This is a genomic window from Mucilaginibacter sp. P25, from assembly GCF_050859465.1.
GTDB classification, from domain to species: Bacteria; Bacteroidota; Bacteroidia; order Sphingobacteriales; family Sphingobacteriaceae; genus Mucilaginibacter; species Mucilaginibacter gossypii.
The window spans coordinates 744,508-802,178 of the sequence record NZ_CP193937.1 but is presented as its reverse complement, the minus strand read 5'-3'; the positions used below and the strand labels follow the sequence as shown (position 1 = coordinate 802,178).

Below are 57,671 nucleotides of genomic sequence, written 5' to 3'. Positions count from 1 at the left end.
CATACAGGTTATTGGATATTTTTTTTCGGCGGTAAAATTAACCTTGAACCGCTTTTGACCAATCCTGTCGGAATTGGTCTTTAATGTATTGTTGCCGATACCATAAAAGTTGAAAGGGAAATTGATGTAACTGATGCCGGCTGTAAGGTGATAGTTGTTTGCGGGTGTCCAGTAGCTGGTAGTAAGGCTTAAGCGGCTCTGGCCTTTGGTAGTAATGGAGGCATAGCCAAAAACATTGGATACCCTTGTATTGAGTTTTGAAGTATCGGTATAAAAAGAAAGGAGACCCGCACCGCCAACTTCAAGGCCGGTTTCCGGAGCGGAGCTTAATACAGGCAAAATAACAAAGCTGCTTTTGCGGGAAGTATCTTTATCAAAATACATTCGCTTTACAATGCGGGAGATTTGTGAAAAGGCACTGGTTGAAAAAGCGCAGACCAGTATTAAGGTAACAAGTTTCTTCATAGATGTTTGTCGGGGCTAATATAACCCATTTTGTTTTATAAGGTTCTGCGAACGGGCATTTTTAAAATTAGAATGACAATATGCTGAGGGGGTAGGGGACAGGAAGCTAATTTTAGGTATGAAATGGTTATAAAAAGATAAAGGTTCATTTAAAATTCAATTTAACTAAAATGTCTACTTTTGCGGCTGAAATTTTATTGAAATATTATGAGCACTACAAGAGGACCTATTTCGCAGTTTATTGAAAGAAATTATCTGCACTTTAACGCCGCGGCATTAATGGATGCAGCTAAAGGCTATGAAACACACCTTGAAGAAGGCGGTAAAATGATGGTAACCTTGGCCGGTGCCATGAGTACAGCCGAGCTGGGTATTTCACTGGCCGAAATGATCCGCCAGGATAAAATTGCTATTATATCATGTACAGGTGCTAACCTTGAAGAGGATATCATGAACCTTGTGGCACACTCACACTACAAAAGGGTGCCTAACTACCGCGACCTGAGCCCCCAGGAAGAGTGGGACCTGCTCGAAAATCACTATAACCGTGTTACTGATACCTGTATTCCTGAAGAAGAAGCTTTCCGCCGTTTGCAAAAACACATTCATAAAATTTGGAAAGATGCTGATGACAGTGGCGAGCGCTATTTTCCGCATGAGTACATGTACAAAATATTATTGAGTGGCGAGCTGGAGCAATACTATGAAATTGATCCTAAAAACTCATGGATGCTGGCTGCTGCCGAAAAGAACCTGCCTATCGTAGTACCAGGCTGGGAAGACTCAACCATGGGCAACATCTTTGCTTCATACGTAATTAAAGGTGAGCTTAAAGCTTCAACCATGAAAAGCGGTATCGAATACATGGCATGGCTGGCCGACTGGTATACTAAAAATTCATCTGGCAAAGGCATCGGCTTTTTCCAGATAGGTGGTGGTATAGCCGGCGACTTCCCGATATGTGTTGTGCCGATGCTTTACCAGGATATGGAAATGCATGACGTACCATTCTGGAGCTATTTCTGCCAGATCTCAGATTCAACTACTTCGTATGGTTCGTACTCGGGCGCAGTTCCAAACGAAAAAATAACCTGGGGCAAGCTTGACATCCACACACCTAAGTTTATTGTAGAGAGCGATGCTACGATTGTTGCACCGCTTATTTTTGCCTGGTTATTAAAACAATAGATAAAATTTTATAATTAAAGTTGGATAATAATTATTCCCTAAAAATGTCAAATGACATTAATATGCATTTAGCAGCGTTTAAACGCAGTTTTTTGTCTATTTAGAACGATTATAAATTATAGGTTGGTGTCATTTATGTGTCACCGATAGTGTATAAAATTATACTTTTGTGCCTGTAATTATCCGATGAAACATACATCTTACAACAGTTTCAATCATTAATATAAAAATTATTTAGCATAAATACACTGTATGAGAAGTTTCTCATTGATTCTTAAACAATTCTCAAGGTCGGTTTTACTGATTGCCGGGTTTGCTTTTTGGAGTTTATCAACTGCGTACGCGCAAACTGACGCTGCTAAAGGCGAGGCCATTTTCAAATCAAAATGTACTACCTGTCACAAAATCGACACCCGTTTAATTGGTCCGGCATTAGGTCCGCAGCTTACTCAAGAAACCGACGATAAATATCTTATCCAGTGGATTCAGAATAACCAGGCGCTGATTGCTGCTAAAAACCCTAAGGCACTCAAAATTTATAATGAGTATAACCAGTCGGGCATGACCGTATTTGCTGACCTTAGCGATGCTGATGTAGGTAATATTATAACCTACGTTCGTGCTACCTGGAAAGACATGCAGGCTAAACCTGCAGGCGGTGCTACCGCTGCTCCGGGTGCGAAAGTTGAAAGCGGCCCGAGCGATATGGTTGTTTACGGTTTGATCGGTATTATCGTTATCGCTTTCATCGTTATCCTGGTACTAAACAGGGTAGTAGGTTCTTTAGAGCGCATTTTGCTTAAAAACAAAGATCTTATTATTGAAGACGAGGTTGTTACTCCGGAAGGTGCTGTAGCGGTTGATGCTAAAAAGGAATTTATCACTAAGATCCTTAAAAACAAAAAACTGGTATTCTTTATATTGGTTGCCGGTACTGTTGCAATGTGCAGCTGGGGTTGGGTTACTTTATGGAACACCAACGTTCACCAGGGTTACCAGCCGGTGCAACCTATTAAATACTCGCACGAGTTACACGCCGGTATCATGAAAATTGATTGCCAGTACTGTCACTCAGGTGCATACAAGTCAAAAAATGCTTCTATCCCTTCATTAAACGTGTGTATGAACTGCCACAAGGTTGTTAAAACCGAATCGGAAGAGATTCACAAGATTTATGATGCTTTGGGTTACGATCCAAAAACACAGAAGTATGACAGCACCGCGGCTAAACCAATTCAGTGGGTACGTATCCACAACCTGCCCGACCTGGCTTACTTTAACCACTCACAACACGTAAAAGTTGGCGGGATTAAATGTCAGCAGTGCCACGGCCCGGTACAGGAAATGAAAGAGGTTTACCAATACTCTCCGCTTACCATGAAATGGTGTATCCAATGCCACAAACGTACCGAAGTTAACGGTAAAGGCAATGCTTACTATGACAGCATCCTGGCTGCACACGATAAGATCAAGAAAGGTGAGAAAGTTACAGCCGCCGTATTGGGTGGTATCGAGTGCGGTAAGTGTCACTATTAATAAAAAGAATTTAGCATTACAGTTTATACAGCTTAAATGGACAGCAATAAAAAATACTGGAAAGGTTTAGAAGAACTAAACAGAACACCAGAATTTGTTGAGAAAAATAAGAACGAATTTGCAGAGCCAATTCCTATCGAGGAAGTGCTTAGCGGATCTGGTTTATCAGCTAAAACTCCACGCCGCGACTTTTTAAAAGCGCTTGGCTTTGGTGTTGGTGCGGTTACATTGGCAGCTTGTCAGAAAGTGCCGGTGCATAAATCAATTCCGTACCTGATCAAACCTGAAGAGGTTACCCCGGGTGTGGCTAACTATTACTCTTCAAGCTATGAAGGTCAGGCTATTTTGGTTAAAACCCGAGAAGGTCGTCCTATCAAAGTAGAAGGTAACCCTAACGATGTGTTTTCAAAAGGTGGTTTAAGCGCCCAGGCCCAGGCTTCGGTACTTGACCTGTATGATGTTAACCGTTTAAAAGACCCTAAGTTAAAAGGTGTCGAAGCAGGTTGGGCCGAGGTTGATGCTTATGTAATGAAAGAGCTTGCAGCTGTTGCTGCATCAGGCAAAGGTATCCGTTTGGTTACTTCTACTGTATACAGCCCTTCAACCTTAGCAGTTATTGCCGAGTTCATCGCTAAATACCCTACTACAAAACATATCAATTATGATGCGGTTTCCTACACCGGTATCATTCAGGCTAATCAAAACAGTTTTGGTAAAGCAGTATTGCCTCACTACAATTTTGATAAAGCCGATGTAATTGTAAGCTTTGGTGCTGATTTCTTAGGTACATGGATCTCTGGCGAAGAATTTACCCGCCAGTACGTTTCAAACCGTAACAGCAAATCGCTGGCCAACAAAAAAATGTCTCGTCATATTCAGTTTGAAACTGGTATGAGCATGACCGGTACTAACGCCGATGCCCGTATCACTACCAAACCATCTGAAATTGGCGTTGCATTAATAAACCTTTACAATGCAATCTCTGGTACTACTTTACCTGGTTCAAAAGCAACCGGCAACAAAAAGGTGGATACCGCTATCCAGTTAGCCGCTAAAGAATTAGTAGCAGCTAAAGGAAAAGCATTGGTTGTTTCAGGTTCAAACGATGTTGCTACACAAGTATTGGTAAACGCTATCAACTCATTGTTAGGTAGCTACGGTACTACTATCGATTTGGATAACCCATCAAAACAATACGCTGGTAACGATGCTGCATTTGTTGAGTTTGTAAGCGAAGTAAAACGTGGTGATGTTGGTGCAGTATTATTTTTGAATGCTAACCCTGCTTACGATTATTACAAAAATGATGAGTTTAAAGCAGCGTTGAAAAACGTTCGTTTAACAGTATCATTTGCTGATCATGACGACGAGACAGCTTTATTAGCTACCGTTAACGCTCCAAACCACCATTATTTAGAGACGTGGGGCGATGCTAACGCTGTTGAAGGTTACTACACAGTAGTACAGCCAACAATTAATCCGGTTTACAACACCCGCCAGGCAGAGCACAGCTTACTGGTTTGGATGGAAAACCCTATAAAAGATTACTACACTTACGTGCGCAAAACCTGGGATTCGGGTTTGTTGGCAAAAGGAGGCTTGTCTGGTCAAAAAGGCTGGGAAACCTTGTTGCAAACAGGTATGATTATAGCTGCTCCAGCAACCGCAGGCGCTTACAGCTTTAGCCTTGACCTTGCCGGTGTAACCCAAAAATATTAACCCAAAGCAAAGCTGTTGCCGCTGATGGTGACAAATTTGAATTACAGCTTTATGTAAGCCAGGCTATAGGTGATGGTAAACGTGCCAACAACCCATGGTTGCAGGAACTTCCTGATCCGGTTTCAAAAGTTACCTGGGATAACTTTGCTGCCATGTCAATTTCTGATATGAAGAAATTGAAACTGGAAGAAGGTGATGTGATCAAAATCGAAGCTAACGGTTACTCAGTTGAGTTACCGGTATTAGCCCAGCCTGGTCAAACTCAGGGAACTTTATCTGTTGCTGTAGGCTATGGCCGTACAAATGCTGGCCCGGTTGGTAACTACGTTGGTAAAAATGCTTTCCCATTCTTTAGCTTAAGTAATGGTACTTTCCAAACTGCTGCTGTAGCATCATTCAAATCGGCTGGTTACAAATCGCCGCTTGCGCAAACACAAACCCACCACTCGTACGAGGGCAGGAGCGTGATCCGCGAGGCTACTTTTGTTGAATACAAAAAGAACCCTGCTGCGGGAAGCGGTAATGAGCACGGTCGTAAAGATTACAACGCTGAATCGCTTTGGGATAACCACGATCGCCCTGTTTATGACTGGGTAATGGCTATCGACCTTAACGCTTGTACCGGTTGCGGTGCCTGTGTGGTTGCATGTTCTGCAGAAAATAACATCCCGGTTGTAGGTAAAGATGAGGTTTCACGTCGTCGTGAAATGCACTGGATCCGTATCGACCGCTACTATAGCTACAATGACCATGGCAACAGCGAAGAAGCAGTTACCAAAGAAAAGGAAATTGATAAGCTTGAGAACTTTGACAATGTATCGGTTGTTCACCAGCCAATGCTTTGTCAGCACTGTGACCACGCACCTTGTGAAACTGTGTGCCCGGTATTAGCTACCGTTCACTCGTCAGAAGGTTTAAACCACATGGCTTACAACCGTTGCGTAGGTACACGTTATTGCGCTAACAACTGTCCGTTCAAAGTACGTCGCTTTAACTGGTTCAACTACTGGAACGATGCACGTTTTGATAACTACCTGCAAGGTGAGCATACACAATTAGTACTTAACCCGGATGTGGTTACACGTTTCCGTGGTGTTATGGAAAAATGCTCAATGTGTATCCAACGCATCCAGGCTGGTAAACTGAAAGCTAAAATTGAAAAACGCCCGCTTAAAGATGGCGAAATCAAAATGGCTTGTCAGCAAACATGTTCTGCCAACGCTATCGTATTCGGTAACAGGAATGATCCTAACTCTGAAGTTTCAAAAGCACTTGCAAGCGAAAGAACTTACTACGTGCTTGAAGAACTTAACGTACAACCAGGTATTGGTTACCAGACAAAAGTTAGAAATATAATAGAAACTGAAGCTCAGGCATAAATTTTTATATACAGAGATTAAGATATATGGCATCTCATAGTGAATCAATAATAAGGGAACCGTTAATTACGGGTAAGGACATCACGTATGCAAAAATTACGAATGATGTATTACGCCCTGTAGAAAATATGCCGGGTAAAGCCTGGTGGATCGGCTTTAGTGTAGCCTCGCTTGGCGCCTCGCTTTGGGTTTTCGCAATCAGCTGGACCTTCTGGTTCGGTTTGGGCGAATGGGGCCTGAACAAAACAGTAGGATGGGCCTGGGACATTACCGGTTTCGTATGGTGGGTAGGTATCGGTCACGCCGGTACGCTTATCTCGGCGGTATTGTTACTGTTCCGTCAAAACTGGCGTAACTCTATCAACCGCTCGGCCGAAGCGATGACAATCTTCGCGGTAATTTGTGCGGCTACTTATATCGCCGCTCACATGGGCCGTCCGTGGATGGCTGTTTATTCATTACCGTTGCCAAACCAATACGGCTCGTTATGGGTAAACTGGAACTCACCGCTTATCTGGGACGTATTTGCGATCTCAACATACTTCTCGGTTTCATTGGTATTCTGGTACACAGGTTTATTGCCTGATATCGCTACCATCCGTGACCGTGCACAAGGTATCCGCCGCCGTATCTACTCGGTATTGTCATTCGGCTGGACAGGTTCAGTTAAAACCTGGCAACGTTTTGAAACAGTATCATTGATCCTGGCAGGTGTTTCAACCCCACTGGTACTTTCGGTACACACCATCGTATCAATGGACTTTGCAACTTCATTGGAACCGGGATGGCACACTACCATCTTCCCTCCATACTTCGTTGCAGGTGCGATCTTCTCGGGTTTCGCCATGGTACAAACCCTGTTGCTTATTGCACGTAAGGTTTTAGGTCTGGAAAACTACATCACCATGTTCCACATCGAATCGATGAACAAAATCATCATGTTAACAGGTTCGATAGTAGGTGTGGCTTACTTAACAGAGTTGTTCATCGCTTTCTACTCTCAAAACGAGTATGAGCAATATGCTTTCGCAAACCGTATAGCCGGTCCGTACTGGTGGGCTTACTGGAGCATGATGACCTGTAACGTAATTACCCCTCAGCTGTTCTGGTTCAAAAAGATCCGTACCAACATTCCGTTGTCATGGGTATTATCAATTGTGGTTAACATCGGTATGTGGTTTGAGCGTTTCGTAATTATCGTAACCTCACTGCACCGCGACTTTATACCATCAAGCTGGGCTATGTTCTATCCAACCTGGGTTGACGTAAGTGTGTTCATCGGTTCAATCGGTGTATTCTTTACCATGTTCCTGTTGTTCATCAGGGTATTACCTTCTGTGGCTATGGCCGAGGTGAAATTACTGTTGAAAAGCTCAAGCGAGCAGGCTAAGAAGAAACTTATGGACGAAGGCCATGTTGTACCGGCCGAAGCAGAATTTTACATCGCTTCGCTGGAGAAATTTGATAGTGTTGAACAGTCTGAATACTTAAAAGCATAATACTAATGAGTAGCACTAAATATATATTAGGCGTTTTTGATGATCCCGATGAAATGATGCACGGGATTGATAAGCTGCAAAAGAACAGCGTACCTATTTATGACGTTTATACGCCTATGCCTATCCACGGTATTGAGGCTAAATTGAACATTAAGGATTCGCGTTTAGGTTATGCAGCATTTATGTTCGGTTGTTTGGGCGGTACCATTATGTTCAGCATGGTTTATTATATGCTTGTTCATGATTGGCCTATCAATATCGGTGGTAAAAACTTCTTTGCTATCCCGGATTTTATCCCGGTTACATTTGAGTGGACGGTATTATGGACCTCATTTGGTATGACCTTTACTTTCTTCTTCGCAAGTCACCTTTTCCCGGGCCGTGCGCCAAGGGTAATGGACCTGCGTGCAACTGATGATAAGTTTGTAATAGCGATCAATGCTAAAGGAAACATTTCTCACGATGATATAACTAATTTACTAAAAGAAGCGGGCGCTACAGAAGTTAAGCATAACGACAGAAAATATGTTAGCTATGAATAAAATTAAAATATTAGGAACAATTGTTACTATTATCGCTGCTTCGATAATTTTTACATCGTGCAAGGATAAAAGGAGTACCGGCTGGGAGTATGCACCTAATATGTACGAGCATTTGGCATACGATCCGGATCAGAAAAATAATAATTTTAAAGATGGTAAAACCGCTCAGTTACCACCTGCCGGAACTATCCCGGTTGGCTTTACCAAATTTGATTATCCAAATACCAAAGAAGGTTATGAATTAGCCAGTGTTGAGGTTAAATCTGTACTGGCACAAACTCAGGCTAATTACGCCGAAGGTAAGATTTTGTTTGAGCACTTTTGCTCACCTTGCCATGGTGTTAACGGTCAGGGTGACGGTTTAGTGGTACAGCACGGTTATCCGGCTCCTCCATCATATTCAAAAGGCCAGTCATCACGCGGTGGTAACATGAAAGACCTTACAGACGGTAAAATTTATCATACCATTACTTACGGTGTAAATGCTATGGGTTCATACGCTTCTCAGCTTGCTCCCGAAGAACGCTGGAAAGTGATCATGTATGTTCACCATTTACAAACCTTATAAGAAAAAGATATTAATGAAGACTCATAATAATTTTGACGGGCAATACGAATTTGTCGGCAAAGCCAAAACATGGAGCTTAATATGCATCGTGATTGGTTTGGTTGCCATACTTGGTGGCTTTGCGCTTGGCTACGCTGAGCGTACCTTTGCCAACCTGTTGCTAATGACCTATTACTTTGCAGCGGTTTGTATGTGCGGTATTTTCTTTTGCGCCGTGCAATATGCAGCACAAGCTGGTTGGTCTGCATCAATGATCAGGATTCCACAAGCTTTTGGTAAAGTTTTACCGATAGCAGCAATTACCCTTATTGTGGTAGTTATCGCAGGGTTTTCATTAACACATACAGTAACCAATGAAGAAGGTAAGCAGGTTGTAGCTCCTTACTTGTACAAAATTTGGGCTGCTGCCGGTGTTACTGATCCTCATAACGAAAATTACAACGCCATTATAGCTGGCAAAGCCGGTTACATGAATAAAGTTGGATTTATAATCCGTTTAATTTGCTTCCTTGGTTCATATTGCATATTTGGTCGTTTATTGGCTAAATATTCAGAAGCGGAAGATGATTTGGGCGGCATGTTCTACTACAAAAAGAGCTTTAACATGTCATGCTTATTCCTGGTGATCTTTGGTTTTACTACACCAATATACGCTTTCGATACCATCATGTCATTAGAAGCAGAATGGTTCTCAACTATGTTTGGTTGGTATAACTTCGCAGCAATGTGGGTTAGCGGTTTATCTGTTATTACACTTACATTAATCAGGTTAAAACGTATTGGTTACTTTGAATGGGTTTCAGAAGATCATATGCATAGCTTAACCAAGTTTATCTTCGGTTTCTCTATCTTCTGGACTTACGTATGGTTTGCTCAGTTCTTATTGATTTACTATGCTAACATGCCTGAGGAAACAGTTTACTTCTTTAAACGCTGGGAGCCTGAGTTTAAACCTTGGTTCTGGATCAACATCGTAGTAAATTTCCTTACTCCGTTATTAGTGTTGATGTCACGTGACTCTAAACGTATCTATCGTACTGTTGAGATTATGTGTATTATCTTGATTGTTGGTCACTGGTTAGATTACTTTATGATGATCATGCCTGGTACAGTTGGTCCAACTTCATCGTGGTTAACTGAGATTGGCCCGATTGAGATAGGCGTGTTCTTAGGTTTCGGAGGTTTATTTACCTTCACTGCGATGACTGCTTTAACCAAGTTCAAATCGTTGGTTCCTAAAAAACACCCGTTCTTACAGGAAAGCCTTCATCATCACATATAATAATTATTACATTTGCACCATATACAGAATACCAAACAGCTTACTAAAATGGGATTCAGAAAACTAATAAATTCTAAAAAACTACTATCGTTCTTCGCTGCGTTTATGCTCCTGGGCACAAACCTGCTGATGGCGCAAACTGCGGCAGGTGCTGCTCCGGGCCAGGAAGAGGCCCCTAAGGTTGACTGGACCGGGATTGCGTATTATGTGCTTATATTTTTCCTGATCTGCTTAGGCGTCGCCATTGTTGGTAAAATCCTCAAGATCTACGATCTTACTTTAAAGATGCAAGGCAAAAAAGGCATTAAGTGGAATACCGTGATGGCTGTAATTTGTATTGTTTTCCTTTTTGTAGGTTTATACGGTGCTTACTGGTCATTCACCGAACAGGGCAGTATGACATTGCCGGAAGCCGCTTCGGCTCATGGCGTTAAAATAGATGAGATGTTTACCGTCACCACTGTTTTAACAATGATAGTATTTTTTGTTACCCAGATCCTGCTGTTTACATTCCTGTTCCAATACCGTCATTCTGATAAACGTCGTGCACACTTCCTGCCTCACAATAATACCATCGAAAAAGTTTGGACAATTGCACCTGCTATCGTTCTGACTATCCTGGTTGTGTTTGGTTTCTTTACCTGGCAGAAGATCATGAACAGCGAAAACCTTAAAGATGATATCAATATCGATGTAACCGGTCACCAGTTTGCCTGGGAATTGCGTTACCCTGGTAAAGATGGTGTATTAGGCCCCAAAGATTTCCGTTTGGTTACAGGCGCTAACTTGTTAGGTGTTAACTTTAAAAAGAAAAGCAGTTTTGATGACTTGAAGGTTGATACTATGTATCTGCCGGTTAACAAATCAATCAGGCTGAATATCCTTGCACAGGACGTGATCCATAGCGTTTATATGCCTCACTTCAGGGTTCAGTTGAACGCGGTACCTGGTTTACCAACCTTCTTTAAATTTACCCCGACTATTACTACCGCAGAAATGCGTACCAAATTAGACGACCCTAAATTTGAATATACCCTTTACTGCAACAAAATATGCGGTGGAAGCCATTACAACATGCAAAAAGTTGTACGTGTTGTTTCTGAAGCCGAATATCAGTCATGGCTGTCAAGGCAAAAGCCTTACCTCAATGATGCTTTAAGAAAAGAGCTTCATTTTGCGGCAGCAAACAACGAGCAAAGCGGTGCTTCAACAAATAGGTTAGCGTTAAATAATTAATAAAGATAAGAAATAGAGATATGTCAACATTAGCAGTTCACGACCACGCAGGAGCCCACCACGACGAACACGGTCACGAACACCATCATGACCAATCATTCCTGTCTAAATATGTATTTAGCATGGACCACAAGATGATTGCCAAGCAATTCCTGATTACAGGTATTACGATGGCGGTTATCGCAATGATTTTGTCAATCCTGTTTAGGATCCAGCTTGCTTACCCTGATAAAACATTCCCGCTGTTAACAACTTTGTTGGGTCGTTTTGCACCTAACGGTCGTATCAGCCCCGATTTTTACCTTGCTTTGGTTACCATACACGGTACTATCATGGTATTCTTCGTACTAACTGCCGGGTTGAGCGGTACTTTTGCCAACTTATTAATTCCATTGCAGGTAGGTGCACGTGATATGGCTTCGCCTTTCATGAACATGCTTTCATACTGGTTCTTCTTTTTAGCCAGCGTTATCATGTTGTCATCTTTCTTTGTACAAAAAGGCCCTGCCAGCGGTGGCTGGACAATCTATCCGCCATTATCTGCATTGCCAAAAGCAATGCCGGGTTCAGGTGAGGGTATGACCCTTTGGCTGATCAGTATGGTACTGTTCGTTGCATCATCTTTAATGGGTGGTATCAACTACGTAAGTACTGTATTAAACATGCGTACAAAAGGCATGGACCTTTGGAAAATGCCTTTAACTATCTGGGCTTTATTCCTTACTGCTATATTAGGTATCCTTGCTTTCCCGGTTTTAGTTGCTGGTGTAGTATTGTTGATATTTGACCGCAGTGTTGGTACAAGCTTCTATTTATCTGATATCGTATTAAACGGCGTACAGCAACCATTTGAAGGTGGTAGTCCGATCCTGTTCCAGCACTTGTTCTGGTTCCTTGGTCACCCGGAAGTATATATCGTTATTATGCCTGCGATGGGTATCTCATCTGAGGTAATGTCGGTAAACTCACGTAAGCCAATCTTTGGTTACCACGCGATGGTTTACTCTCTGATCGGTATCACTGTATTATCGTTTATCGTATGGGGCCACCACATGTTTGTTACAGGTATGAATCCATTCCTGGGTGGTGTGTTCATGATCACTACGTTGATCATTGCGGTTCCATCGGCAGTAAAAACATTTAACTGGTTAGCTACGCTTTGGCGCGGTAACATCAGGTTTACACCTGCTATGCTGTTCGCTATCGGTATGGTATCGTTCTTTATCTCTGGTGGTTTAACAGGTATCTTCCTGGGTAACGCTACTTTGGATATCAACTTACATGATACTTACTTTGTGGTTGCCCACTTCCACCTCGTAATGGGTTCGGCTGCTATATTTGGTATGCTTGCAGGTGTTTACCACTGGTTCCCTAAAATGTTCGGCCGTATGATGGACGAGAAATTAGGTTACCTGCACTTCTGGTTAACATTTATCTGTGCTTACCTGGTATTCTTCCCAATGCACTTTATGGGTCTTGACGGTGTTCCACGTAGGTATTATGCCTTCACCGAATTTGCTTCAATGCAAAAATGGTTAACCATCAATACATTTGTAACCTGGGCTGCTATTATCGCCGCACTTACCCAATTTGGTTTCCTTTATAACTTCTTTGTATCCATCTTCAAAGGACAAAAAGCAACTCAAAACCCATGGGAGTCAAATACACTTGAATGGACTACTCCTGTTGAGCACTTACACGGCAACTGGCCGGGCGAAATTCCAACCGTTTATCGTTGGCCATATGATTACAGCAAACCAGGTGCAGAAGAGGATTATATCCCTCAAACTGTTCCTTACTCGCAAACTATGAGCTCAAACCTTCCGCACGATTTTGAAGATAATCCTGCAGGTTTGGAAGAACTTAATAAGTTTACAAGTACGCTGAAAGCAAACGAACAAGTAAAATAATTAATACTTATCTGATCTTTTAGGGTACCATCCTAATTTGAAGATTTGAAAATGTGGAAAAATTTGAAAATCGATATTTTCAAATCAATAAATTTTCAAATCTTCAAATTCAGAATAGGTACCCTAAATTTTTAGAACTATTTAGATGAGCACAGCCAGAAAAAATAGGTTTCAAAAGATCAATATTACAACCATTGTTCTGCTCTTTGTTTTGATTCTTGCCGGTGGTGTTGTGCGTAGCTCAGGTTCAGGCATGGGATGTCCCGACTGGCCAAAATGTTTTGGAAGGTACATTCCGCCTACTGATATCAGTGATCTGCCTAAAGATTATAAACAGAAATACGTAGCCAAACGGGTTGAAAAGAACCAGCGTTTTGCAAAAACACTTGATGTATTTGGTTACAGTGATCTGGCAAAACGAATACGCGAAGATCGTTCTATCCTTGTGCCTGAGGAGTTTAATGCAGGCAAAACATGGACTGAGTATATCAACCGCGTTATTGGTGCTTTATCTGGCTTTTTTCTTTTGCTTTCTGTTGTTTTTTCATTCAGCTACTGGAAAACGGATAAGAGGATAGCCATCCTGAGTATTTTTAATCTGGTGCTTGTGGGGTTTCAAGCGTGGTTAGGCTCAATCGTGGTATCTACCAATTTGATTGCCTGGATTGTTACCGTACACATGCTTTTAGCGCTGGCTATCTTAGCTATTTGTATTTACACTTATCATGTAGCACGGATTTCGGGTAAAAGTACTTCAGGGTCGTCACCTTTGGTTTACGTTATAACGCTTGCTGCACTGTTTGTAAGTATTCTGCAAATTGCTTTCGGAACCGAGGTACGTGAGAAAATAGATGCGGTTGCCAATCATTTTCAGGGAGGTTACCGTAAAGATTGGATCACCAATGCCGGCGAGATATTTCAACATCACAGGGATATAGCCATTTTGGTGTTGATATTGAACGTTGCTTTGTTTGCTTTGATCCGTAAAGGCTTTAACAGGCATTCTATTCAGCAGCAGCTGATGAGTTTTACATTTTTAATGATCACGTTGCAGATAGTAACCGGGATCTTGTTATCATATCTCGCATTGCCGCCTGTTGCCCAGGCTGCACATATTGTATTGGCGAGTTTAATATTTGGGGCACAGTTTTATTTGCTTTTAAATTTATTTCAGGGTGTTAAGGGTAGGGAGGTAAGCAGATGAAATGGACTGATTTTTCAAAATTGATCAAAACAAGACTTACTACCTTGGTGGTATTTTCGGCGTCGATATCATTTTTAATCGGAAGTCGCGCAAATGGCCATATTGTTTGGATTGATTGGGTAAAGCTTATTATAGGTGGTTTCCTGGTTACATCGGCAGCCAATGCTTTTAACGAAATCATCGAAAAAGATTTGGATAGGCTGATGAAGCGTACTATGGACAGGCCAATCCCTTCAGGCAAAATGACTACGGGGCAGGCATTGGTATTAGGTTTAGGCATGGGCATGGCCGGTACTTACTTGTTAGGCAGCTTAAACCTGTTAACCGGCTTACTATCTGTATTTTCGATTTTATTGTATGCATTTGCATATACGCCTTTAAAACGCAAATCGGGTATTGCAGCAGTTTTTGTTGGCGCTATCCCCGGAGCGTTGCCGCCGCTTATAGGCTATGTAGCTGCGCAGGTTCACGGTAGGATAGACGAAATAGCCTTAATCTTATTCTCTATCCAGTTTATCTGGCAGTTTGTCCATTTCTGGGCTATTGCCTGGGTTTTGGATGATGATTACAAGCTCGCAGGTTTTCGCTTGTTGCCGTCAGGTAAAAGAGATTTAACAAGTGCGGTAATTACGTTTATATTTGCCATCGTTTTATTACCCGTAAGTTTATTGCCAACCTTTTACGGTTATGGTGGTTACTGGGTAGGCGGTGTATCGCTGATATGCAGCTTAATATTTTTATATCAGTCATTTATGCTGTTACGTACCCGGCAAATACCCGAGGCTCGTAAATTAATGTTCGGCTCGTTTTTTTACCTGCCGGTAGTTCAGATAATGTTTTTAGTAGATTTTATAGTTAAGTGAGATGATGGCAAGGATGGAACAAGATAACGACAGGCTGAACCTTGGTGCCAAAAAGTTTAATATGTGGATCTTCATATTCACATCATTTATGCTTTTTGCAGCTTTTACCAGCGGCTTTATCGTTTATTCGGGAGGCAGCGGGCACGGTTTAAATGTGATCATGCCGCAGTCGTTTTTGTATAGCACTATTGTTATAGTGTTAAGCAGCGGCTCGTTGTTTTTAGCGTCAAAGGCTGCCAAGGCGTTGCAGTTTGACAAACAGAAGCTGTATTTATGGATCACATTGGGCTTAGGGCTGGCTTTTTTGCCTTACAGATCTATGCCTGCTATGTGTTAACCTTCAAAATGCAGATCTATTTTGTTGATCCTAATGCTTCACGCTCCTTTGTTTATGTTTTTGTTGGCGCGCATTTGGTACACATTTTTGCGGCGCTGTTATTGCTAATAAATACACTTATAGGTACATACCGTAATATCCCCCAGGTAAGGAATATGTTTAAGATGGAATTAACTTCCATTTTCTGGCATTTTCTCGATATTATATGGATTTATCTCTATGTTTTTTTACTTTTGAATCATAATTAATACACCCATAGATTAGTACAGATGAGTACAACAGTTTCACAAATTGACGAAGTAAAAACTTCGCCCTGGTCGGGAGGAAGATCCCCGTTCAACGTGGAGTACGGAAAAATAATGATGTGGTTTTTCCTCCTTTCGGATGCATTTACCTTTTCATCGTTATTGATAGCTTACGGTTCATTGCGTTTCAGCGCAAGCGTATGGCCAGGTGCGGATAAGGTTTTTCAATCAGTACCCGGATTAGTTGATCACGGTGCACCATTGGTGTTTGTGGGTTTAATGACCTTCATCCTCATTGCAAGTTCTGTTACTATGGTATTGGCTGTAGAGGCGGGCCATCGTAATGCTAAAAAAGAGGTAGTAGGTTGGATGATAGCTACAGTGATAGGCGGTTTCATGTTCCTTGGTTGCCAGGCTTTGGAATGGGGACATTTACACCATGAAGGTTTCTGGTGGGGAAGTGTTCCGCCTGCCGAAGAACTTAAAAAGTTATTTACCGGCGGCACCGAAGCTGTGCAACATATGACTTCGCAGGAGTTTGCTAACTTGTTCTTTACTATCACAGGTTTCCACGGTTTCCACGTATTTACAGGTGTTATTATCAACATTATTATTACGGTAAACGTGTTAATGGGCACATACGAAAAACGAGGCAGTTATTTAATGGTTGAAAAGGTTGGTTTGTACTGGCACTTTGTAGACCTTGTTTGGGTATTCGTATTTACATTCTTTTACTTAGTTTAAAAATATTTATCATATGTCAGCAGAATCGCACGAAATTCATCACGATGGTGATCATGAAACCATGAGCAGAAAGCGGATATGGCAGGTTGCAGGTATCTTAACTGTTATTACCTGTATCGAATTCTTTATCGCGCTTGTATGTGTGCCTAAAGGAATTCTTCCGATACAGTATGCCAATCCTGTATATATCGTTTTAACCTTGCTTAAAGCATTTTATATAGTTGCATATTTCATGCACTTGAAGTTTGAGAAAATGGGTCTCATATTGTCAATAGCAATTCCGGTAATATTTATAATCGGTTTAATCCTGGTACTTACAAACGAAAGCCACCACTGGGTTGACCTGAGGTAATGAACAAGGCTTCTATATTAAAAAAGATCCTGATCCTGGTACTCATATTAGCGGTACCGGGATTTTTATATTATTTACTTACCGCTAAAGGTAAAAACAGGTATAAGCCCCTCGCTGTTTTTGGGCCAAAGTTGGTTGCCAAAACTGGGCATAAATTTCACGGCAAGTACATTCCTGATACCATCTACCACACCATTCCTGATTTTAAACTTACCGATCAGGAAGGAAAGCCGGTTACACTGAACACACTGAAAGGAAAGATTTTTGTAGTTAATTTCTTTTACGCTAACTGTCCTACGGTTTGCCAAACCATCAACAAAAACATGAGCTGGCTGGTGGGTACGTATTACAAAAACAAGATGGTTTACTTTTTAACCATCACAGTTGATCCGGAACATGATACTCAGGAAGTATTAAACAAATACCTGCAAACATTTAAGCCCGAATCAAACCGCTGGCTGATGTGCAGTGGCGATACTTCATCGGTTTACAACTTTGCCCGTAATGGGCTGTTTGTAAATGCTGCAAAAGCCGGTAGCGACTTTGTTTACAGCGATGATTTTGTACTGGTTGATCAGGAACACCGGATTCGTGGATATTACAAAGCAGCGGTAACACCAGAGGTAAACCGCCTTAACGATGAGATAAAAGTGTTGATAGCCGAAGAGCTTCGTAAAGTTGATAAGCCGTTATATTAATTTGCCATGAGTGATAAATTTATAATCCGCTTTGTTGCGGGTGTTACCATATTTGTAATTGCAGTAGTTGTTTTGTTAAACAGGCACCTGATACCGGGCCCGGCTGTGGCTCCTGCTTTTACACCTTACCTGCCGATGCTTAATGCTGTACTTAACGGCACTTGTACCTTATTGCTTCTTTTGTCGTTATATCAAATTAAACAAGGGAATATAACACTGCATAAACGACTTAACATTGTTACGTTCTGTTTATCGTCGTTATTCCTTGTATCGTATATCCTGTTTCATTACCTGATGCGTAACGAGATCGTTTACGGAGATCTTAACGGCGATGGGCAATTGTCAGCAGCAGAAAGGACATCTGCCGGTTTTTTGAGGACAATATACTTAACCATTTTGACGCCGCATATTATACTTGCGGCAGCTGTTTTGCCGTTAATATTATTGAGTTTTTACCGCGGGCTGCAAATGCAGGTTGAAAAGCACCGTAAGCTGGTGCGCTGGGCTTTCCCGATATGGTTGTATGTTACCGCGAGCGGTGTGGTGGTCTACTTAATGATCCGTCCGTTTTATCATTTTTAATTTATAATTGGTTAAATTTGTACTTATGAAACAAGGTTTTAAAGTTATCCTTTTTGTAATGGCCCTCGGCCTTATGCTGATTGCCCGTGAACCTGTAAAAGCTCAGTGCGCACAATGCGCTGCTACTGTTGAAACCAACGCACAAAGCGGTAGTTCAAAAACAAGGGGTTTAAATAACGGGATCCTATTTTTATTGGGTGCTCCTTATTTTGCTGTAGCATTAGGTGGTTACATCTGGTATAAAAAATACCGTCGTAAAGATGTTAAGCTTGAGATGCGCGGCGAAAAACTTAATCTGAATTAATAAGCAGCTGCGGGTGTTATTTGCCGCTTTTGTAACCTTATAAGATACTTATCGTGTCTCAAACACCAAAGTCATGGGCTATGCTTAAATGTAAATGTCCGCGCTGCAGGCGCGGCGATATGTTTAAGGGTAGCCCTTACAGTTTCTCCAATAAAATAAATCTTAACTGCCCTCATTGCAACCTCTTTTTTGAGATAGAGCCTGGCTATTTTTATGCCGCCATGTACGTTAGTTATGCACTAAATGTGGGCGAGGCCCTCGGCATTGCCTGGCTTACTTATTTGGTTACCCATAACCAGGATTCGCCGTGGTTATATCTTGGTGCTATAATTTTAGGCTGTTTTGTACTTGCTCCTGTAAATTTCAGATATTCGCGTGTGTTTTTGTTGTATTGGTTATCACCCAAGATACATTACCAAAGCTATTTAGATACCGATGATATACCAGGAAAGTATTGATTTTTTAAAAGATCTCGCCGTAAATAACAACCGCGAATGGTTTGCCGCCAATAAAGAGCGTTACGATAAAGCCCGCGAAAATGTAATTGATTTTACAACGAAGGTGCTTGACAGCGTTCGTAAAATTGAAGCAGGCATGGACGAGAACCTTGATGCCAAAAAATGTGTGATGCGCATTTACCGCGACATCCGCTTCAGTAAAAATAAAGCGCCTTATAAAAATAACTTTGGGGTAAGTATGCCAACCTCGGGCTTAAAAGGTGGCGGTGTTGAATATTATCTGCATATCCAGCCCGGCAATTCATTTATCGGCGGCGGATACTGGATGCCGGAGGCGCCACATCTGAAAGCAATTCGGCAGGAAATTGATTACAACGCTGCCGATCTGAAAAGAATCATCGACCAAAAGGAGTTTGTTAAGCTATTTGGTGATTTCAGAAAGCAGGAGCAGCTTAAATCGGTACCGAAGGGATACGAACCCGATAATGAAAATATCGACCTGCTAAAGCTTAAAAGCTTTGTTGCCTGGCATAAGCTGGAAGATAAAGAGCTAACGGCCCCTGGTGCGGAAAAGCTGGTTGCTGATGTATGCAGCATGATCCATCCGCTTAATGTATTTTTGAAGAACGCCCTTTCTTAATTGGATATAACCCCTTAATAACTATGAAAATTAGATATGCATTTTTAGCCGCTGCTGTATGTTTCACAATGTACTCATGCAAGGTAATGTCTCCAAAAGCATACAAAAGCCTTGTTGCCGAACGTGACTCTTTAGCTAACCGCACAACAAACCTTGAAGGAGAGCTTGCACAGCTGCAGGCAGATACAGCCCGCCTGCACAACCAGCTTGCCGATCTGCGTAAAAACAACAGTGTATTAAACAGCAACCTGGATGCAACATCATCAAAAGCTAACGAATTGGCCGCCCAAACCTCAAGACTGGCTGCTGATTTGAAAAAACGTGAAGCCCGTTTAAAGGAAGTAGAAGATATTTTAAAGAAACGCGATGAGGCTACTAATGCATTGAAAGATAAATTGCAGAAGGCATTATTAGGCTTTCAGCAAAGCGGTTTAACGGTAGATATCAGAAATGGCAAGGTTTATGTATCATTAGCTGATAAGTTATTGTTCCCTTCGGGCAGTATCATTATTGATGAGAAGGGTAAGGCTGCGTTGAAGCAATTAGCGGTGGTGGTAAACAAGGAACCAGATATCAATATGGCGGTTGAAGGTCATACGGATGATAAGAAAGTAAAAAACCTTGGCCAGATCAAAGATAACTGGGATTTGAGCGTTTTACGCGCTACCTCGGTAACCCGCTACCTGACCGAAACTGAAGGTGTTGACCCGCACAGGCTCACTGCAACAGGTAAGAGTGAGTTTCAGCCGATAGATGCCAGTGGTACTGATGAAGCCCGCGCAAAGAACAGGCGAATAGAGATCGTGCTTACCCCTAAGCTCGATGAGTTATACAACCTGATCACTAAGTAATAAATGAAAAGCTCCCGGATAACCACCGGGAGCTTTTTTGTTTCAAGCAGATTCCTTCCCGCTCCTAAGAAGTTGTTTAAATTTTGGCGGAGAGCTTTCATGTAGAGACGCATAATTGCGTCTCCCATAGGACAAGCAGCTTTGCATGTGTTTAACTACCTTAACTTGCATACTGTAGACGCAATTATGCGTCTCTACATTAAAAAGAACACAATTTTTTAACTGATTCTAACAAGCTCCAAATAAAATTTGCAATTATATAAGTACTTATATAAATTGCATCATGAATTTATATCAAAGCCTCGGGCATCTGGTTTTGGGCAGCCGTTTGAGGCGGCTGAGTGAAGCTTTTTTGGCCGAAATTAATCGTGCTTATCAAACCGCAGGTATCGATTTTGATGCCAGCTGGTTTCCCGTGTTTTATTTACTGTCAAAGAATGATGCTTTATCTATCAAAGAATTAAGCGAACAGATAGAGGTTTCACATCCGGCTGCCAGTCAGCTGATCACTAACCTGAAAAAACGGGGACTTGTAAGTACTGATACCTGTAGCGACGATGGCAGGCGGCAACTGGTTACCCTTACTGCCGAAGGGCGTGAGTTGCTGAAACAGGTCATACCTGTTTGGGATGCTATCAGCCTGTCGATGGCCGACCTTGTTGCTAAAGACGAAACTGCAAAACAATTATTGCCGGCCATAAGCGCGCTTGAAAATACTTTTCGCCAAACTAAACTGGCCGATAACATCGTTGAAAAACTGAATACCAATTTAAAACCCGCCGGCAATGACTGATATATTTAATTACGGCACGGACCATCTTACAATAGGTATTTGTCTTGATATAGCAGCAGGCAAAACCAAAGGCATCATTAACAAAGAAGCCGCCGATATGATCAAATCTTCATGGCGCGAGGTGGAAAAGATTGTGCATAGCCATCACCCGGTTTATGGCATTAACACCGGCTTTGGCCCACTGTGCGATACCCGGATCTCGGAGGAAGACACCAGTTTGCTGCAAAGTAATATCCTCAAAAGTCATAGCGTAGGTGTCGGGAAACCCATCCCGCAGGAAATTGCCAAACTCATGATGATTACTAAAGTGCAGGCTTTGGCACAAGGCTATTCGGGTATTGCGCTTGCAACGCTTCAGCGGATCATTTGGCATATCGATAATGATATTATCCCGGTGGTTCCGGAAAAAGGCTCTGTAGGTGCTTCCGGTGACCTGGCTCCTTTGTCCCACCTGTTTTTACCATTGATTGGTTTAGGAGAGGTATTTGAGAATGGCGGGAGGATACCGGCCGGAGAACTTTTAAAGAAGCACGGTTTACAGCCGTTATCCCTTGGCCCCAAAGAAGGCCTGGCCCTTATCAATGGTACACAGTTTATCCTGGCTTTTGCGGTTAAAGCTGTACAACGACTGGATGACACCCTGAACCGTGCCGACCTCATCGGTGCCATGTCATTAGAGGGATTGATGGGCTCTATCCGTCCTTTTGATGAGCGGCTGCACCAGATCAGGCCTTTTAAAGGTACAAGGATGGTAGCCCATCGGCTGTTTACTTTGCTTGACGGATCGGAAATCAATTCGTCGCACATCAATTGTGATAGGGTACAGGATCCATATTCGTTGCGTTGTATGCCGCAGGTACATGGTGCTTCACGCAATGCATGGCTGCACCTGAAAGAGCTTACGGAAATCGAACTCAATTCGGTTACCGATAACCCGGTTATTTTTAATGCCGATGATACCATTAGCGGGGGCAATTTTCATGGACAGCCACTTGCTCTGCCGCTTGATTATGCAACCACAGCAGCAGCCGAAATTGGTAACATTGCCGACAGGCGCTGCTACCTGATGAGCGAAGGTCGTTACGGTTTGCCCAAACTGCTTACGCATGATGCCGGGCTTAATTCGGGCTTGATGATTCCGCAGTATACTACTGCCGCCCTCGTTACCGAAAATAAAACCCTGTGTTTCCCCGCCAGTGCCGATAGTGTGCCAACCTCACTTGGGCAGGAGGACCATGTATCCATGGGTTCCATAAGCGGGCGCAAGCTGCACCAGGTGATAGATAATATTGAATACATTCAGGCTATTGAACTGCTTTACGCGGCACAGGCTATGGATTTCCGCAGGCCGCTAAAATCGACGCCGGTTATTGAAGCTTGCCATCAGCTGGTAAGACAGCATGTGGCTTTTATACAGGATGACCGCGTTTTTGCTGTTGATATTAACAGTCTTCACAAACTTATTACGGATGGCTCCCTGCTGAAAACTGCAGTTGAAGCTGCTATTGCTCACCAAATAGATTTAAGTCATGACGAGTTCGGAATTTATTAAAACCTACGCTAATCATCCGGTGTACAAAGCACCGCGTGGTACGCAGCTTCATGCCAAAAGCTGGCAAACCGAGGCTCCGCTCAGGATGCTGCTTAATAACCTCGATGGTCAGGTAGCCGAAAATCCTGATGAGTTAGTGGTTTACGGAGGTATCGGTCAGGCCGCGCGTAACCCGGAGGCGCTCCGCAAAATTATTGAGTTGCTGCTGAAATTGGACAGAATATCACTCGTTGCTGATCCAGTCGGGCAAGCCTGTAGGGATTATCCGTAGCCACCCCGAAGCACCAAGGGTTTTGATTGCCAACAGTAACCTGGTACCTGCCTGGGCCAACTGGGAGCATTTTAATGAGCTGCGCGAAAAAGGGTTGATGATGTACGGGCAGATGACCGCCGGCAGCTGGATCTACATAGGCACACAGGGCATTTTACAGGGCACCTATGAAACTTTTGTGGAATGCGGTAATCAGCATTTTAATGGCGACCTGACAGGCAAACTCATTGTAAGTGCCGGTTTAGGTGGTATGGGCGGTGCTCAGCCGTTGGCGGCAACTATGGCGGGTGCCGTGTTTTTAGGTGCCGATGTAGATGTGTCACGGATTCAAAAACGGGTTGATACGAAATATATTGACAGGATGACTTCATCATATGATGAAGCCATCTCCTGGATAAAAGAAGCTATCGCCAAAAAAGTAACACTTTCGGTAGGATTAGTGAGCGATGCCGGTGATTTGCTTGAAAAGTTATTGAAAGATAATATCGTTCCTGATATACTTACTGATCAAACTTCGGCACATGACCCTTTAAATGGGTATATTCCTAATGATTTGTCATTAAACGAGGCTGCTGCATTAAGAAAAGATGATGCAATGGAGTACAAACGGCGTTCGCTGAAAAGTATGGCAAGGCATGTAGGTTTGATGCTGGCACTGCAAAAAAGAGGTGCGGTAACTTTTGATTATGGTAACAACCTGCGTGAGTTTGCCCGGCAGGGAGGTGAAGCCGATGCTTTTAATTTTCCGGGTTTTACGCCGGCTTATATCCGTCCGCTGTTTTGCGAAGGGAAAGGGCCGTTCAGGTGGGTAGCACTATCCGGTGACCCAGAAGATATTTATACTACCGACCAGGCGTTAATCGAAGCTTTCCCCGAAAATAAGCCATTAATTACCTGGCTTAAAAAGGCAAGAGAGAAAATTGCTTTTCAAGGATTGCCTGCCCGCATTTGCTGGCTGGGCATGGGTGAGCGTGAAAAAGCCGGGCTGATATTTAATGAACTGGTGGCCTCCGGTAAAGTAAAAGGCCCGATAGTAATTGGTCGTGACCACCTGGACTGCGGTTCAGTAGCATCGCCCAACCGCGAAACAGAAGCCATGTTAGATGGCTCGGACGCGGTATCCGACTGGCCACTGCTCAACCTAATGGCGAATGCCTCAGGTGGTGCAACCTGGATCTCGTTCCACCATGGCGGCGGGGTAGGTATGGGTTACTCCCAGCACGCCGGTATGGTAGTACTGGCCGACGGCAGTCATCGCGCAGCAACCTGTTTAAAAAGGGTGCTGTATAATGACCCGGCCATGGGTATCTTTAGACATACTGATGCCGGATATGATAAGGCTGTGGAGTGGGCGGATAAGTTTGGGTTGAAAGTGTGGTAAAGCAAGTGATAACGTTATACGCCACGCAGATTCGCTGTCGGCCTGATAGATACTTAGAACGCGATAATCCTCAGGGTCCTCTGCGAGAGACCCTGAGGGAACGTAAAGTGTGGTAAAGCATAATATGTAAAAAGGTCATTACGAGTAATTAAAATCCGCGGCCTTTGAAGGAAGATAACATATGCCTACCGTCATGCCGAATTTATTTCGGCATCCCATAGGACAGGTGGCCGCTTTGCTTAGTATGGCCGCTTAGCGAGTGGGGTGCTGAAACAAGTTCAGCATGACCTTGATTTTTATAATGTCATGGGTAGATACGAAGCAACCCCCGATCTAAGATAGAACGATGAAAAAACTAACAGGTCCATTTACACAAATACTGCCTTTAACAGGCTTGCCGATTAAAGGTGCCCTGAAAGATGAGCAATTGCACATAATTGCCAATGGGGGTGTGTTAATTGAAGATGGGCTGATACTTGCTGTTGATGATTTTGAAAAACTCCGCACAAACTATCCATCGGCACAAATAGAAGAAATTACCGGCGATCATGTATTACTGCCCGGGTTTGTGGATTGCCATACGCATCTTTGTTTTGCTGGTAGCAGGGCTAAGGATTATGCCATGCGCAATTCTGGCAAAAGTTATTTGGAAATTGCCGCATCGGGGGGCGGGATCTGGGATTCGGTAACTCAAACCCGTTTGGCTACAGAAACTGAATTAAGCAATTTACTGGCGAAACGGATAGCCCGTCATTTGGCAGAAGGTGTAACAACTATTGAAATTAAAAGCGGTTATGGTTTGTCGGTAACGGAAGAACTCAAACAGCTAAAAGTTATCCATCAGGCTGCTAACAAAACTCGTGCTCATATTGTGCCAACCTGCCTCGCTGCGCACATTAAACCGAAAGATTTTGATGGTGAAGGAAATGAATACCTGAAATATTTGTTAAATGATCTGTTGCCGAAGATAAAGCAACAGGATTTGGCTAACCGTGTTGACATTTTTATTGAGCAAAGCGCTTTCAATACCAGTGATGCATTGTTTTATTTAAGCAGGGCTAAACAAATGGGTTTTGAGGCTACTGTTCATGCCGATCAGTTTACAACCGGAGGCAGCGAGGTTGCTGTTAAAGCCAGAGCTGCTTCGGCCGATCATCTGGAGGCCAGTGGAGATTATGAGATAAAATTATTGGCTAATTCAGATACTGTTGCTGTAACTTTGCCCGGCGCCTCGTTAGGCTTGGGAATGGGATATGCCCCTGCCCGGAAACTGCTTGATGCCGCAGCCAGCCTCGCCATCGCCAGCGACTGGAACCCCGGCTCGGCCCCAATGGGCGATCTGCTGATGCAGGCGTCGGTAATGGCGGCGGCAGAGAAGTTAAGCACGGCCGAAGTTTTCGCCGGTTTAACCTATCGCGCGGCACAGGCATTAAAGTTAAATGATCGCGGTGTATTAACTAAAGGCAAGCTTGCCGATATGCAAGCCTACCCATGTAACGATTACCGCGAGATATTATATCACCAGGGAAAACTAAAACCGGCCCAAGTTTGGACGGCAGAAAATAACGATTAAGCAGATATTACGATTTGCTTAGCTACCAATGAACCATTGAACTAATGAACCAATGACCAAATTAATAGAATGCGTACCCAATTTTAGCGAAGGTGTTAACCTCGATATCATTAAACAGATAACAGATGCAGTTGAATCTGTTGAGGGGGTAAGATTACTCAATGTTGATCCGGGAAAGGCCACTAACCGAACCGTGGTAACTTTTGTGGGCGAACCGGAAAAAGTGATTGAAGCAGCTTATCGCGCCATAAAAAAGCGGGCGAGGTGATTGATATGAGCAAACAAAAAGGCGAGCACCCAAGGATGGGCGCAACAGATGTTTGTCCGCTGATACCCATTAGTAATATCACCATGGAGGAAACTGCCGAATATGCAACGCGGCTTGCCAAGCGCGTGGGGGAGGAATTACAGATCCCGGTTTATTTGTATGAGGCTGCGCAGCCTAACAAAAGCCGGAGCAACCTATCGGTGATACGTGCCGGTGAATATGAAGGCTTTTTTAAGAAGATCAAACAACCGGAATGGGCACCCGATTTCGGTCCCGCGGAGAATGATGTTAAACGTGGGGCTACTGTGATTGGTGCCCGTGATTTTTTGGTGGCTTATAATGTTAACCTGAATACTACCTCTGTCCGCAGGGCAAATTCTATTGCTTTTGATGTACGTGAGGCTGGCCGCACCCTGCGCGAAGGAGATCCGATCAATGGTAAAATAGTATACGACGAGAACCGGCAAAGCCAAAACCATCCCCGGTTCATTAAAGGCGGTAAAAGCTATCGGCTGGTATATTGAGGAATACGGTGTTGCCCAGATTTCGATGAATTTGACCAATATTAATATTACCCCGGTGCATAAGGCTTTTGATGAAGTGTGTGATAAAGCTGCTGCACGCGGTATCAGGGTAACAGGCAGTGAGCTGGTGGGCTTGATCCCCTTGAAGGCGATGCTTGATGCGGGTAAATATTTTTGGAGAAGCAGCAACGCTCTACAGGAGTAAGCGAAAAAGAACTGATCAGGATAGCCATTAAATCAATGGGACTTGATGAACTTTCACCTTTCAAGCCTGAAGAACGCATTATTGAATATTTACTGAAAGATAAAGCAGGCAGCAAGCTCATTAACATGAGCCTTGCCGATTTAGCCGATGAAACCGCGAGCGAAAGCCCGGCACCTGGTGGTGGTTCGATCTCAGCCGCTGTTGGCGCTTTGGGAGCCTCGCTGGCTACCATGGTGGCTAACCTAAGCTCACATAAAAAGGGTTGGGACAGCCGCTGGCGGGAATTTAGCGACTGGGCGCAAAAAGGACAGCAGTTTAAAAACGAACTTTTAGCATTAGTTGACCAGGATACAATAGCCTTTAACCAAATCATGCAAGCATTCTCCCTGCCCAAATCAAACAATGAGGAAAAAGCAGCCCGTGATAAAGCAATACAGGATGCTACCCGTTATGCTATTGAAATTCCTTTTAAAGTAATGGACGCAGCTTTAGGTAGCATGGAAGTAATAAAAGCAATGGCGCTAAGCGGCAACCCCAATTCCATAACTGATGCCGGCGTAGCCGCTCTTTGTGCCCGTAGCGCGGTATTGGGCGCATTTATGAACGTAAAGATCAATGCTTCGGGCTATAAGGATAAGAGCTATGTAGTTGACGTTATTTACCGCGGTAATGAAATTGAGCGGAAAGCGATTGCGCTGGAGGCGGAGATCATTGAACTGGTGAATGAGAAAATAGGGTTGGAGTAGTTGAAGGTCCTTCCAAACGGCATTGCGAATTAATAAAGCAATCGCGAACTTTACAGGGCGAACCTGCTAATTGGTGATTGCTTTATTAATTCGCAATGACGCTTCTAAATAGTTAAGGCGGCTCCTTTGGAGAGGATTTCGCTGAGTTTCTATATCCTCTCGATATCTCCGCTCCCTGCTTTTGAGCTTGAAATATTTTTAGCACCGCCGGTATAATGCACATCGCCTGAGCCGCTTACCGATGCATCAATTTTACTGCTGGCATTGATGGTAGCGTCGCCTGAACCTGCTATGTGTACCTCGGTATTAATGGTGATCAAATCGCGGGCGGTAAAATCGCCCGAGCCTACAACATTTACTCTTGAATTATCGGCACGGCCCGAAAGTTTCATATCACCAGAGCCCGAAATGCTGCTATCCAGGTTTTTTAGCATTCACTTTGCCCAGCATATCGCCCGAGCCAACAACTTTTAATTTTAATGAGGTAGTGCTGATGCCGTCTTTAAAATAAACATCGCCCGAACCGGCAACGTTAATGCTGGTCATATCTTTAGCTACCACATGTACAATCATTTTACGGCTGCGGCCAAAGCTCCAGTTATCCCAGTTGGTACCTTTTTTACTGTAAATCTTCAATACCCCGCCCTGCACTTCGGTAATGATCTTGTCGATAACATCCGAAGGTGCTTCAACTTTTACCGATTCGTTTGAGCCCTGTGTAAAGTAGACATCAAAAGAGCCTGCCAGGTCAATAGCGCTGAAGCCTGATAAATGACGGTCTTGCGTGGTTTGGTCGGCGTGTTTAACAATTGGGTTTACTGTTTTTGCCGAGGCGTAACCTGTAGTTCCTGCTGCCAACACGGCTGCCAATAATATTTTTGAAATCGATTTCATGACGGTTGTTTTAGTTTCGTTTTCCAATTAGACGCCGGCAGTGGGAGGAAAGTTGCACGGGATTTGATTTTTTTAGTGAGTAGTTGATTAGGTTGATTGGGTGAGTGGTTGTTTTGGGAGGGGGAAGTTTTTCACCTTATTAAACAAAAAAGACTTACGAAGTATTTTAAAACTTCGCAAGTCTGAACTCTACAATTTCTCATCCTGAGTAAATGTCTTTGAAGGAGTAGTAACAAAGTGGGCGTGTCAGTCTGAGCCTGTCGAAGACTCGTGCGCAGAGGCCCTATTCACCATGCTTCGACGGGCTCAGCATGCCCCCCGTTTTTTGTTATGGGTAGGAATCAACTACTCACCCAATGAACCACTCACTCAATCAACCTTAATATAGTAATTGAAAGTATCCACCTCCACATTGTCCTTCGTAATACCGTCAATTTTTACAGGGGTAAACTGTGTGGTTGGTTTAATAAATATATAACCGCCGCCTTTTACACGCACCTTTACCGGCATGTTGAAACCTTCGGCATTGGCAATCCACTTGGTATAAAGCTTGCCGTCTTTAGTTACAAACTGGAGGGTTGGGATGTCTTTATAATGCAGGTACTGGTCAAATACGGGAGCAAGGTTCATGCCTGCCTGTTTGCAGATATAGCCTACAATATCGTCATAGGTAACGGTTTTATGGTAGAAGGTTTTGTTAAGCCCGCGGAGGATGCTGCGCCATTTGTCATCATTATTGATAATGGTGCGCACCATGTTTAACAGGTTGCCACCTTTATAATACATATCACCTGAACCTTCCATGTTTACACCATACGGCCCTACAATTGGTTTGTCATTACGGATATTTTTACGAGTTCCGTTCACGTATTCCTGCCCGGCTTGTTTACCGTAATAGGTTTCAATGAACAGCGATTCGGAATAGTTAGTAAAACTTTCGTGGATCCACATATCGGCAACATCTTTTGAGGTAATGTTATTGCCAAACCATTCGTGACCGCTTTCGTGTACCACGATGAAATCCCATTTTAGGCCCCAGCCGGTACCTGAAAGGTCGCGACCGAGATAACCGTTTTTGTAATGGTTGCCATAAGCTGTGCCGCTTTGGTGTTCCATGCCGAGGTGTGGCGTTTCAACCAGTTTATAGCCGTCTTCATAAAAAGGATAGGGGCCAAACCAGTATTCGAACGATTTAAGCATTCGCGGCGCATCAAGCTCCCATTGTTTTTTGGCTTTGTCAACATTATAACTTAATGGCCAGTAGTCCAGCGTTAACGGGCCTTTTTCGCCCTGGTAAGCACCTTCAAAGTGGACATAGTCTCCAATGTTGGCTTCTATGTCATAATTGTTGATAGGGTTAGCCACAAACCAATCGAAGCGGGTATAGCCGTTATTTAAGTCGGTTACTTTGCGTAATCTGCCGTTGGATACATCTTTTAAACCATTAGGTGCGCTGATACTGATCAGGGCGCTGTCTACCTCATCGTATTGATGATCTTTTGTAGGCCACCAAATACTGGCGCCGATACCCTGGCAGGCAGTTGCCACCCACGGTTTGCCTAATGAGTCGGTAGTGTAAACCACGCCGCCATCCCATGGCGCACGTTTTGCAATAGTTGGGTTACCGGAATAATAAACAATAAACTCGTCCTTACTGCCTTTTTTTATGGTTTTAGGGAAGGTAACAAACACCGCATTAAACTCGCGTGTAAAGGGAATTTCGGCGCCCTCATACACCACTTTCTCTACTTTTAAATTGGCAAACAGATCAAACTGAAGTTTGGTGAAATTTTGAGTAGCCGTGAATTTGAACAGGTTGCTGCCGCTGATGAATTTTTTATCGATATCAAACTTCACATCCAGGTGATAGTAGTTAATATCATAACAGGTACGCAGCGGTGTTAAGCTCCCTCTGAGCGAATCGGCGCGGGTAAATGTTTGCCTGTTGGTGCCTAACTGTGCCTGAGTTGGCGTTATGCCAGCTACGGTAAGACCTAAAGCGACTGCAAAAATATTTAAGAACTTATTTTTCATGTATGTTGAGGGTTAATCCATGAGCGCACCCACGTAGTAGTTTAAATAATCAATTTCGATATTATCTTTAGTAGCACCTGCAATTTCAACCGGGCTCATTTGTTTTGTTGGGGTGATGAATTTGTATTCGCCGCCCTTTACACGTACCCTGATGGGCATATTGAAATCTTTGGCTTCGGCTATCCAGCGGCAGTAAAGCTTGTTTTCATGGCTGGTAAATTCAAGCACCGGAAGGTTGCGGTAATGCAGGTATTGCTCAAAAATAGGCGAAAGGTTCATGCCCGATTGTTGGTTGATGAAGCCCACCACATCGTCATAGGTAACTGTTTTATGATAAAAAGTTTTGTTAAGCCCGCGCAGGATGCCGCGCCATTTTTCATCATCATTAATAACAGTGCGGATCATGTTCAGGAAAACAGCGCCTTTGGAGTACATATCGCCCGAGCCTTCTTTGTTTACATTGTAAACGCCAACTATAGGACCGTCATTATTAATGGTGAGCCTTAAACCGTAGTTATATTCCTGTCCGGCTTTTTTACCCCAGTTATCCTCCACAAAAAGTGATTCGGAATAACAGGTAAAGCTTTCGTGGACCCACATATCGGCAAGGTCTTTATCGGTTATGTTATTGCCAAACCATTCGTGCCCGCTTTCGTGCACGATGATATAATCCCATTTGCTGCCCCAGCCTGTACCCGATAAATCATAGCCCATATAGCCATTCATGAAGTGATTGCCATAGGCTACTGCTCCCTGGTGTTCCATGCCCAGGTGCGGGGTTTCAACCAGTTTATAGCCATCTTCATAAAAAGGGTAAGGGCCAAACCAGTGCTCGAAGGCTTTCAACATAGGCTTAACATTGGCGGCAAATTGTTTTTTTGCTTTTTCCAGACTAGTTGGCAAAACCCAATAATCAAGCGTAAGCTTGCCTTTTTCGCCCATGTAGGTGTCTTCAAAATGAGTATAATCGGCAATGTTGGCAGCAACATCGTAATTGTTGATCGGGTTGGCCACAAACCAGTCGAACCGGGTATAGCCATCCTTAAGCTGCGTCACCTTGCGCAGGCGACCGTTGGATACATCTTTCAAACCTTTTGGCACACTGATGCTGATCATCATGCTGTCCACCTCATCGGCCAGCTGATCTTTATTGGGCCACCAGATGCTGGCACCAATCCCTTCGCAGGCGGTTGCTACAAAGGGTTTGCCTAATGAATCTTTTTTAAATACCAGTCCGCCATCCCAGGGGGCGTTTTTAGCTATAGTTGGGTTACCGGAATAGTAAACGGTAAACTCATCTTTGCTGTCTTTACTTATGGTTTGCGGAAAGTTGAGGAATACGGCGTTGCCATCGCGGGTATAGGCAAGTTCTTTCCCCTTATAAACAACTTTAGCAATGTTAAGGTTAGCAAACAGGTCGAACTGGAGTTTATTGAAATCCTGTGTGGCGGTGAATTTAAACTGATTGCTGCCGCTGATAAACTTTTTATCGATATCAATCTTAACGTCAAGGTGATAGTAATTGATATCATAACAGGTACGCAAAGGCGTAAGCATTCCACGCAATGAATCGGCATGGGTGAATTGCTCTTTTTCCTTCAGGAGCTGGGCCCCCGCTGGTTGAGTGAATGTTGCAGCACTTAATAAAGTCAGGGTTGCAAAATATAGTTGTTTTATTTTCATGTACTTAAATTGTGTCAGGTTAAAAGGTATCCATGATAGCCAAGTTAAAGTTTTTTTAACGCATGTCATTTCGATGAAGCAGCGGGAGCCTCATGCGGTGGCGCGGAAGAGAAATCTTATACGCCCTGTAAAGTTGCTTTTCAAGCCTACTCTTCGCGCGTATAAAATTGCTCCCTACGGAAATGAAATAGGAGAAAAAACTAATCTCTGACCTCCAACCTCTAATCTCTAAATAACTACTTCAACACCTGCACATCAATATAGCTATTATTATAAACCGTTTCGGTTGCTTTGATGTAATCGCTTTCATCAGCTTTATATGGGTTTTCCACAAATTTTTGAGGATTGCGTGCTACTATCGGGAACCAGGTGCTTTGTACCTGGATCATGATACGGTGACCTTTTTAAAGGTGTGCAATACATCCTGCAGGCGGAAATTTACATCGGTTTTTTGATTAGCCACCAAGGCCTCCGGCTTTTCAAAACTATTGCGGAAACGTGCCGGCATTACTTCCGAACGTACCATTTGCCAGTAATTACTCAGGATGATGTTTTTGTTTGGCATATACGGGTTGTTCGGTTCATCGGCCGGATATACGTCAATCAGTTTAACAACAAAATCGGCATCGGTGCCTGTTGTAGCAATTTTCAGGTGTGCCATGATCTCGCCCCCAAGGGTAACATCATCATTTAATATCTCGCTTTGGTAAACCAACACATCCGGACGGCGACCTGCAAAACGCTGGTCCTCGCTCATATAATTATGAGGGGTAAAGCCCATGGTAGTGGTGTTATCTTCGGTATAAGGAACCGGTTTAAGCGGATCGCTGATGTATGATACAGAGCCCTGAGTTGCAGGTTGGGTATTTACAAGCTTACCATCGGCACCCAAAAACATTTTTTCATGCACGGCATTGGCGGCAGGCCATTTATCAAATGTTGCCCATTCCTTTTTGCCGGTATTAAACATGTAAGCATTTGGCAAGCCGGAATTTTTATCTCCATTGCCTTTCAGGAAGTGGTTGAAGAATTTGGCTTCGATATTTTTTTGATAGAAGGTAGCAATGCTATCGCCAAAGTAAACATTGCTATGCATGGTATGCCCTGTTTCGCGCGACCAGCGGCCATGACCGAATGGTCCCATCACGATAGTATTGTAAGCGTTTGGATCGGTTTTGTTGATGGTTTTATAAATAGCCAGCGGGCCGGTTAAGTCTTCGGCATCAAACCAGCCGCCAACCAGCATTACAGCAGGTTTTACTTTGCCGTAATGTTTTAGCAGGCCGCGCTTTTGCCAAAACTCATCGTAGTTAGGGTGGTTAATAGATTCCTGCCAAAAGAAGTTATCATGATAAAATTTATCGGCATTTTTAAGCGGGCCAAGATCTAATAAATACTGGTAACCGTCTTTGCTATCGGGTTTAAGCATGGAGTACCAGGCTTTGCTGGTTGTATCAGTTTTTTGAACACCAAATACCGGGAAGGTGAAAAAGTACCCCTCAATGAAAGCGCCGTTGTGATGAAAATCGTCAAAAAAGAAATCGGAAATAGGGGCTTGCGGCGATGATGCCTTAAGTGCCGGGTGGTTTGACAGGATGCCCGCAGCAGTATAAAAGCCCGGGTAGGAGATACCATACTGGCCAACCTTGCCATTGTTGTTGGCTACGTTTTTAACCAGCCAATCGGTAGTATCATAGGTGTCAGAACCTTCGTCAACATCTTTTTTGCTTTTCTTGTTATCGATAACCGGTGTCATGTTGGTCCAGCTGCCTTCACTTTTCCAACGGCCGCGTACGTCCTGATAAACAAAAATATAACCTTCTTTCATCATAATTTCAGACGGGCCAAGCCTTTGAGGATATTTATCCTCGCCGTAAGGGGCGATGCTGTAGCAGGTACGCATCATCATCATCGGGTACTTATTTTGCGATGAAGCATCCTTTGGGGTATAAATAGAGGTGAACAGTTTTACACCATCGCGCATGGTGATGTACACATCTTTTTTGGTAAAATGCTCCTTTACATAGTTGCTTTGAGCATTAACGCCGGTATATAATAATACCAGCACAAAAAGTAAGTTAATTTTCTTCATGAGATCAGTCGTGTTAAATTGGGTTAAATTTAATAAAGAGTTAACGATAAACCGATTTATCATTAACTCTGTTACAAAATGGGATAAAATGCGGTTGGTATGGGGTAAATTTTATGTCGGATTTCGGATGTTCGATTTCGGATTTTTGTCTGAACCGGGATTAAATCCCTAAAATCATGGTTCAGAAAATAAATGCTAACCTCTAATCTCCAATCACTAATCTCTCAAAAGCAACTTTAAAATCCTTAACTTTGCCCACCATAAAATACACACTACTATGCAATATGATGTTATAGTTATAGGTTCGGGCCCTGGCGGTTATGTAGCCGCTATCCGCTGTGCCCAGCTTGGTTTAAAAACCGCAATTGTTGAAAAGTATAATACCCTTGGCGGTACCTGTCTTAATGTAGGCTGTATCCCGTCAAAGGCACTGTTGGATCTCGTCTGAACATTACCACAATGCTGCCCATGCTTTTAAAACCCATGGCATCAACCTTAAAGATCTTTCGATAGATTTTGGACAGATGATTAAACGCAAGCAGGAAGTTGTTGATGCTAACACCAGCGGCATCAGCTACCTGATGAAGAAAAATAAGATTGACACTCACTTTGGCGTAGGATCATTTAAAGATAAAAACACCATCACTGTTAAAAAGAACGATGGTACTGTTATCGAAATTACCGGCAAAAACGTGATCATCGCTACTGGTTCAAAACCATCGGCATTGCCATTTTTGCCTATCGATAAAAAACGCATTATTACATCAACCGAAGCATTGAGCCTGAGCGAAGTGCCAAAACACCTGGTGTTGATTGGTGGTGGCGTTATCGGTTTGGAGCTGGGTTCGGTTTATGCCCGTTTAGGCGCCAAAGTATCTGTAATTGAATTTATGGACGGCATTATCCCAACTATGGATAAGGGCCTGGGCCGTGAGCTGCAAAAAGTATTAACTAAACTGGGTATGGAGTTTTACCTGGGGCACAAAGTTACCGGCGCTGCCGTAAAAGGTAAAGAAGTAACCGTTAGCTTTGATACCCCTAAAGGCGAAAAGAAAGAACTGAAAGGCGATTATTGCCTGGTAGCTGTTGGTCGTATAGCTTACACCGATGGCTTAGGTTTAGAGAATATCGGTATTACCGTTGAGGAACGCGGTCGTAAAATTACGGTTGATGAGCACCTGGAAACCAAAGTTAAAGGTGTTTATGCCATTGGCGATGTAATTAAAGGTGCCATGCTTGCTCACAAAGCTGAAGATGAAGGTACGCTGGTTGCCGAAATTATTGCCGGCCAAAAACCGCATATTGATTACAACCTGATTCCGGGTGTAGTTTATACCTGGCCAGAAGTTGCCGCTGTTGGTCAAACAGAAGAGCAACTGAAAGCAGCCGGTGTTAAATACAAAACCGGTTCGTTCCCGTTCAAAGCCAGCGGCCGTGCCCGTGCCAGCGGCGACCTGGATGGTTTTGTAAAAGTATTGGCTGATGCCACTACCGACGAAATTTTAGGTGTACACATGATTGGTCCGCGTGCTGCCGATATGATAGCCGAAGCAGTTGTGGCAATGGAGTACCGCGCGAGTGCCGAAGATATTTCGCGCATGAGCCACGCCCACCCAACCTACACTGAAGCGATGCGCGAAGCATGTTTAGCCGCTACTGAAAACAGGGCGATACATATTTAATAATTTCGGAATTGGGATTTTCGATTTCGGATTTTTAATTTTATAAAAGCAGGAACAACTTTATGTTCCTGCTTTTGTTTTATGTACAGATGCAGACATTAATCAATATCGGAATTGTGTTATTAACCATTGCGTTCATGGAACTGCTCTCCTGGGCCCTGCACAAATACCTTTTCCACGGGCCATTATGGTTTATTCACAAAACGCATCACCAACAAAGGCATGGCTGGTTTGAACTGAACGACCTGTTCAGCATTGGCTTCGCTGGTTTTGCTTTATGGCTGATATGGATAGGGCATTTAACTCTGGACTACCGGCTTTGGATTGGTACTGGTATCAGCATCTATGGTATCATTTATTTTATTTTCCACGACTGGTTTATCCATAACCGTTTCAAAGCATTCAAAAGTGATAATCGCTACTTGGCCGGCATCCGCCGGGCACATAAAATCCATCATAAATCGACGGAGAAATATCCATCGGAAGAGTTTGGGTTATTGGTTGCGAATAGGAAATGGTTCAGGAAGTAAGATGCTGTAAAAAGATTATTTTTTTGCATCGGGCCATTGCTCTTTAAAAAGCTTATCGACAGCTTGATTAAACTCCTTACTAAAAACAGGTTCGGCAGGTCCGCCTTTTTTGAGGTCATACACGTATGGTACCATGTGATCTTTGTTGTTAAATAGCTTGTCGTTATTACTATCCGATTGAACTTCAATAAGCAGCTTATTTGTTTTAGCAACACGTTGCCAGCTAACAACATTGAGGCTTGTAGGCGAAATCTGTTTGAAGTTATTTCCGGCATCGTCGGATGTGAAAAGATATTTCGGATCAGCATAGGTGAGTTTTTGATCTTTGTTAAAATCCTCAATTATTACCGAATAACAAATCAACTTCCCATCAATATTCAAGCCTTGTGCTGGGTTAGGATCATGCGCTTCTGATGAATATACATCTGTACCCGAACTCAACTCTTTCTGATCTTCGTATTGGAGAATTATCATTTTACGGTTATCGAGTAAATGATATTTTTTGCTTAACGAATTATAAAATGCAATATTCCAATAAGATACCTGTTCGCTCGATTTGAAACTCATTCTATCGTCATCAGTTGGATTTGCCAACGGAAATAGCACATTTTGCGAACTGTCTAAAAGTACGGGATTGTTAAAGTCAGTTACAATAGGTTGGAAGTTAGCGGCTGTGTCTTTATAAGTAAGCTCATTATTCGCCGAATGATCAGAAATAACGCCACATCCTAATAAAAAAACAGAGCTGATAAGTAATAACTTGCTTGAAATACGCATTTGTGAACGGTTTAAATTATTGATATAAATATAGTCATTTACATCAAAGAGTTAACAGCCGTTAAGTTGCTATAACTATCGCCCTCAAACCTTATCTTTGCCTCCAACATTTATGAATATCCTCATCGTAAACAACACCCCAATCCCGGCAACTAAATATGGCGGTACCGAACGCATTATCTGGTGGCTTGGCCGTGAGCTGAATAGGTTAGGGCATAAGATTACCTATTTGGTAGGAGCGGGTTCAACTTGTCCGTTTGCGAGGGTGCTGATCTACGATCCGGCTGTTGATATAAACCAGCAGGTGCCCGATGATATTGACGTGGTACACTTCCAGTTTCAGGTGAGTGGTTTTACTAAAAAGCCTTATATCGTAACTGTTCATAATAACCCTGGTGGTGTGCAATTAGATGTTAACTCGGTATTTGTGTCGGCCAATCACGCTCAGCGTCATGGCTCAGCGGTGTTTGTACACAATGCCATAGATACGGCTGATTATCAAACATCTATACTCGGTAATAAGCGTATCCATACCCATTTTCTGGCTAAAGCAGCCTGGCGCGTTAAAAATGTAAAAGGGGCTATCGATGTAGCTACCATGAGCGGTAATAAGCTGGTTGTACTTGGAGGTACCCGGCTTAACCTGAAAATGGGATTACGCTTTACATCCAACTTAAATGTGCGTTTTAAGGGAATGGTTGGTGATGAAGCGAAATCGGCAGTGATGAACGGTTCAAAGGCGCTGCTTTTTCCGGTGCTGTGGCATGAGCCATTCGGAATTGCTATTGTTGAAAGCCTGTATTTTGGCTGCCCGGTTTTTGGTACACCTTACGGATCGTTGCCCGAACTGGTGCCCGCTGAAGTTGGCTTGCTTTCGGTCAGTAAATCTGAATTAGCCGCCGGACTTAAAAACGTTGAAAGTTTTAATAAACAATATTGCCATCAATATGCTGTCGATAATTTTAATATCGGCAAGATGGCTGCAGCATATTTAACCTTATATGAACAGGTTTTGAATGGTCGAAAATTAAATTTGGCCAGGCCCGAACTCATCAATCGTGATCAACCCAAATACCTGCCCTGGAATAATTAAAATTCAGCTATTTTTGGGCATAAATATTTTTAGTGGAGAGTACAGCAGCTTCAATTTTTTCATCGCAAAAACGGCCTTATTTTATTGTGCTGTTATTAGCTATCGTGCTTAATGTAGCCGGTATCGGCATCAAATTCTTTACTGATGATGGGGCTTTGTATTCGGCCCTGGCCCGGAGCATGGCACAAAGCAATAACTTTACCGATCTGATGTATCACGGTGCCGACTGGCTCGATAAGCCGCATTTCCCCTTCTGGATTATCGCTATCAGTTTTAAGATTTTCGGCATCAATACTTTTGCTTATAAATTGCCCGCCCTGCTGTTTTTTTCATGTCGGTGGCGTACACTTACAAGCTTGCCAAAAAGTTTTATGGCGATGAAACGGCTATTATCGCTATCCTGATCCTGCTTACCGCGCTGCACAGCGTAATGTCAAATACGGATGTACGTGCCGAGCCTTATATTATGGGCTTGCTCATGGGCGCTGTTTATCACTTTTATAAGGTAAAAGAACGGTTCAGCATGGCCGATGTGCTGCTGGCATGCATATTTACTGCCTGCGCAGTGATGACTAAAGGCATCTATCTGCTCATCCCGATTGGAGCGGCTATCATTGGCGATTATTTATTTAAGGGAAATATCAAAGGCGTGTTCCATTGGAAATGGCTGTTCTCGTTTATATTGGTGGTGATATTTACTTTACCCGAAATTTATTCGGTATATACCCAGTTTGACCTTCACCCCGAAAAAGTTATTTTCGGTCGCACCGGGATTTCAGGCATCCACTGGTTTTTGTGGGACAGCCAGTTCGGGCGTTTTAACAATAACGGTTACATTACTAATACACACGGCGACAAACTATTTTTTGTTCATACCCTGCTGTGGGCTTTCGCGCCATGGGCTATTCTCCTGTTCTATGCACTTTATGCTACCGTCAGGAAAATGATTAAAGGTATAACCCAGCCCGAGTATCTGTGTATCTCGGGAAGCGTATTAATGTTGCTGATCTTTTCAGCTTCCAAATTTCAGCTGCCTTTTTACACTAATATCCTGTTCCCATTTTTTGCTATAATTACGGCGGTTTTTATTAGTTCATTAAAAGCTGGCGCCGGGTTAAAGTTTTTCAAGATAACTCAATACATTATCACATCGTTTTTATTGGTTGCTGTTATCGTACTTAATTTTATTTTCGCGCCCGAATGCTGGCCGGTATTTGTTTTGTTGATTGCAGGGTTTATTGGGTTGTCCATTTACATTTATAAAAAGCCAACACCAATTTATCAGCCTGTATTTTTATTTACCTGCGCCGTGTCTGTTTTAGTGAATGCTTACCTGGTGACCGTAGCTTATCCTATTATTGTTGATTACCGCGGGGATCTTTCGGCCGCCGAATACCTCAATCAAAACTATCCACGGGAAAAAGTGAGTGCCGCGGTTTTATCAAACACATTCGATTTTTACTACAAAGGCGGCGTTACTTATACCAATATTGATGCTATCCTAAAAACCGATAGCCTGAAAAGCCGGATTATAGTAGCTGATGAAAAAGCGGTAGCTGAGTTAAAGCAAAAAGAGATCGGGTATACTACAATAAAATCCTTTCAGGATTTTCCTCATGAAAACCTAAGCCTGCCCTTTATCATCAAAAAGAAGAGGAGTACTACTTTGGATCAATTTTATTTGATCAGGATGAGGTAGAGCAATGCCCGCTATAAATTGGCAATGCCCAAATTAACAACTACCTTCTTGTTTAAACGCCTTGATGGGAGCAACTGTTTAGGCCAGGTTTGTAATTATAGGGTGATAACACACAACAATCAAAAGGCTGTCCCTGAGGCAGCCTTTTGATTGTTTAAATAAATTTACCAGCCCGGATTTTGTGTTAACGCGGGATTAAGGGTAATTTGTTGTGCCGGAATCGGGTATAAATAATTTTTTCCGAAAAATTGCGCGCTGTATTGTCAAGGATCAGCTGACCGTTAGCATCTAACGCGTTGGTAGGAGCAGGCTTTAAAGGGTTTGGCCCAACATCGGCCTGCGTACCTTTAAATTTAATGCCTACCGGCCATGGGCTTACAAAAGCACTGATGTTTCCATAAGCTGTACCGCCGGTGTTGCTAACCAGGTCGGTAGCGGCACTATGCCAGCGCTTAATATCGTCAAACCTGAAGTTTTCATAATAAAGTTCAATAAAGCGTTCCCTCCTGATCTCCGTACGCAGATCCAATCCGTTTGCACCTGCGAAACCATTTGTTAATGGCGGCATATTTTTATTAACACGCAGACGTACCAGGTTGAGCGATTTGTTGAGATCGGCATCTGTTATGGCACCGTCACGTTCATAAACCGCTTCAGCATAGTTTAGCAGTACTTCGGCATAGCGGATCACCGGGTAATCTTCAGATTCTTTTGTATCTGGGCAGTTGCGTTCGGTTACCCATTTTTGATTGGTATAACCGCCAATCTTAACAACTTTTCCCATAGATAAAGCAATATCAGCGGCGTCATTTAGCCAGGTTACCCGGTAATTGGCGTTACCGTACCAGTAGTACATATTGTTAACCTGAATGGTATACTTTAAACGATTATCGCGGTTTATAAATTCCGATCCGTAACTTTCAAAACCCTGGAACAGGGGCGATTTCTCAATAGGCAATCCATCCTGGCATAAAAATGCGTTCACGTATTTATGCTGAGGCCCAATCTGCGTTCCCTGCCTGCTGATATTTGTTCCGATTGTTTTGCTCACATCATCATAACGGTACGATAAAAGGTACTCATGATTAGCAGTTTTGGTAACTGAAGCCGGGTTTGATTTTGGATTTTCGAGGATGAAAAGGTATTTCTGTGCAGAATCACCCAATATGGTACTGTTACCACCCAGGGCATTTGAAGCTGCTGTACCAAAAAGTGCAAATTGATTGCTGGTTATCACCGCGTTAGAAGCCGCGGCCGATTTGTCGAGCAGCATATTATAACGGGTTGCATCGCCGTTTCTGAATTTTTGCCATGTGCCTTCATAAAGTGCAACCCTTCCTAAAAACGCCTGCGCGGCAGGTTGGCTCACCCGGCCAAAATCTGCAGAATTGGCTAAGATGGATGCAGGCAGATTTGGTATGGCCGCTTCCAGATCGGCAACAATCAAATCAGCTACCTGATCGCGTGATGCCCTGGTGCCATATAGTTCGGGCGAATCAAGGTTCAGCGTTTTGGTGATCAGCGGAACCCCGCCATACAATTGTAGTAATTCAAAGTAGCAGTAAGCCCTGAAAAATTTGGCTTCGGCAACAAACTGGCTGATGCTGGCCTGGTCGGGGAAAGTGGCGGCCTTTTCAAGTAAATAATTGCAATTCCTGATCCGGGAGTAATTATTATTCCAGTACGAATCACTTGCTGGTACTGTATTGATACCGGCGCCATAAACGCCACCTCCGCCAAATACATCGGCACGCCCGTCATAATGAGGGTTATCTGCAAACGAATTGTTGAAATTACGGAGATAACCATAATATTGGTTGGCAAATGTTTTAAAATCACTGGCCGACTTAAAATATGCCGCATCCGATAGCTGGTCCTGTGGTTTAAGGTTAAGTGACTTGTTGCAGGCGAACAAGCCTGTAACAATAATTATTGAAAGGATACTGAAGATCCTCCGGTAAATATTTTTCATAATCATTTCAATTAAAAAGTGATGTTTGCGCCTACGGTTACATACCTGTAAAATGGATAACGCTCATTGCCTGCGGTGGTCCTGGTTATTTCAGGATCCCAGCCATCATGAATTTTGCTGTATTCCCACAGGTCGCTTCCCGAAATGTAAAACCTTAAACGGCTGATAGCTTTGGTGCGCTCTGTTAACGATTTTGGTAAGGTATAACCGATAACAAGGTTTTTCAGGCGTACATAAGCGCCGTTTTCAACAGACCAGCTTGAAATCTGGTAATTGTAACCATTAATTCCATTGCTATGCAGGTTAGGGTAATAGGCATTCGTATTTTCAGGGGTCCAGGTTTTACCGACCCATTGGGTGGTTTGCGCCTGATAAACGGCGGCAAAAGGTACGCGCCAGTTATTTGCACTACCATTGGCCCTGAATATTGTCCGTTTACCTACCCCTTGAAAAATGCTTGTGAAATCAAAACCTTTCCATTGCAGGCTTAATGTCAAACCAAAAGTATAGCGCGGAATGTCGCTGCCTAAATAAACAAGGTCGCCCATATCTTTTGCCGATGTACCTGTAGTAAGTTTACCATCGCCGTTAACATCAACAAAATAATTATCTCCCGGACGTAAGCCTGAGTTTTGGCCCGGCAGGTTGGTTAAAGGGGTGGCTACAGGGATGCCAATAGTATTAATCACTCCGCCGGGGGCATAATAGGTGGAGTTATAGGTATCAACCTGTGCCTGTGTCTGGAAACGGCCTCCGTATTTAAGGCCGAAATATGATCCAAGCGGATACCCCTCAACAGTAGCGTTATAACCTGCACCTAATGCCGGAACGCCGTTAAAATATACCAATTTGTTTTGGCTGTTGGTAATATTACCCGAAATACTGTATGTTACCTGCCCAACGTGGTCTCGCCAGGTTAATTGTCCTTCCCATCCCCAGGTTTTCAGGTCGCCGTTATTTGACTGGGGCGCTCCAATGCCCAAAACAGCCGGATAGGTAACACTCACCAGCATGTTTTTATTCTGATTACGGAACACTTCAAAAGTTCCGTTTAAGCGACCGTTCAGCAAACCGAAATCAATACCAATGTTCCGTTTTATAACAGTTTCCCATGTCCTGTTGAGCGAAACCAGGTTTCCGGTGGTTGTAGTAGCGGTTGCGAGTGCTGAACCTAAAAGGGTATTGCTATTGCCGACATTAAGCGATTGCAGGTAATCATAAAGGCCGATGCCACCCTGGCTGCCCGACGTAGCGTAAGAGGCCCGTAGCTTTAACTCGCTAAAAATATTTGTTTTTTTATGAAGCTTTCTTCGCCTAAGCGCCAGCCGCCCATGAGGCTGTAAAATGGTTTCCAGCGTTTATCTGCAATAAATTTTGAAGAACCATCATACCTGCCGGTTCCTTCAAACAGATATTTGCCTTTATACGCGTAGGTAGCTCTTGCAAAGTATGAACCCAGGGCGTAGTGGTTGCGCTGTTCGTCGTTGGTTACAAAACCGGCCAACGAACTGCTCAGCCCCAAATTTAAAGAAGGCACATCATCGCTGCCCAAATTGTAGGTACGTGTATTAAACATATCATACTCATCCCTTTCGTAGGAGCTGCCGATCATTAACGATACATCATGTACTCGGTTAAAGGTATTGGTATAGGTTACGCGGCCAATGAGGTTATAATATTTATCATTGATATTAGCACGGAAATAGTTTTGGCTCCCTCCCGAAGTACCACCTGCCGGCGCGGTAGTGCCGGTCAGGTATTTATCATCATATGAATAAAGGCGAACGGTTTTGGTTTGTACGCGGTCATCCTGCCACCAAACGTTATATCCCGCGGTTCCGGTAAAGGTAAGGTGCTTCATGAAATTATAGGTAAGCGTTGAGTTTAACAGTGCCCGGCTATTGTTTTCCAGGTTGTCGCCCCCATCCCTTAATAGGCCCGCGGGGCTTGTTACACCCCCACTGATATGGCCGGCCAGATTGCGTGAACATAGGCAAACCGATCTGAAATCCGTTTCCGAGCGCACTGTAACTCCCCGAAGTATACATGGTTGGCTGTTGAATATTATTTTGCTCAAGCGAAATATTGGTTTCCAGTTGCACTTTATCGCTGAATCTGTAACCGTTATTAAGTCTGAGATTATAGCGTTGATTACCGTTATTGCCAATCCGGAGCTGGCTGCCGTCGTTTAAATACCCTAACGAAACACGATAAGTGTTTTTTTCTGTTCCGCCTGATACCGAAAAATTGTGTTGTGTTGAAGTAGCCCTCCCCCATATGTACTGTTGTAGTGATACATCAATAAAGTCAAGTTCCTTTACATCGAGGAATGCCGGCACAGGCAAGCCGTTATAAAACGAATTTGCAGTGATACTTCCGGTGGTGTTTCCGGGAATCTGTGATGCCAGTACCACCGTGCCTTTATTGGCCAGCGCGAAGTTGGCCAGTTGGTACCAAAGGTCGGTTGTTGGCGCTACTCCATAATTATCATTTGTTCGGGCCTGAAGCAGGCCATTTGCCCATTGGTCAATATTTGTCATTTTAGGCTGAAGACCTAAAAATTTCTCAGACACAGAAGGGTCATACTGGATCACCATTTTACCCGCTTTACCTTTTTTGGTAGTGATCAGTACAACACCATAAGCTGCACGGGCACCATATATTGAAGCCGAGCCATCCTTCAAAACTGAGATATTGTCGATATCATTTGGATTGATAGAGTTTAGCTCGTTGTTATTGTTAAGGGCAACCCCATCCAAAATGACCAAGGGATCCTGTCCGTTAACGGAGGTTGCACCGCGGATCTGGAAGTTCCAGTTTTCGCGACCCGGTTGCGCCGAGCTCCTGGTTACCACCATGCCCGGAACCTGGCCCTGCAAATTGGCAATAGGGTTATTGGTTGGCCCGCGGTCTTCAAATACTTTTGCACTAACTGTGGCAATAGCGCCTACCACTGATGGTTTCTTTTGTGTACCGTAAGCAACCACTACAACCTCTTCCAGATCGCTTCTTTTGCCTGATAACTGAATGTTGATAACAGGCTCATCGCCAATGGTCACTTTACGCGTGTTATAGCCCACAAAAGCGAAAGATAACTTTGCTCCGGGGTTAACGGTTAGTTTGTACTTGCCGTTTACATCAGTTTGAATGCCATTGGTAGTGCCAATAACCTGCACAGTTACACCAGGCAGGGGTTCCCTGGAGGTTGAATCTGTGACAGTACCGCTGATTTGGCGGCTTTGCGCCGCAGCATGATAGCCCATGCCTACCAGCAGCAAAAAAACTAAAAGGCACCTTGCCGAATACTTTTTTTGGTAAAAAAACTCATAGTTCTTAAATTTTAGGTTTATGACTTAGTGTAATGATCGGCGCTATCCGCTCAATCACTATAAAGACACACACAGGATTTTATTATACTCATTAATGAATGAGATTCTTTTTGGCAGGGAGCTTTGCGAAATTGAAAGAGGGGATGTTTGAGTAGATTGCAAGAGGGATGGTGATTGGGGATTGTACTAAATCGACGCTTTAGATGGATCTATTTAAGTAGGGTTCGCGGTTTTCTTTAACAAAGAGGCGTAGCTTAACTGGCACGGAAATGCCAGGCAAATGCCAATGTTGCTTGCGCCCTCCTGACCCACAGGTCGGAGTTTAGCCTGCAGGTACCGGTGTACATAAAGCATCGTATCCTAAAGGTTTTATTAAACAGTCGATTTATCCGTTCACAAAAAGTCCGTTTGATACGGATTTAAAAAATGGAGGAAAGGAGCGAGCTATAGTTTGCATCAGGAAAGAAAACTAAAGGGCTGCATTTTGTAAGGTAAATAATTTTATTACTTTAAGGGCCTTAATAGCCGCTATGTATTTAAAAAACCACTTTTCCATCGCAATTCTTTCAGTTCTTACATTTTTTTTGTCGCCGTTCAACACCGCTAAAGCCAATGACGGCCCTAATATCTCTGAAGCTCAGGCTTTAATAAATCGGGTAACCCATGGCAGAGCGAGTGAATTTCATTTACAGCCTATAACAGCTACTGTTGATACTTTTTACCTCGCTAATGAGGATAACAAAATAGCTATTAAAGCAAGCAGCACCATTGCCATGGCTAAAGGGTTTAACTACTATCTGAAAAACATTTGCCATGTTTCCGTAACATGGTATGCTGCAGATTCAGTAATAATGCCCGCAGTTCTTCCAAAAGCGTTCACTCCGGCAGGTGAACGCTGCCGTTTTGATAATCGTTTCTTTTTAAACTATTGCACTTTTGGCTACACCACGGTTTGGTGGAAGTGGAGCGATTGGCAGTACTTTATAGACTGGATGGCTATGAACGGGATTAACATGCCGTTGGCTATAACCGGGCAGGAATACATCTGGCAACGCGTTTGGCATAAATTTGGAATGACGGATGAACAATCGCGCGCATTTTTTACCGGCCCCGTGCATTTACCCTGGCAGCGTATGGGTAACCTTGACCGCTGGCAGGGGCCACTGCCACAAAGCTTTATAGACGGGCAGTTCGAGCTTCAGAAAAAAATACTGACACGCGAGAGGGCCTTAGGAATGCACCCCATTTTGCCGGCTTTTGCAGGGCATGTGCCAAAAGACCTGAAAAAGAAATATCCTAATATTAAACTCACTGATCTGGGCTCTTATGATACAGGCGCAGAAAATGACGCTTATTTTCTTGACCCGATGGATCCGCTTTTTGTTAAGATACAAAAGGAATACTTGAGTGAACAGCAAAAACTTTTGGGTACAGACCATTATTACGGGGCAGATCCTTTTAATGAGATGGACCCACCAAGCTGGGAGCCATCATACCTGGCAAAAACAGCGGCAACCATTTACAGCGGTATGAAAAGCATAGACCCTAAAGCTGTTTGGATACAGATGGGCTGGACATTTTATTACGACCGTAAACACTGGACCAACCCAAGATTAGAAGCCATGATAAAGGCTGTTCCGCAAAATCATATGATGATACTGGACTATTTTTGCGAGCAAACCGAAGTATGGCGCATGACGGACGGTTTTTTTAATGCACCATACATCTGGTGTTACCTCGGAAACTTTGGGGGCAATACACAGTTAGCCGCTCCGGTTTTAAAAACTGCAAAACTTTTAAGTGCAACAGAGGATGACCCAAACCACCGGCAAATGACAGGCATTGGCTCAACGCTTGAGGGTTTTGGCGTAAATGAATTTATGTTCGAGTGGCTATTTGATTACGCCTGGAATACCGATGCCAAAGACCCGGCCGATTGGATAAAAAAATATGCTGAAAGCCGCTGCGGGCATAATGATCCGGTTATTGCAGCTACCTGGACAAAGCTGCTCCCGGTAATTTATAATTCTGATGTTTCGGGTGTAGGGCTTGGTAATATCATACAATCAAAACCGATGTTAAAAGGGAACGGAGGGTTTACCTGGCTCGGAAAATACAATTACCAGGCATTGGCTAATATTTTTCCGCAATTCCTGCTTGCCGATTCAGCATCAAAGGCCAATCCTAACTATACACGAGACCTGGCTATGCTGGAGAAGCAGGTGCTGGTAAACCTCGCTGTGTCGTTAAGGGATTCCGTTGGCAGGGCATACCATTCAAAAAATCAGCAATTGTTTAATAAATACACCGGCTTGTTTCTTGATTTGTGCGACGATGTGGACCGTATAACAGCTACTCAGCACGAATTGCTATTAGGTGCATGGATAAAAGAAGCCCGTGATTTTGGCTCGACGCCGGAAGAAAAAACTATTACGAAAAAAACGCCCGCCTACTGATAACCACCTGGGGAGGAGAAGGCAACGTTACAACCGATTATGCAGCAAAAGATTGGTCGGGAATGATCAGCACTTACTATAAAGGCCGCTGGATTTTGTTTTTTAATGAACTACGTAAAACCATTGATACCGGCAAAGAACCAGACATGGACGCCTTTGATAAGCAACGCGCCGCTTTTGACTGGAAATGGGTAAACACCAACCAAAGCCAGCAACCTTTTAAATGGAATACAACCGGAGATACTTATTCGGTAGCGCTGGGTATTTATAAAAAATGGGCACCTTATTTGTAATGAAATATAAGTTTAAAACTATAGTTCAATTAGATAAAAGTAAAGTTTAAAATAAGCAAGGCCCGGCAGAGATGACGGGTTTTGTTATTTAAATGGAGTTTGCGTTTTGTTTTAAAAAAAGTACCCCAAACTGGCGCGAGTGATGCTTCCGCTGGCCAAATGTGGAAAATGATAACACGGATGGTTGGGTATAAACTTGTCAGTGTTCAATTTTTTAAAAAGCAGCTGTTCAACTTTTGGAAATGCTATTTTGTAATAGCTTGATTATCAAAGATGACTTGTTCAAAACACGGTTTGATGTATTTTAAACCAAATGTAAGTTGTTGATTATTAGCGCTATTTTTTGGCGAAAAATACCAGGTGTTCACACTTTTAAAAATTGAACACCTGTGAAATGAGTAATCATCCTTATGTTTTCGAACGCTCAACACAGGCCGCTAATACCAGATCAAGCACCGGCCGTGAAACCGGTTTGCTAAAAAAGCCGGTAACATAGCTATAGCTAAGCGCGCGCTCACGGTCTGTTGGATCGATGGATGAGGAAAATACATAGAGTAGTGGTTTAACCGGCAATGCAGGGTACAGGTCCCTAAAGCCTTCAAGGAAATCCCAGCCGTCAAACCTGGGCATCCTGATATCCAGAAAAATAACATCCGGGCAATCCGCCGGGTTATCTGTCAATGATTTTAACGCATCTTCACCGTCGTAACTATGTGACACGGGTTTAAAACCTTCAATTCCTGCAATAAGCTTATCCAGTATAATATGGTCAAGTTTACTGTCATCAATAAAGAGTAATCGGAACATAATTGGTAATTATGATATTGTTGCATAAGTTAAGATATATTATCCGCTTTTAAAAAAATGGATAGTATTACTACGCTCAACCTGCAATTGGGAAAAGTTATTGTAGTATTGATTAATTTATTTAATAAATTATGTGTGTTTCTATTTTTGAAAGTAATAGCTAAAAGGGCACGTATTTCGCTTTTGCGCACACATACCCTTTTTAGTTTTAATGAACCAGGAATATCACCGGTATCGGAGAAGCAAGCTTATAATTTGGTTAAAGCTATAACGTAGCGCTTTTTTCAACAATTACATTCCTTGCGCGCATGTAAGTGGTACCGGTAGGACCGGGTGATCCTGACGACCCTTCCATTTGGTAATCAATAATAATATTCAGGTTTTTACCAACAAAGTTAGCGCCCGTTTGGGTGCTTTTTAAAACACCATCTATCCAGTATTCAATGGACACGTCGGTCGCATTGGTCTTGGTCATATAAACCGAATAAGTGTGCCAGTTTCCGGGGCTGGAAATAGTTGTACCCACACTCGACCAGCCTCCGCTTGCATTTTTGTAGGTGTTTGTCCAGCAGGTTGCACTTCCTTTAAATTCCATAAAATCGCTTTCGGGGGGCCATGAGTCAGCTCCTGTAACCCAAAAGGCAGGCCATGTGCCAGTTTGTGATTCGCACTGAAATTCACCTTTAAAATGCCACTTAGGCCAGGAGTCGGTTACTACAGGTACGGTCTTGGCATAAACTGTCCCGGAATAATAATGGATCGGTAAATATGGATCTTTATTGCTGTTGCCAACGCTGCCGCTGGGCGCACTGGTTAGTGTAAGCACACCTCCGGAAACTGATATATTTTGAGAGCGCATACGGGCAGACCCATTATGATCAGATCCCCAGGGATACAGGTCATTCCAATAAGTGCTGTACGAGCTAAAGGAGGTGGAAGGAACAACATTTACCCATGATACCGTATTAGTTGCAAGATGACTGGCTGAAGTATTTGCGGCGGAGTTGACGGTGGCTGCATTATCTTTTCTACATGCAAAAAACGATGTAATCACAATAAATGCAATTAAAACAAAAGTTAAATTTTTCATAATAAAGATTTTTTAGGTTAATAGGTGTGCTTCTCCCGATAGTTAATGAGAGTACTGGTTAATTGGTGAAACAAATTAACATACTTAAAATTCCATGGATAGGGGGCAAAACTGGAATTTATGGGGGTTATTATATATTAATATTATAATATAACGATACGATAAAGCGATTGGAGAAAGTGCCCCGAAATGCCCGGAAATGAAAAAGGTTGTTTTCGGGATGAAAACAACCTTTCAGAGCTTACTGTCGCCGGTTATTTCCAGATAGATTTCAATCCGGAAATGCTGATATTATTAATGGCTAATTTTCCGGTGGTTTTAACTGCAAGGTTGTTGAAATCTTCGGTTGGGAAATAGATTGCAGTCATGGTGGTTAAACCTCCGTCGGCAAATAACTCTACCGATGATTTGTCGACTACCAAAATGACGTCGGAATTTTTAGCTGTGCTTAGTCGCGGAGCCGTAAAACAGCCCGAAAAATTCTTTTGGAAATCCATTTTTCCGGCTTTGGTACGATCTATATAGTATTCATCTTTTGCAGGGTCATAACCAATAAGCAGTTCTTCACCTTTAGGGTTTGACAGCCCGATGCTATAATCTTTTAAGGTAGCAAAACTCATTTTTAAGACATACCGGCTTTTGAGCTTATTAATTTTTGAAGTAAGATCAAGAGACCGGTTAACCAAGGGTTGCTTTAACACAATTGTTTTTTCTTCAATATTTTTTAGCTCAGTCACCGGCTTGGATATCAGTAAAATTTGGCCTTTGCTTTGTTTCAGGCTAAGCTCACGTGGAATGGTTGCAGCATTGCGCCAGGCCTTTGTAGGTACCTGGTTGGCATATTGCCAGTTGCTCATCCACCCTAAAAATATTTTACGGCTGCCGGTATTGCTCCAGGTAATGCCTGCATATTCGTCGGGACCGTAGTCAAGCCACCTGGTATTTGAATCAAGTGGACTAAATTTGTTCCCGTCAAAATTTCCTACAAAATATTGCGTTGCCGAACCGCCGTTAGGCCCGCCGGGGTTAAGGTTTACGATCAGGATCCAGTAGGTTTTTCCGTTCATTTTTAGCGGGAACAGATCGGGGCATTCCCATACGCCACCGTGCGCACCTGCTTTGATACCGAATTCGCTTTCTTTTTTCCAGTTTTTCAGGTCAGGGGCCGAATAGAAGGAGATATGATCTTGTGTTGCAAGGGTCATTACCCATTTTTCTCCGGGGCATACCACATCACTTTGGGGTCGCGGAAATCCCGGACTCCTGGGTTTTTCAAAACCGGGTTGCCGCTATATTTAGTCCATGTGCCGCCGCCATCCAGGCTATAGGCAAGGCTTTGGTTTTGAAACTTATCGGTGCCCTCTTTTTCTCCTTTAGGATCATGATGGGTGAATATGGCCACCAGGGGTATTTTGCCATTTTTACCAAACCCGGTTGTATTATTGGAATCGGCAACAGCGCTACCAGAAAAAATATATCCAAGGCTATCAGGATATAAAGCGATAGGTAACTGTTTCCAATGGACCAGGTCCTTACTTTCCGCATGCCCCCAGTGCATTGGTCCCCATACAATGTCTTTAGGATAATACTGGAAAAATAAATGATAAGTATGGTTATAATAAACCATACCGTTTGGATCATTCATCCAATGTTGGGCCGGTGAAAAGTGTACCTGGGGGCGATGCTCATCGGCATAAGGTTTTGGGGAGGAATCCTGGGCCTTACAAATACAATTTAAAGCAATAAGGAGAGGCAGTATTAATGTGCCGCATTTTGTTTTCATAATTTAAGCTTTTAATAGGTTATACATTTGGCAGGGTATGCAAAAACTTATGGTATTTGGTATAAAAAGGGAATCCCGGCCTGAGTTATCAGGCCAGGGTTCCGTTGTTTAATTATAGTTTAATAGCCAGGGTTTTGTTTATATAAACCGTTGGTGAACGTAATCTCCGATTGCGGAATCGGAAGGTATTCATCTCTTCCGGCAGTAAATTTAGCCGTTGCTAAAAATGGTCTCCTAACTTTTTCCACGTTAATGTAGTCGTTTAAAGTTGTTTCTGCAATTCCCCATCTAACTAAGTCAAAGAAACGTGCCCCTTCGGTAGCAAATTCCAATCGCCTTTCCCATTGCAAAGCTTTACGGGCATATTCCTGTGTCCAGTTTACCGGGCTGTATGGTTTTACATTGTAGGATGAAGGGAAAGTTCCATCCAGCTTTTTAAGCCGCCCCGTACTGGCTGCCGCCCTGTTTCTGATTTGATTAATTAATGGCAGCGCACTTGCCTGTTGCCCTAACTCAATATAAGCTTCGGCCTGCATTAATAAAACGTCATCATACCTGATGATATCATAGTTTTTTGCCGAGCCCATAAACGGTCCCAGTTTAAAATAAGATGCGCTTGTAGCTAACTGCTGGTTACGCATGGTATGAAAGTTGCCATAAACTCCCGGGTCACGCACCCAACTGTTACTAAAAGGTTTGGTGTTATCATATTTATACGGATGCCCGTCTATACCAACAGTATGGTCTAACCTGGTATCTACAGTAACTTTTGACAGATCGGCTATGCTGTTATTGAATGTATCAAAGTTAGGTAAACCATTGGCATCAGTTGTATAGGCATTTACTAAATTCTGACTTGCAGCATGGAACCCGCAGCAGCCGTATTGAGGTGCCCCGTGCGGATAGTTTAAGCCATCTTCAAAATTTAAACGCCCGGCGGTAGTACCATCATTGATTGTAAATTGTATGGCAAATACCGATTCCGGTCCGTTCTCTGTTTCGGGTAAAAAATTATCAGCAATATCTGCACTTAAGGAATATTTACCGGATGCGATAACTGCTTGCGTAAGTGTAACAACCTCCTGTAACCTTGTTTTATTGATATTGATCACATGGTGTTTATCATCCTGCTCATAGGCCTGGTACAATCTTAATTTGGCTAAATAAGCCTGAGCGTTTAATTTATTGGCCCTGGCCAGATCGGGTTGAGTCGTCGGCAAATTATCAACTGCATATTGAAAATCAGCGGCAATTTTATTCCATGAATCGTCATTTGATAAAGTATTTGAAACTTTCAGGATGTCGGCAGGAGTCGCGGTTTCATCAAAAATAGGGATGTTTTTATATAGCAATTTCATAGTAAAATAGCTATGTGCCCGCAAAAACCTCAATTCGGCCAAACGGATCTTTTTGTTTGGGAATTCAGCATCCGAAAGGGAGTTAACTGCCCTAATCGCCACATTTGCCCTTGAAATAGATTTAAACAAATTTTTCCAGGTGCGTGACATAAACGAATCCATCGAGGGCGTTACCAGGTTGTAATGTTCCAAAGCATCAACTTCGCCAACATCTCCTGTGCCGCCGCCACCTTTATAAGCATCATCTGAACGGACGCTGCCATAAGCCCAGTCACTATATATTGGCCCTATCATATCGCCATTCCCGATAGCTGCATAAGCTGCGGTTACCAAACCTTCAACGGCAGCCGGTGATTTTAAATCTGAAGGAGATAATACACCCTTTGGAGTATAATCTAATGCTTTTTTACAGGAACTAAAAATTATTAGCCCCGATAAAATAGTTGTTACTAATATTTTCGATTTCATATTGAATGATTTTTTTCGTTAAAATGATGCATTGACGCCAAAGCTGAAGATCCGTGGAATTGGGATAGGGTTGAGGTCAATCCGCTCAGGATCTGGGCTCAGGTACTTGCTGCTTTTTACAGTAAAGATGTTTTCGGCCATGGCAAACACCCTTAACCTGGTAAATACAGCTTTAGGTAAAATGGTGTATCCAAGTTGAAGGTTCCTTAATTTGAAATAAGAGGTGTTTACAATGAAGTAATCGGAAGTACGGCCTTCGTTGTTATTGTCTTTTAACGTTAATGCCGGTACATTGGTGTTGGTATGCTGCGGCGTCCAGCCATCAAATACGCCGGGGCCAACGTTTTCGCGGCTGTGCATCAAATTGTTAAACAGAGTATATACGTCAAACCCCTTTCGGCCGGCAACACCTGATCCGAATATAGAGAGGTCGAATTTTTTATAGGTGAGATCAATTCTTGCGCCGTACTCTAAAGTCGGTAAAGTAGTCCCTATCCAGGTTTGATCGTTGGCATCAATTTTTCCATCGTGATTGATGTCTACATAGCGGATCCTGCCAGGACCTGCGCCGATTTGCGTTGGGGCAGCATCAACTTCGGCCTGTGATTGGAAAAGTCCATTGGTTTTATAACCAAATATATCAAACTGTGAATGCCCTATGATGGTATTGTCTATATTGCCCGGGTAAGCTGGTCTAACGTTCTCCGGTAAATCGGTGATCTTATCCCTGAAATGAGAGAAGTTTAAAGTCACATTGTAATTAAAATCTCCTGACCGTTGACCGTGGTAGGTTAATAAAAACTCCCAGCCTCTATTGGTTTTTGATGCACCGTTAACGGTTTTAGATTGTCCTTCACCCAGTGCGGACGCAACCGGAGGAGTAATCAGGATGCCGGTGGTTTTCCGGGTAAAATAATCGAATGAACCCGAGATTTTGCCGTTTAATATAGCAAAGTCCAACCCCGTGTTTAGTCTCGTCGGTTGTTTCCCATTTAAGGGCAGGGTTTGCTGCCTGGGTCTGAACGAAGCCTGATGGCAGCGCTCCTGTATTGGCGCCGGATAATGAATATGCGGTACCAACGTTCATATATTGTTCCCAAAAGCCTGGCGTAAGTTGGTTTTGGGTAGTGCCGTATCGTGTGTTGTAAAGCAAGTAACGCGACAGGTCGCCAATTTCCTGGTTACCTACCCGGCCTACGCCGGCCCTTAACTTAAGTTCAGAGAATATACTGCTGTTTTTCAAGAAGTTTTCCTGGTCTATTTTCCAGCCGATTGAGGCGGAAGGGAAAATACCATATTGGTTGTTGGTACCGAACCTTGATGAACCGTCGCGCCGAACGGTAGCCGACACTAAATATTTGCCGGCGTAATTGTAATCAAAACGACCGAATTGCGAAAATAGGCTATTACCTATTGATCTGCCGGTAACTATGGTATTTCCCGTGCCGGCGTCCAACGTAAAATAATCTTCTGTTTGGATTGTATATCCCTGTTTTAAGGTTGTTTGAAAATCAGTAAAGGTTTTAATATACTCTGTACCAACTAATATTTTAAAATGATGCTTGCTATTCAAATCATAGCTGTACCTCAAAGTGTTAGAAAGCGTGGTGCTTAGATAATGGTTCTGATCAAAAAATAAGCTGTTGGTAGTGCGGTTTAATGCACCCTCCGAAAAAGTTGGTGTAATTACCTTGCTCAGGTAGTCTGCATTATCGGCACCATAATTTGACCGGAAGTATAAATTCTTAATGGGCTGTACTTCTAAAAATACGTTGCCGAATGTGTTTAACCTGTTGGCGTTATTCCATTTGGCAAGGTCCTGCATGTGCAGTGGGTTGTTCCTGTCAGAGTAACCAGCCCCTGATTCGCCGGCGTAGGTTACTCCATCTTTTTGATATACCGGGATGGTTGGTGCCAGCGTAACCGCCAGGAATGGAGTAGTAGCACCACCCAGGTCCGTTGTGGTAAGAGTTTCGTTTGAGTTGGTGATTTTTATATTGACGCCGAAGGTAACTTTGCCATCAAAAGGCCGCGTTATGGCATTAATGCTACCGGTGGTACGGCCGTATTTGGTAAAACGCACAAGGCCGGTGTTTTTGATGTTTCCAAAATTTATTTGGATAGAAGAGTTTTTGTTGCCTACCGAAGCCGTGAAATCATTATTGTAGACAAAGGCTGTTTTATATAATACGCTTTGCCAGTCGGTATCGCCGGCGGGAGTGTTGGGGTCGCCTCCTACAAACGGTTTAGGCGTAACGCTGTTTAAAACAGGGTTACTGAAATTATTATTCCAATCAAAGTTATAGATCTCTCCATAACCCGCGGCGGGGTCCTGTCCGTCGTTAACTGAAGCTTGCCACAAGGCCCTGCCTCTGTCTACCGAGTTCAGCATTTTAAACCGTAACGATTTTTCGGACTGGATTGAAGTACTGTTATTGAACTGAAACTGTACCTTGCCCTCGGTGTTGCCGCCGTTTTTTGTTGTAACGATGACAACGCCGTTAGATGCGCGTGAACCATAAATTGATTCGGATGAGGCATCTTTTAATACCTGAACTGATGCAATATTTGAAGGCGACAGGTTTTGAAATACTTCCGGCCTGGTGGTTGGGATTCCATCAATAATATACAGCGGGTTATTGTTGCCCAAAGTATTGGCGCCCCTGATCAGGATCCTGCTGGTTGCTCCATTTGCCGAGCCATCTTTTTCAATATATAAACCGGCAACACGCCCCTGTAAGGCCTGCATGGTATTTCCCGAACTATTGTTTTTTACCGGTGCCAAATCAACAACCGCAACTGCGCCTGTTAAATCCTTCTTTCTTTCAGAAGTGTAACCGGTAACAACTACTTCATTCAGCTTGTTTTCGGCATCTTTAAATATTACATCAAGCGTTTTGGTGTCGGCAGTAATAGTTATTACTATTGGTTTGGCGCCTACGTACGAAAACCGCACCGACTGGCCGTTTTTTACATTGATGCTAAACTTTCCGCTGGCATCTGATAGCGTTGATTTTTGGGTTTCAACAACCACAATGGTAACTCCGTCTATAGGTTTCGAGGAGTTATCTAACACAGTCCCGCTTATGGTCCGGGATTGTGCATATCCTTCACTTATGAGCAGTATAAGAAAGGAACAAATAAGTAATAATTTTCTCATTGATTTTTGTTTAAGTGTAATTGGTTGGTTAAAACATCTTGTTTATAAAGTCTTGGTATTCTTTGATTTTATAATCCGGACAACCTCCTTTCTTCGTTGCAATGAAGCCGCCCATCGCTATTGCATTTTTTAATAAAATTTCTGGTGATTCGCCACGGTAATGGTTGGCTATGAATGCCGCTAAAAAGGAATCGCCGCTGCCTATGGTATCGCTTACTTTTACCTCGCGCCCGGCAATGTGATAAGCTTTTTCTTCTTTGTAATAGGAAGCGCCAAACTCGCCTTTGGTAACTATGATTTCGGGTATGTTAAAATGATCCTGGATAAATTTGATCTGTTCCGATTCTTTCCAGAACGAACCTCTGAACAGGCCCTGCACCATCTCAAGCTCGGCCTGGTTAAATTTTACGATGTTGGCTTTGTGCAGCAGATCGGCCAGCAGGTCACGGCTTATAAAGGGCGGCCTCAAATTAATGTCGAATACTTTGATAGCATCGCTTTCCAGCAGCTCAAACAAGGTATTACGCGATACGTTGTTCCTTGACGCAAGGCTGCC

At 43.2% G+C, this 57,671-nt stretch carries 53 protein-coding genes and 5 pseudogenes (2 of these 58 only partly in view); 37 read left to right on the top strand and 21 right to left on the bottom strand.

Translation table 11 applies throughout. The features are described 5' to 3' along the window. Window positions 1–465: the 5' portion of a hypothetical protein gene (locus tag ACRQ5D_RS04145; protein ID WP_432328469.1), read on the bottom strand. It extends 9 nt beyond the left edge of the window; only the first 465 of its 474 coding nucleotides appear in the window; it begins with the start codon at window positions 463–465; its stop codon lies beyond the left edge, outside the window. A gap of 207 nt (window positions 466–672) precedes the next feature. On the opposite strand from ACRQ5D_RS04145, the gene ACRQ5D_RS04140 reads away from it, so the two are divergent. From ACRQ5D_RS04140 to ACRQ5D_RS03990, 31 genes and pseudogenes are all read left to right on the top strand, one after another. Next, the gene (locus ACRQ5D_RS04140) at window positions 673–1,653 is read left to right on the top strand and encodes a deoxyhypusine synthase family protein (protein ID WP_090530168.1); all 981 of its coding nucleotides are present in this window, start codon (window positions 673–675) and stop codon (window positions 1,651–1,653) included. 252 nt (window positions 1,654–1,905) lie between these two features. After that, entirely contained in the window at window positions 1,906–3,189 is a 1,284-nt protein-coding gene (locus ACRQ5D_RS04135; RefSeq protein WP_091165012.1) for a cytochrome c3 family protein, read from the top strand. A gap of 36 nt (window positions 3,190–3,225) precedes the next feature. Continuing rightward, the gene (locus ACRQ5D_RS04130) at window positions 3,226–4,908 is read left to right on the top strand and encodes a TAT-variant-translocated molybdopterin oxidoreductase (protein WP_432328468.1); all 1,683 of its coding nucleotides are present in this window, start codon (window positions 3,226–3,228) and stop codon (window positions 4,906–4,908) included. Between the two features lie 98 nt (window positions 4,909–5,006). Further along, on the top strand, window positions 5,007–6,287 hold the full coding sequence (locus tag ACRQ5D_RS04125) for a 4Fe-4S dicluster domain-containing protein (protein WP_431199125.1): 1,281 nt from the start codon (window positions 5,007–5,009) through the stop codon (window positions 6,285–6,287). A 26-nt stretch (window positions 6,288–6,313) separates the two neighbouring features. Beyond that, entirely contained in the window at window positions 6,314–7,786 is a 1,473-nt protein-coding gene (gene nrfD, locus ACRQ5D_RS04120; RefSeq protein ID WP_091165019.1) for an NrfD/PsrC family molybdoenzyme membrane anchor subunit, read from the top strand. A gap of 5 nt (window positions 7,787–7,791) precedes the next feature. Next, entirely contained in the window at window positions 7,792–8,328 is a 537-nt protein-coding gene (locus ACRQ5D_RS04115) for a DUF3341 domain-containing protein (protein ID WP_090530157.1), read from the top strand. Beyond that, window positions 8,312–8,896, top strand: a complete 585-nt coding sequence (locus ACRQ5D_RS04110; protein ID WP_091165023.1) for a c-type cytochrome — start codon at window positions 8,312–8,314, stop codon at window positions 8,894–8,896. Before ACRQ5D_RS04115 ends, ACRQ5D_RS04110 begins: the two co-directional genes overlap by 17 nt. A 13-nt stretch (window positions 8,897–8,909) precedes the next feature. Next, window positions 8,910–10,178 (top strand): quinol:cytochrome C oxidoreductase, encoded by a 1,269-nt coding sequence (locus tag ACRQ5D_RS04105; RefSeq protein WP_090530151.1) that lies wholly within the window; start codon window positions 8,910–8,912, stop codon window positions 10,176–10,178. A gap of 48 nt (window positions 10,179–10,226) precedes the next feature. Then, window positions 10,227–11,414: a cytochrome c oxidase subunit II gene (locus ACRQ5D_RS04100; RefSeq protein ID WP_090530148.1), complete on the top strand. Its 1,188-nt coding sequence runs from the start codon at window positions 10,227–10,229 to the stop codon at window positions 11,412–11,414. 20 nt (window positions 11,415–11,434) lie between these two features. Then, on the top strand, window positions 11,435–13,324 hold the full coding sequence (locus ACRQ5D_RS04095; protein WP_175490027.1) for a cytochrome c oxidase subunit I: 1,890 nt from the start codon (window positions 11,435–11,437) through the stop codon (window positions 13,322–13,324). Window positions 13,325–13,469: 145 nt separating this feature from the next. After that, window positions 13,470–14,528, top strand: a complete 1,059-nt coding sequence (locus tag ACRQ5D_RS04090; protein ID WP_091165029.1) for a COX15/CtaA family protein — start codon at window positions 13,470–13,472, stop codon at window positions 14,526–14,528. Further along, on the top strand, window positions 14,525–15,391 hold the full coding sequence (gene cyoE / locus ACRQ5D_RS04085) for a heme o synthase (protein WP_091165033.1): 867 nt from the start codon (window positions 14,525–14,527) through the stop codon (window positions 15,389–15,391). Before ACRQ5D_RS04090 ends, cyoE begins: the two co-directional genes overlap by 4 nt. A gap of 13 nt (window positions 15,392–15,404) precedes the next feature. Further along, complete coding sequence (locus ACRQ5D_RS04080; RefSeq protein WP_432329973.1) at window positions 15,405–15,728, top strand: hypothetical protein; 324 nt, start codon at window positions 15,405–15,407, stop codon at window positions 15,726–15,728. After that, the gene (locus tag ACRQ5D_RS04075; RefSeq protein ID WP_431199123.1) at window positions 15,665–15,976 is read left to right on the top strand and encodes a cytochrome c oxidase subunit 3; all 312 of its coding nucleotides are present in this window, start codon (window positions 15,665–15,667) and stop codon (window positions 15,974–15,976) included. Before ACRQ5D_RS04080 ends, ACRQ5D_RS04075 begins: the two co-directional genes overlap by 64 nt. Window positions 15,977–15,997: 21 nt before the next feature. Further along, on the top strand, window positions 15,998–16,717 hold the full coding sequence (locus tag ACRQ5D_RS04070) for a cytochrome c oxidase subunit 3 (RefSeq protein WP_090530134.1): 720 nt from the start codon (window positions 15,998–16,000) through the stop codon (window positions 16,715–16,717). A gap of 13 nt (window positions 16,718–16,730) precedes the next feature. Continuing rightward, complete coding sequence (locus tag ACRQ5D_RS04065) at window positions 16,731–17,069, top strand: cytochrome C oxidase subunit IV family protein (protein ID WP_090530131.1); 339 nt, start codon at window positions 16,731–16,733, stop codon at window positions 17,067–17,069. Continuing rightward, on the top strand, window positions 17,069–17,767 hold the full coding sequence (locus ACRQ5D_RS04060) for an SCO family protein (protein WP_091165039.1): 699 nt from the start codon (window positions 17,069–17,071) through the stop codon (window positions 17,765–17,767). Before ACRQ5D_RS04065 ends, ACRQ5D_RS04060 begins: the two co-directional genes overlap by 1 nt. A 6-nt stretch (window positions 17,768–17,773) precedes the next feature. Further along, window positions 17,774–18,349: a DUF420 domain-containing protein gene (locus ACRQ5D_RS04055; protein ID WP_091165042.1), complete on the top strand. Its 576-nt coding sequence runs from the start codon at window positions 17,774–17,776 to the stop codon at window positions 18,347–18,349. A gap of 25 nt (window positions 18,350–18,374) precedes the next feature. Beyond that, on the top strand, window positions 18,375–18,653 hold the full coding sequence (locus tag ACRQ5D_RS04050; protein ID WP_091165046.1) for a hypothetical protein: 279 nt from the start codon (window positions 18,375–18,377) through the stop codon (window positions 18,651–18,653). Window positions 18,654–18,706: 53 nt separating this feature from the next. Then, the gene (locus ACRQ5D_RS04045; RefSeq protein WP_176844416.1) at window positions 18,707–19,111 is read left to right on the top strand and encodes a DUF983 domain-containing protein; all 405 of its coding nucleotides are present in this window, start codon (window positions 18,707–18,709) and stop codon (window positions 19,109–19,111) included. Next, window positions 19,089–19,751, top strand: coding sequence for a DUF2461 domain-containing protein (locus tag ACRQ5D_RS04040; RefSeq protein ID WP_091165054.1), 663 nt, complete (start codon window positions 19,089–19,091; stop codon window positions 19,749–19,751). Before ACRQ5D_RS04045 ends, ACRQ5D_RS04040 begins: the two co-directional genes overlap by 23 nt. Before the next feature lie 23 nt (window positions 19,752–19,774). Continuing rightward, complete coding sequence (locus ACRQ5D_RS04035; protein ID WP_223266291.1) at window positions 19,775–20,602, top strand: OmpA family protein; 828 nt, start codon at window positions 19,775–19,777, stop codon at window positions 20,600–20,602. Between the two features lie 283 nt (window positions 20,603–20,885). Continuing rightward, window positions 20,886–21,395, top strand: a complete 510-nt coding sequence (locus ACRQ5D_RS04030) for a MarR family winged helix-turn-helix transcriptional regulator (RefSeq protein WP_091165061.1) — start codon at window positions 20,886–20,888, stop codon at window positions 21,393–21,395. Then, window positions 21,388–22,947: a histidine ammonia-lyase gene (hutH, locus tag ACRQ5D_RS04025; protein ID WP_091165065.1), complete on the top strand. Its 1,560-nt coding sequence runs from the start codon at window positions 21,388–21,390 to the stop codon at window positions 22,945–22,947. Before ACRQ5D_RS04030 ends, hutH begins: the two co-directional genes overlap by 8 nt. Further along, a complete protein-coding gene (locus tag ACRQ5D_RS04020; RefSeq protein ID WP_432328467.1) occupies window positions 22,925–23,218 on the top strand; it encodes a hypothetical protein in 294 nt (97 codons plus the stop codon). Before hutH ends, ACRQ5D_RS04020 begins: the two co-directional genes overlap by 23 nt. Further along, window positions 23,178–24,599, top strand: coding sequence for a urocanate hydratase (locus tag ACRQ5D_RS04015; RefSeq protein WP_432328466.1), 1,422 nt, complete (start codon window positions 23,178–23,180; stop codon window positions 24,597–24,599). Before ACRQ5D_RS04020 ends, ACRQ5D_RS04015 begins: the two co-directional genes overlap by 41 nt. A gap of 346 nt (window positions 24,600–24,945) precedes the next feature. Then, complete coding sequence (gene hutI / locus ACRQ5D_RS04010) at window positions 24,946–26,172, top strand: imidazolonepropionase (RefSeq protein ID WP_091165073.1); 1,227 nt, start codon at window positions 24,946–24,948, stop codon at window positions 26,170–26,172. A gap of 52 nt (window positions 26,173–26,224) precedes the next feature. Beyond that, window positions 26,225–26,700 (top strand): annotated as a pseudogene (gene ftcD, locus ACRQ5D_RS04005) (glutamate formimidoyltransferase); the annotation flags it as partial. Between the two features lie 45 nt (window positions 26,701–26,745). Further along, the gene (locus ACRQ5D_RS04000) at window positions 26,746–26,964 is read left to right on the top strand and encodes a hypothetical protein (protein ID WP_432329701.1); all 219 of its coding nucleotides are present in this window, start codon (window positions 26,746–26,748) and stop codon (window positions 26,962–26,964) included. Then, window positions 26,918–27,195: pseudogene (locus ACRQ5D_RS03995) on the top strand (hypothetical protein); the annotation flags it as partial. The gene ACRQ5D_RS04000 and the pseudogene ACRQ5D_RS03995, both read left to right, overlap by 47 nt. Window positions 27,196–27,204: 9 nt before the next feature. Continuing rightward, window positions 27,205–27,915 carry a cyclodeaminase/cyclohydrolase family protein gene (locus ACRQ5D_RS03990; RefSeq protein WP_431200944.1) on the top strand — a complete coding sequence of 237 codons (711 nt, stop codon included), beginning with the start codon at window positions 27,205–27,207 and terminating at the stop codon, window positions 27,913–27,915. Between the two features lie 149 nt (window positions 27,916–28,064). Here ACRQ5D_RS03990 and ACRQ5D_RS03985 read toward each other — a convergent pair whose 3' ends face one another. The 6 genes from ACRQ5D_RS03985 to ACRQ5D_RS03960 all read right to left on the bottom strand — a co-directional run bounded on the left by ACRQ5D_RS03985 (window position 28,065) and on the right by ACRQ5D_RS03960 (window position 34,618). Next, complete coding sequence (locus ACRQ5D_RS03985) at window positions 28,065–28,349, bottom strand: GIN domain-containing protein (protein WP_432328465.1); 285 nt, start codon at window positions 28,347–28,349, stop codon at window positions 28,065–28,067. Beyond that, a complete protein-coding gene (locus ACRQ5D_RS03980; RefSeq protein ID WP_432328464.1) occupies window positions 28,330–28,809 on the bottom strand; it encodes a GIN domain-containing protein in 480 nt (159 codons plus the stop codon). The genes ACRQ5D_RS03985 and ACRQ5D_RS03980 overlap by 20 nt, the downstream gene beginning before the upstream one ends. 369 nt (window positions 28,810–29,178) lie before the next feature. After that, complete coding sequence (locus tag ACRQ5D_RS03975; protein WP_091165084.1) at window positions 29,179–30,843, bottom strand: M1 family metallopeptidase; 1,665 nt, start codon at window positions 30,841–30,843, stop codon at window positions 29,179–29,181. 12 nt (window positions 30,844–30,855) lie between these two features. Continuing rightward, window positions 30,856–32,526 carry a M1 family metallopeptidase gene (locus ACRQ5D_RS03970; protein ID WP_091165087.1) on the bottom strand — a complete coding sequence of 557 codons (1,671 nt, stop codon included), beginning with the start codon at window positions 32,524–32,526 and terminating at the stop codon, window positions 30,856–30,858. Window positions 32,527–32,762: 236 nt separating this feature from the next. Further along, window positions 32,763–32,915: a hypothetical protein gene (locus tag ACRQ5D_RS03965; RefSeq protein WP_432328463.1), complete on the bottom strand. Its 153-nt coding sequence runs from the start codon at window positions 32,913–32,915 to the stop codon at window positions 32,763–32,765. Then, a complete protein-coding gene (locus ACRQ5D_RS03960) occupies window positions 32,912–34,618 on the bottom strand; it encodes a CocE/NonD family hydrolase (RefSeq protein WP_432328462.1) in 1,707 nt (568 codons plus the stop codon). The genes ACRQ5D_RS03965 and ACRQ5D_RS03960 overlap by 4 nt, the downstream gene beginning before the upstream one ends. Before the next feature lie 277 nt (window positions 34,619–34,895). Here ACRQ5D_RS03960 and lpdA point away from each other — a divergent pair. After that, window positions 34,896–36,300: pseudogene (gene lpdA / locus ACRQ5D_RS03955) on the top strand (dihydrolipoyl dehydrogenase). An 89-nt stretch (window positions 36,301–36,389) separates the two neighbouring features. Beyond that, a complete protein-coding gene (locus ACRQ5D_RS03950) occupies window positions 36,390–36,830 on the top strand; it encodes a sterol desaturase family protein (RefSeq protein WP_091166905.1) in 441 nt (146 codons plus the stop codon). A 15-nt stretch (window positions 36,831–36,845) separates the two neighbouring features. Here the strand turns inward: ACRQ5D_RS03950 and ACRQ5D_RS03945 are convergent, their stop codons facing one another. Beyond that, a complete protein-coding gene (locus ACRQ5D_RS03945) occupies window positions 36,846–37,607 on the bottom strand; it encodes a hypothetical protein (protein ID WP_091165101.1) in 762 nt (253 codons plus the stop codon). Window positions 37,608–37,719: 112 nt separating this feature from the next. Between ACRQ5D_RS03945 and ACRQ5D_RS03940 the strand changes: the two genes are divergently transcribed. The 3 genes from ACRQ5D_RS03940 to ACRQ5D_RS03930 are packed head-to-tail and all read left to right on the top strand — an operon-like array spanning window position 37,720 to window position 40,399. Further along, window positions 37,720–38,700, top strand: coding sequence for a glycosyltransferase (locus ACRQ5D_RS03940; protein WP_091165105.1), 981 nt, complete (start codon window positions 37,720–37,722; stop codon window positions 38,698–38,700). Between the two features lie 32 nt (window positions 38,701–38,732). After that, window positions 38,733–39,104 (top strand): ArnT family glycosyltransferase, encoded by a 372-nt coding sequence (locus ACRQ5D_RS03935; protein WP_431199121.1) that lies wholly within the window; start codon window positions 38,733–38,735, stop codon window positions 39,102–39,104. Further along, window positions 39,032–40,399, top strand: a complete 1,368-nt coding sequence (locus ACRQ5D_RS03930) for an ArnT family glycosyltransferase (protein WP_432328461.1) — start codon at window positions 39,032–39,034, stop codon at window positions 40,397–40,399. Before ACRQ5D_RS03935 ends, ACRQ5D_RS03930 begins: the two co-directional genes overlap by 73 nt. A 164-nt stretch (window positions 40,400–40,563) precedes the next feature. Here the strand turns inward: ACRQ5D_RS03930 and ACRQ5D_RS03925 are convergent, their stop codons facing one another. From ACRQ5D_RS03925 to ACRQ5D_RS03905, 5 genes and pseudogenes are all read right to left on the bottom strand, one after another. Next, window positions 40,564–40,620, bottom strand: a complete 57-nt coding sequence (locus ACRQ5D_RS03925) for a hypothetical protein (RefSeq protein ID WP_431200943.1) — start codon at window positions 40,618–40,620, stop codon at window positions 40,564–40,566. 182 nt (window positions 40,621–40,802) lie between these two features. Beyond that, a pseudogene (locus ACRQ5D_RS03920) lies at window positions 40,803–42,371 on the bottom strand (RagB/SusD family nutrient uptake outer membrane protein); the annotation flags it as partial. Between the two features lie 11 nt (window positions 42,372–42,382). Beyond that, the gene (locus ACRQ5D_RS03915; protein WP_431199119.1) at window positions 42,383–43,441 is read right to left on the bottom strand and encodes a hypothetical protein; all 1,059 of its coding nucleotides are present in this window, start codon (window positions 43,439–43,441) and stop codon (window positions 42,383–42,385) included. Window positions 43,442–43,641: 200 nt separating this feature from the next. Next, the gene (locus tag ACRQ5D_RS03910) at window positions 43,642–44,232 is read right to left on the bottom strand and encodes a hypothetical protein (RefSeq protein WP_431199118.1); all 591 of its coding nucleotides are present in this window, start codon (window positions 44,230–44,232) and stop codon (window positions 43,642–43,644) included. Between the two features lie 37 nt (window positions 44,233–44,269). Beyond that, a complete protein-coding gene (locus ACRQ5D_RS03905; protein ID WP_431199117.1) occupies window positions 44,270–45,634 on the bottom strand; it encodes a carboxypeptidase-like regulatory domain-containing protein in 1,365 nt (454 codons plus the stop codon). Window positions 45,635–46,230: 596 nt separating this feature from the next. On the opposite strand from ACRQ5D_RS03905, the pseudogene ACRQ5D_RS03900 reads away from it, so the two are divergent. Further along, window positions 46,231–48,449 (top strand): annotated as a pseudogene (locus ACRQ5D_RS03900) (alpha-N-acetylglucosaminidase). A gap of 408 nt (window positions 48,450–48,857) precedes the next feature. On the opposite strand, the gene ACRQ5D_RS03895 reads toward ACRQ5D_RS03900, so the two are convergent. From ACRQ5D_RS03895 to ACRQ5D_RS03860, 8 genes are all read right to left on the bottom strand, one after another. Next, window positions 48,858–49,256, bottom strand: a complete 399-nt coding sequence (locus ACRQ5D_RS03895; RefSeq protein ID WP_091165122.1) for a response regulator — start codon at window positions 49,254–49,256, stop codon at window positions 48,858–48,860. A 265-nt stretch (window positions 49,257–49,521) separates the two neighbouring features. Next, window positions 49,522–50,346 carry a family 16 glycosylhydrolase gene (locus ACRQ5D_RS03890; RefSeq protein WP_091165130.1) on the bottom strand — a complete coding sequence of 275 codons (825 nt, stop codon included), beginning with the start codon at window positions 50,344–50,346 and terminating at the stop codon, window positions 49,522–49,524. Window positions 50,347–50,600: 254 nt separating this feature from the next. Next, on the bottom strand, window positions 50,601–51,551 hold the full coding sequence (locus ACRQ5D_RS03885) for a glycoside hydrolase family 32 protein (protein ID WP_431199116.1): 951 nt from the start codon (window positions 51,549–51,551) through the stop codon (window positions 50,601–50,603). Then, window positions 51,551–52,129 (bottom strand): glycoside hydrolase family 32 protein, encoded by a 579-nt coding sequence (locus ACRQ5D_RS03880; RefSeq protein ID WP_431199115.1) that lies wholly within the window; start codon window positions 52,127–52,129, stop codon window positions 51,551–51,553. The genes ACRQ5D_RS03885 and ACRQ5D_RS03880 overlap by 1 nt, the downstream gene beginning before the upstream one ends. A gap of 119 nt (window positions 52,130–52,248) precedes the next feature. Next, window positions 52,249–53,955: a RagB/SusD family nutrient uptake outer membrane protein gene (locus tag ACRQ5D_RS03875; protein ID WP_091165138.1), complete on the bottom strand. Its 1,707-nt coding sequence runs from the start codon at window positions 53,953–53,955 to the stop codon at window positions 52,249–52,251. A gap of 18 nt (window positions 53,956–53,973) precedes the next feature. Further along, window positions 53,974–54,915, bottom strand: a complete 942-nt coding sequence (locus ACRQ5D_RS03870; protein ID WP_432328460.1) for a hypothetical protein — start codon at window positions 54,913–54,915, stop codon at window positions 53,974–53,976. Further along, window positions 54,809–57,115: a SusC/RagA family TonB-linked outer membrane protein gene (locus ACRQ5D_RS03865; RefSeq protein WP_432328459.1), complete on the bottom strand. Its 2,307-nt coding sequence runs from the start codon at window positions 57,113–57,115 to the stop codon at window positions 54,809–54,811. The genes ACRQ5D_RS03870 and ACRQ5D_RS03865 overlap by 107 nt, the downstream gene beginning before the upstream one ends. 28 nt (window positions 57,116–57,143) lie before the next feature. Continuing rightward, window positions 57,144–57,671 carry the 3' portion of a carbohydrate kinase family protein gene (locus ACRQ5D_RS03860; RefSeq protein WP_091165145.1) on the bottom strand. 384 nt of this gene lie beyond the right edge of the window, so the window shows 528 of its 912 coding nt (coding positions 385–912); its start codon lies off the right edge, out of view; the stop codon is at window positions 57,144–57,146.

Excerpts from the sequence above, each read along its gene's own strand:
- ACRQ5D_RS04090 (WP_091165029.1), top strand. The coding sequence starts at position 13,470 with ATGAGCACAGCCAGAAAAAATAGGTTTCAAAAGATCAATATTACAACC.
- hutH (WP_091165065.1), top strand. The coding sequence starts at position 21,388 with ATGACTGATATATTTAATTACGGCACGGACCATCTTACAATAGGTATT.
- ACRQ5D_RS03880 (WP_431199115.1), bottom strand. The coding sequence starts at position 52,129 with ATGAAAACAAAATGCGGCACATTAATACTGCCTCTCCTTATTGCTTTA.
- ACRQ5D_RS04050 (WP_091165046.1), top strand. The coding sequence starts at position 18,375 with ATGAAACAAGGTTTTAAAGTTATCCTTTTTGTAATGGCCCTCGGCCTT.
- ACRQ5D_RS03930 (WP_432328461.1), top strand. The coding sequence starts at position 39,032 with ATGTCGGTGGCGTACACTTACAAGCTTGCCAAAAAGTTTTATGGCGAT.
- ACRQ5D_RS04130 (WP_432328468.1), top strand. The coding sequence starts at position 3,226 with ATGGACAGCAATAAAAAATACTGGAAAGGTTTAGAAGAACTAAACAGA.
- ACRQ5D_RS04040 (WP_091165054.1), top strand. The coding sequence starts at position 19,089 with ATGATATACCAGGAAAGTATTGATTTTTTAAAAGATCTCGCCGTAAAT.
- ACRQ5D_RS04075 (WP_431199123.1), top strand. The coding sequence starts at position 15,665 with ATGGATCACATTGGGCTTAGGGCTGGCTTTTTTGCCTTACAGATCTAT.
- ACRQ5D_RS03910 (WP_431199118.1), bottom strand. The coding sequence starts at position 44,232 with ATGAAGCACCTTACCTTTACCGGAACCGCGGGATATAACGTTTGGTGG.
- ACRQ5D_RS03975 (WP_091165084.1), bottom strand. The coding sequence starts at position 30,843 with ATGAAAAATAAGTTCTTAAATATTTTTGCAGTCGCTTTAGGTCTTACC.
- ACRQ5D_RS04035 (WP_223266291.1), top strand. The coding sequence starts at position 19,775 with ATGAAAATTAGATATGCATTTTTAGCCGCTGCTGTATGTTTCACAATG.
- ACRQ5D_RS04100 (WP_090530148.1), top strand. The coding sequence starts at position 10,227 with ATGGGATTCAGAAAACTAATAAATTCTAAAAAACTACTATCGTTCTTC.
- ACRQ5D_RS04065 (WP_090530131.1), top strand. The coding sequence starts at position 16,731 with ATGTCAGCAGAATCGCACGAAATTCATCACGATGGTGATCATGAAACC.
- ACRQ5D_RS03970 (WP_091165087.1), bottom strand. The coding sequence starts at position 32,526 with ATGAAAATAAAACAACTATATTTTGCAACCCTGACTTTATTAAGTGCT.
- ACRQ5D_RS03895 (WP_091165122.1), bottom strand. The coding sequence starts at position 49,256 with ATGTTCCGATTACTCTTTATTGATGACAGTAAACTTGACCATATTATA.
- ACRQ5D_RS03965 (WP_432328463.1), bottom strand. The coding sequence starts at position 32,915 with ATGATCCAGGTACAAAGCACCTGGTTCCCGATAGTAGCACGCAATCCT.
- ACRQ5D_RS04140 (WP_090530168.1), top strand. The coding sequence starts at position 673 with ATGAGCACTACAAGAGGACCTATTTCGCAGTTTATTGAAAGAAATTAT.
- ACRQ5D_RS03890 (WP_091165130.1), bottom strand. The coding sequence starts at position 50,346 with ATGAAAAATTTAACTTTTGTTTTAATTGCATTTATTGTGATTACATCG.
- ACRQ5D_RS03905 (WP_431199117.1), bottom strand. The coding sequence starts at position 45,634 with ATGGGCTATCATGCTGCGGCGCAAAGCCGCCAAATCAGCGGTACTGTC.
- ACRQ5D_RS03990 (WP_431200944.1), top strand. The coding sequence starts at position 27,205 with ATGGGACTTGATGAACTTTCACCTTTCAAGCCTGAAGAACGCATTATT.
- nrfD (WP_091165019.1), top strand. The coding sequence starts at position 6,314 with ATGGCATCTCATAGTGAATCAATAATAAGGGAACCGTTAATTACGGGT.
- ACRQ5D_RS04110 (WP_091165023.1), top strand. The coding sequence starts at position 8,312 with ATGTTAGCTATGAATAAAATTAAAATATTAGGAACAATTGTTACTATT.
- ACRQ5D_RS03960 (WP_432328462.1), bottom strand. The coding sequence starts at position 34,618 with ATGAAGAAAATTAACTTACTTTTTGTGCTGGTATTATTATATACCGGC.
- ACRQ5D_RS04135 (WP_091165012.1), top strand. The coding sequence starts at position 1,906 with ATGAGAAGTTTCTCATTGATTCTTAAACAATTCTCAAGGTCGGTTTTA.
- ACRQ5D_RS04095 (WP_175490027.1), top strand. The coding sequence starts at position 11,435 with ATGTCAACATTAGCAGTTCACGACCACGCAGGAGCCCACCACGACGAA.
- ACRQ5D_RS04020 (WP_432328467.1), top strand. The coding sequence starts at position 22,925 with ATGACGAGTTCGGAATTTATTAAAACCTACGCTAATCATCCGGTGTAC.
- ACRQ5D_RS03945 (WP_091165101.1), bottom strand. The coding sequence starts at position 37,607 with ATGCGTATTTCAAGCAAGTTATTACTTATCAGCTCTGTTTTTTTATTA.
- ACRQ5D_RS03875 (WP_091165138.1), bottom strand. The coding sequence starts at position 53,955 with ATGAAATCGAAAATATTAGTAACAACTATTTTATCGGGGCTAATAATT.
- ACRQ5D_RS04080 (WP_432329973.1), top strand. The coding sequence starts at position 15,405 with ATGGAACAAGATAACGACAGGCTGAACCTTGGTGCCAAAAAGTTTAAT.
- ACRQ5D_RS04105 (WP_090530151.1), top strand. The coding sequence starts at position 8,910 with ATGAAGACTCATAATAATTTTGACGGGCAATACGAATTTGTCGGCAAA.
- ACRQ5D_RS03865 (WP_432328459.1), bottom strand. The coding sequence starts at position 57,115 with ATGAGAAAATTATTACTTATTTGTTCCTTTCTTATACTGCTCATAAGT.
- cyoE (WP_091165033.1), top strand. The coding sequence starts at position 14,525 with ATGAAATGGACTGATTTTTCAAAATTGATCAAAACAAGACTTACTACC.
- ACRQ5D_RS03985 (WP_432328465.1), bottom strand. The coding sequence starts at position 28,349 with ATGCTAAAAAACCTGGATAGCAGCATTTCGGGCTCTGGTGATATGAAA.
- ACRQ5D_RS03885 (WP_431199116.1), bottom strand. The coding sequence starts at position 51,551 with ATGACCCTTGCAACACAAGATCATATCTCCTTCTATTCGGCCCCTGAC.
- ACRQ5D_RS03950 (WP_091166905.1), top strand. The coding sequence starts at position 36,390 with ATGCAGACATTAATCAATATCGGAATTGTGTTATTAACCATTGCGTTC.
- ACRQ5D_RS03940 (WP_091165105.1), top strand. The coding sequence starts at position 37,720 with ATGAATATCCTCATCGTAAACAACACCCCAATCCCGGCAACTAAATAT.
- ACRQ5D_RS03980 (WP_432328464.1), bottom strand. The coding sequence starts at position 28,809 with ATGAAATCGATTTCAAAAATATTATTGGCAGCCGTGTTGGCAGCAGGA.
- ACRQ5D_RS04060 (WP_091165039.1), top strand. The coding sequence starts at position 17,069 with ATGAACAAGGCTTCTATATTAAAAAAGATCCTGATCCTGGTACTCATA.
- ACRQ5D_RS04030 (WP_091165061.1), top strand. The coding sequence starts at position 20,886 with ATGAATTTATATCAAAGCCTCGGGCATCTGGTTTTGGGCAGCCGTTTG.
- ACRQ5D_RS04070 (WP_090530134.1), top strand. The coding sequence starts at position 15,998 with ATGAGTACAACAGTTTCACAAATTGACGAAGTAAAAACTTCGCCCTGG.
- hutI (WP_091165073.1), top strand. The coding sequence starts at position 24,946 with ATGAAAAAACTAACAGGTCCATTTACACAAATACTGCCTTTAACAGGC.
- ACRQ5D_RS04055 (WP_091165042.1), top strand. The coding sequence starts at position 17,774 with ATGAGTGATAAATTTATAATCCGCTTTGTTGCGGGTGTTACCATATTT.
- ACRQ5D_RS04115 (WP_090530157.1), top strand. The coding sequence starts at position 7,792 with ATGAGTAGCACTAAATATATATTAGGCGTTTTTGATGATCCCGATGAA.